The sequence below is a fragment of the Enterococcus sp. NBRC 3427 genome (assembly GCF_007996925.1).
In the GTDB taxonomy this organism is placed as follows: Bacteria; Bacillota; Bacilli; order Lactobacillales; family Enterococcaceae; genus Enterococcus_B; species Enterococcus_B lactis.
Map to the genome: position 1 here is coordinate 57,672 of NZ_BJLL01000002.1, position 50,081 is coordinate 107,752.

Sequence of the window (50,081 nt, forward strand, 5' to 3'; positions counted from 1 at the left end):
TCATTTGGAAAATTATACGAGTACAAAGGAAATTATGAAGCTTACATCTTAGAAAAAGCAGAACGTGATCGTGTAGAAGTAGAACAAGAAGAAAAGCGCAAGCGACTTTATAAGCAAGAACTAGCATGGATGAGGGCAGGAGTGCAGGCTCGCGGTACCAAGCAGCAAGCACGAATCAACCGTTTCGAAGATCTAAAGGAGAATTTATATCAAGTAAACCAAGAAGATGACTTAGAATTGAATCTAGCGACACAACGTTTAGGAAAAAAAGTACTGGAAATCAAAGATGGCACTTACCGTATAAATGACCAAACACTGTTAGAACATTTAGATTTGCTGATCCAATCTCGGGAAAGGCTAGGAATTACTGGTAAAAATGGGGCAGGGAAATCGACATTGCTTAATATTCTAGCTGGCAGAATTCCTCTGGATAGCGGTACAATTTCTATCGGTGAAACGGTTCGGCTTGCGTATTATACACAAGAAAATGAAGAAATGGCACCAGATAAACGGATGATTGCTTACTTGCAAGAAGCCGCTGAAGAAGCAAAAACGGCTGATGGCAGTCAAATCGGGGTAGCAGAATTACTTGAACGATTTTTATTTCCGAGATTTATGCATGGGACACTGATTGGCAAACTTTCGGGCGGAGAAAAACGGCGATTGTTTTTGTTGAAACTGCTGATCCAACAACCCAATGTGTTATTATTGGATGAACCGACCAATGATTTGGACATAGCAACATTGACGATTTTGGAAGACTATTTCAGAAGTTTCCCAGGTGCTGTGATCACTGTTTCCCATGACCGTTATTTCTTGGATAAGGTAGCAGATAAGCTATTGGTATTCCAAGGAAACGGAAAACAAGAACTTTATTATGGAAACATGTCCAGTTATTTGCTGAAGCAAAAAGAACTCCAGCAGCCTGCAGAAAAAGTGAAGCCAAAAACACAGAGCAAGGAACCTGCTGGAAAGAAAAAATTATCTTATATGGAGCAAAAAGAATGGGAAACGATTGAAGAGGATATTGCAGAACTTGAAGAAAAAATCTCATTGCTCCAAGAAGAGATGAATCATCAAGGAGATGATTTCACTCGGTTACAGGAATTGCAAAACGACGTATCTGAGGCAGAAGCACAACTTGAAGAAAAAATGGCACGTTGGGAATATTTGAGTGAATGGGCAGAAGATTAGGAGGAAAAGGGATGGAACAAGCGTATCTTGACTTAGGAAGAAAATTGTTGGAAGAAGGACATCGTAAAGAAGACAGAACAGGCACGGGCACGTTAAGTTTATTCGGGTACCAAATGCGGTTTGATCTGCAAAAAGGGTTTCCTTTGTTAACAACGAAACGAGTACCTTTTGGCTTGATCAAAAGCGAACTGCTTTGGTTTTTAAAAGGAGATACGAACATCCGCTATCTATTACAAAATAAAAACCATATTTGGGATGAGTGGGCATTTGAACGCTATATCAAAAGTACAGATTATAACGGACCAGATATGACTGATTTTGGACATAGAAGTTTGACAGATCCTGAATTCAATGAAGAATACAAAAAGCAGAGCAAACTTTTTTGCGAAAAGATCCTAACAGATGATTCCTTTGCTGAGAAATACGGTGATCTTGGTCACATCTACGGTTATCAATGGCGGCACTGGGAGACAAAAGACGGCGGTTTTATCGATCAAATCAAAGAAGTGATCGAAGCAATCAAAAAGACACCTGATTCTAGAAGATTGATTGTCTCTGCATGGAATCCAGAAGATGTTCCTAGCATGGCTTTGCCACCTTGTCATACGATGTTTCAATTTTATGTGCAAGAGGGACGGTTAAGCTGCCAATTGTATCAACGTAGCGGGGATGTCTTTCTAGGTGTTCCGTTCAATATTGCAAGTTATGCGTTGTTGACTCACTTGATTGCACATGAAACAGGTTTAGAGGTGGGAGAATTTGTTCACACGTTAGGAGATGCACATCTTTATATCAACCATATCGAACAAATGAAAGAACAATTAAGCCGAGAAGTACGCGCATTTCCAACTTTAGCTTTGAATCAGGAAAAGCAGTCAGTATTTGATTTTGAGATGGAAGATATCCAGTTAGAAGGATATGACCCACATCCAACGATCAAAGCGCCTATCGCTGTTTAAAATCAGAAAGGATGAGAAAATGTTAGCTGCAATTTGGGCACAGGACGAAAACGGATTGATTGGAAAAGAAGACCGTCTTCCTTGGCGTTTGCCAAATGATCTGAAATTCTTTAAACAAATGACAGAAGCAAATACATTAGTGATGGGACGTAAAACTTTCGAAGGGATGGGCAGCCGTCCGTTGCCGAATCGTCAAACGATTGTTTTGACTAGAGATCCTTCCTATACAGCAGAAGGCGTGCATGTTATGCATAGTGTAGAAGAAGTGCTTGCCTTGGAAAAAGAAACAGACGGTATTTTTTTCATCGCTGGAGGTTCAGCTGTTTATCAAGAATTTCTACCATTTTGTACGATATTATATCGGACAGTCATCCATCATGTATTTGATGGAGATGCTTATTTTCCACCTGTTGACTGGTCTGATTGGTCACTGATCAATACGAGTCAAGGAGAAATAGATGAAAAAAATCGTTACCCGCATCAATTTGAAACGTATCAGCGTAATGAGAATCCTTTAAAAAAAGGGACAGGCGAATAGACGATAAAAAAACTATTGATGGAACAGCTTTTATTTAGAGCTGACCCATCAATAGCTTTTTTTATTAAGTAAAGAATAAAACAGAGAAGTACATAAAACCTGCACCTAACATAACAAACAAATGCCAAACAACATGCATATAGCGGATAGAATTCAAACTATAAAAGAATGCGCCTATCGTGTAAGAAAGGCCGCCTGCCACCATCAAAATAACACCAGTCATTCCAAGAGAGTGATAAAGAGGAACAGCAGCCACGACACAGAGCCACCCCATAAAAATATAGATGATCGTAGATACTTTTGATACTCTCTCCCGTTTATGCAACGTCAACGCTTTATATATAATGCCAAGAATCGCAAACAACCAGATCAATACAAATAAAGTCCAACCTAGCCATCCTCGGATACTCAGCAAACAAAAAGGAGTATAACTTCCTGCAATCAAAAGAAAAATCGAACTATGATCGAATACTTGGAACACCTTTTTTGCTTTTGTAAAAATCAATGAATGAAACAAAGTAGACGTTAAAAATAAAAGAATCATCATCGATCCATAGATAGCATAAGAGACAATATGGAGAGAGGAATGTAAGTGGGCACCCTTTACCAAAAGAATCACTAGTCCTGCGATACTCAATCCAGTCCCAATTCCATGGGTAACTGCATTAAACACTTCATTTAATATTTCATACGTTCGATTAAATTTCGTTTTTTCCATGAAAACGGCTCCTTTACTAGGTGTAATTAATGAAAAATCATTATTTGTCTGTTATACTAAAAATAGAATTTGTCTTACATGTAGTTTAACATGAATAAGGCATCTTGTTAAAGAAAGAGAGAGAGAAAATAATGACAAACGTAAAAATCGTAACAGATTCTTCATGTACGATGGAAAAAAACATACGCGACGCTTTAGGCATTCGTGTCATGCCGCTATCCATCATGATTGACGGAACAGTATATCCGGATGATGACCAATTAGACGGTGAAAGATTTATGGAAATGATGGCGAAAGCAAAAAATCTGCCAAAAACCAGCCAACCACCGATTGGAGAATTCATCTCAATGTATGATGAGTTAGGAGAAGACGGCAGTGAAGTGATTTCGATCCACATGACAAAAGGCTTGAGTGGAACAGTAGAAGCAGCAAGACAAGCTAGTAATTTAACAAAAACAAAAGTAACGGTTATCGACAGTGATACCACTGACCAAGGTTTATCGTTTCAGGTAATTCGAGCAGCTGAATTAGCAAAAGAAGGTAAATCAGTAGAGGAAATCCTTGAAGAAGTCAAAAAAGTACAAGATAATACAAAATTATACATCGGAATTTCCACACTAGACAACTTGGTAAAAGGTGGAAGAATCAGCCGGACGACTGGTTTATTGTCTAGTGTTTTGAACATACGCGTGGTGATGAATTTCGCCCACTCTGAATTGATCCCTGTAACGAAGGGGCGAGGAAAGAAAACGTTCGACAAATGGTTCAATAATTTGAAAAACGAACTGAAAGAATTGCCAAATGTGCGGCAAATCGGCATCTCACATGCGGATGCAAAAGAACTGGCACAAGAATTCAAAGAAGGTCTGCAAGAATTGTTTCCGGATATGCATATCCCTGTACTGCACACGAATCCGGTTATCGCTACGCATACTGGTAAAGACGCGTTTGCAATCATGTATTACGTAGACTAGTCAAAAAGAGGATAAGCCCTCAGCCTGCAAGGCTTTTAGCTTATTCTCTTTTTCTTTGTAAAAATAGGAAAATAATTATTTTCTTTTTTCATAAAGACTACCTTTTTGATAAAATTTTTGATAACATTAGAACCAATCGAATACAAGAGGTGAAAAGATGAAATTAACGAAACGACATTTGATCCTCGTTTTGTTCCCATTATTAATTGCGATCATCATCTATGCAGGTCTAGCTGCTTCCATACCGAAAGCTGGCCCTCTGATGAAACCAGTAACTACTGTGAGAGAAGATCCAAATAAAAAAGAAAAACTTCACTACATAGCTATCGGAGATTCGCTGACTGAAGGAGTCGGAGATCAAACCAAACAAGGAGGCTTCGTTCCCCTTGTCGCAAATGATCTAAAAGACCGTTATAATTTGACTGCGGTTGAAACAGAAAACTATGGTGTAAATGGTGAACGAAGTGACCAGATCTTAAAGCGAGTAAAAACAAAAGAAGAAATTCGAAACAATATCAAAACAGCTGATTTTATCACGCTGACTGTTGGCGGAAATGATTTGATGAAAGTTATCCAAAATAATTTGTTCGGGTTAACGGTCAATTCCTTTAAAAAACCGCTGAAAAACTATCAGGAAAATGTCACAGAACTATTGGAAGAATTTCGATCCCTCAATAAAACCGCGCCAATTTATATTTTAGGCATCTACAATCCATTTTATTTGAACTTTCCTGAAATCACTGACATGCAGACCATCGTTAATAATTGGAACAAAGGAACAGAAACGGTGACGAAAAAAATGCCGAATTGCTACTTTATCCCAATCAACGACTTGCTTTATCAAGGATTGAATCAGGAAGTAGGTGTCACAGAAGAAGGCACAGATCAAACAACTAGCACGACAGAAAATCTAAATGGCATCAAAAACAATGTGCTTTACGAAGAAGATCATTTCCATCCGAATAATTTAGGTTATCAATTGATGGCAAATGCAGTGAGAGATCAGCTGATCGAGACACAAAACCAATGGCTAGAGAAGGAGGACGATTAAAAAACATGAAAACAAGATCTGGAGCAACTTCAAACAAAGCAAAGAAAACGAATTACTGGAAAGTCGCCTTTCTTATCCTTCTTGGGGTAGTACTCGGTTCGACAGTATTTTTAGGTAGCCGTATTTTTGCTAATCGGGAACCAGAACTCCCAGAAATACCTGCCCTCACGGAAAGGCAAGGCGATCCTGTCCTCACGATCAATTCAAATAAAGAAAAAGTCAATCAAATCATTAGCTTTTTCCTTAGTGAGTATCAAAAAGATAGTGATATCGAATATAAATTCTATTTGGAAAATGAAGCACTGCTCAATGGTACTTTCGAAGTATTAGGTTTTCCTATCAATTTCTATTTATATTTTGATCCTTATGTGATGGAAAATGGAAATGTCCAACTAAAAGCTAGAAGTCTTTCTATTGGAACATTAAGTTTGCCAATTAAAGATGTGATGAATATGATCAAGAGAAACTATAAATTGCCAGATTGGATCGAAGTTAATACAGATGATTTGACTATCATGCTTAGATTGGATCAATTCCGGATGCAAAACGGGATGTATATTAAAGCAGATAAAATCGACTTAGTAAATGATGACATTCGATTTAGTCTATATTTGCCAAAAGATACCTCTGATGCTTCAAACAACTCAAATACAAACAAAACTAGCAACAGCAGTACTGAAAGCAAAACAAAAGAGAACAAAAAAACATCAAATGAATAGTATTAGAGGAGGAATAATAATGGAACGAGCAATATTTGCAGGAGGCTGCTTCTGGTGCATGATCCAACCTTTCGATACGCTTCCTGGTATTCATACAGTGATGTCAGGATATACTGGAGGACACGTACCAGATCCAACTTATGAACAAGTAAAAAGCCAAACGACTGGACATACGGAAGCAGTGGAGATTATCTATGATCCAACATTGATTTCATATGAACAGTTAGTAGAACTTTACTGGCAGCAAACGGATCCGACTGATGCTTTTGGACAATTTGAGGATCGCGGCGACAATTACCGTCCGGTCATCTTTTATTTGACAGAAGAACAACGGATCATTGCTGAAAAAAGTAAGAAACAATTAGCTGAAAGTGGACGTTTCGAACAGCCAATCGTTACGAAAATCGAACCAGCCCAACCATTTTATCTAGCAGAAGAAAACCATCAAGAGTATTATAAAAAGCATCCTGAAAATTTTAAAAGAAACCATGCACGCCGGGCTGCCTTTATTGAAGAAAATTGGAGGAACGAAGGGTGAATCGAAGCTTTTTTCACTATTTAATGACACTGCGAGGCGGTGGTGTACACGATACTTTATCTATTTTTGCTACAGAAGCCGGTAAAGATATCCAATTCCCTAAGCACAGCTCTAGCTACGAAGAAATTTCTAGTTATCTAGAATTGAATGTCGACTATTTGCCATCCATGGATATTTTTGACGAAGCCTGGGAAAAATATTTAGAGAACAATCATGACTTATAAAAATTGGTTTTCCATTTATGATCCAAGCGCTTTTTGTCCAACAGTTTGATAGAAAGAATTATTTTTATTTCAGCTATCTAGTCGCATTTTTTTGATATTTTTCTTATAATAAAGAAAGAATGAAAAAACGAGGGATGGATTGATAGAGATTGACAAAAAAACAACGCTATATTGATCGCTTCTGGCTTATATTCAAATACTTACTTGTTTCTGTATTCATTGCGTTCATGTTGCGGGGATTTTTGTTCATCCCTGTACCAGTAGAAGGCAATTCAATGGAAAATGTCTTGAAACAAGGCGACATGGTTGTGATGGAAAAATTTTCGGAGATCAGACGATTTGATATTGTTGTTTTTCAATTAGCAGATGGGACGATTTATATCAAACGAGTAATTGGGCTTCCAGGAGAAAATGTTAGCTACCAAAATGATCAATTGAAGATCAATGGAAAAGTAGTGAAGGAGCCTTATCTAACTAAAAACATGAAGTCAGATCATGCAAATGCGTCCTATACGACGGACTTCACACTACAAGAACTGACGGGACAATCGAAGCTTCCCGAAGATAGTTACTTTGTACTTGGAGATAATCGAAGAGTTTCAAAAGATAGCCGCTCATTTGGTACGATCAATAAAACGGATATTTTAGGTAAAGCAAGATTCGTGTATTATCCGCTTGATGAAATAAAATGGATCCAGTGAGAAATAATAAAGAGGTTGTGACCATTCTTTTGTCACAACCTCTTTATCGTTTGGTCCAAAATCAGCATATTACCTTAGTACATAAAATCAAACAGCTCGTTTAAACACTTTTCTAGCCTCTAAAGCTTTGATAAATGAATAAACAACCGTTATTTGAATAGGAATCTGGATCATATTCCTGATAACCCTACCTAGAAAAATCACTTTGAAATCTGCACCAAACAAAACAGACATCAGCCAAGAATTGATAAAAAGGCTCACTGGAATCATAATCAATAGTTGGGCGGCGATGACGGAAAGCAGATTTATCTTTTTATGATATAAAAATAAGCCATTGATAAACCCACCAAGGAATGCTGTGATAAGAAAAGCAGCTTGAAACGTACCTGAACCAAATATTGTGAAATTCAAAGTGTTCGACAACATTTCAAGCAAACCAGCCCAGATCGGCCCATATAGATAACCCATAAGCGCCATACTTAAAAATCCGAATGTGACTTGAAAATAAGCAGGACCAATCGCTATCTTGTATAAGATGACATCAAGGGCTAATAAAAGGGCAGAAGTCGATAACAATCTTGCATTCATTTCGGGTAATCTAAAAACGTCTTTTGCAATCAAAGTGTTCAAAATATTCTCTCCTTTGTCAGTTAATAAGAAAAGGATACCATAAAATCGCCGATGTGTCATGACACCTCTGTAATTTACAAAAATAACCATCCAACGACTAACAAAAGGAGGAGAAGACTGCTTTTATAAACTGTAAAAAAGGCAATTGTACGATCGAAAAAAATAGAGGTGGAGAATACTTATCGTATCATCCATCTCTATTTTTTTGTTATAAAAACGTCAGTTTCGTTATCTGCTTACATCTTCATCCATACAGGTTCTAATGTGTTTCCATCCAAATCTTGGACTTCTAATGAAAACATTTCTTCTTCAGGGATTCCCATATCGACTTCGTGGAAAGTACCACCATTTTCTTTTGCAGTTTGAGCGAATTTTTTTACTTTATCCGCGTTGTCCATACTAAACGAAATCAAAGCGCCACTTGTTTTTTTATTATCGGCTATTTCTTTATCTTTTATAAATTTTTTATAAAAATCATGAGAGAGGAGCATCACCCAAAAAGTATCATCCCACACCATTGAACTAGCTTCTTCAGTAGAGAATTCTTCATTTTTTTTAAACCCAAGCTTTTCGTAAAAAGCAACGGAACGATTGACATCGGCAACAGGAAAATTAACAAAAACCATACTATTCATTTGTTTCGTCTCCTTTCTGCTTTGTCCGTCTATCATCTCTTATTTAGGAAACGCTGTCAAAAAATTAGGCTTGTATACAGAGATCAAAATAAAAAATTTACATCATCAAAAAAGAGAAGATGTGATAGAATGAGGACTGGTTCACTTTCACTTAACTAATAGATAGGATTTTTTTGTAATAGAAAAAAGTGAATATATATTGAAAAATAAAAAACAAGTAAAGTCGGAGAATATTCCGATATGAAAGGAATGGAGAGAACAATGACCATCCAATGGTTTCCAGGACACATGGCAAAAGCCCGACGAGAAGTTTCTGAAAAAATGAAATATGTGGACATCGTATTTGAATTGGTAGATGCACGGTTACCTTTATCTTCTCGTAATCCAATGCTAGATCAGATCATTCAGCAAAAGCCTCGGCTTGTTTTGTTGAATAAAGCGGATCTGGCAGATCCACAACAGACAAAGCTGTGGCAAGAATATTTTCGTAAGCAAGGCCACCTTGCATTAGCTATCACGGCACAAGAAAGTAAAGGAATCAAAGGGCTAGTACCTGCAGCTAAAGAAGCGTTGAAAGAAAAGCGAGCAAGAGACGCTGCTCGTGGGATCAAGCCTCGCGCTATTCGGGCAATGGTGTTGGGTATTCCGAATGTTGGAAAGTCTACGTTGATGAATCGACTAGTAGGCAAAAAAATTGCTCAGACAGGAAATAAACCAGGTGTAACAAAAGGTCAGCAGTGGCTTCGTTTGGGTAACGAGTTGGAATTGTTAGACACACCAGGGATTTTATGGCCCAAATTTGAAGATGAAGAAATCGGCAAAAAACTAGCGCTGACAGGCGCCATCAAAGACCAACTTGTCCATTTAGATGATTTGGCGATTTACGGATTGGATTTTTTTGCCCGATATTATTCAGGAAGAATCAGCGATCGTTATGGTTTGCCAATCGAGCAAGAAGAAAAATTGGCACCGGAATTGCTGATGGATATCACAGCAAAACGTGGGTATAAAGAAGACTATGATCGCGGCAGCGAATTAGTCGTGCATGATATCCGTCAAGGAAAACTTGGTCGATACACATTGGATCGTTGCGAAGAAATGGAGCAAAAAAGCGATGACTGAATCCATCCAAAGTATCAAAGAACGATTGAAAAGCATACAGAAAACAGATGATCCTACACTAGAATCATTGAGAAACGATCCACGCAAAGGCGTACAGCAAGCGCTAGTTTCTTTTGAACGACGATTGAAAAAAGAGGCATTGATCAAGGAAAAATATGAAGAAATGTTTTGCTTTGAAAAACAAGGGTACGCACAAGGTCACCAATGGATTGCCGGCATTGATGAAGTAGGAAGAGGACCGTTAGCTGGACCTGTCGTGGCAGCTGCAGTTATCTTGCCGAAAAATGAGATCATATTAGGGCTGAATGATTCAAAACAGTTATCAGAGAAAAAACGAGAACTTCTTTCTCAACAAATTCAAGAAAAAGCTTTGGCCATCGGGATCGGAATCATTGATCAGCAGACAATCGATGAAGTGAATATTTATGAAGCAAGTAAATTGGCGATGATCCAAGCAGTAGAAAACTTGTCTATTGCACCAAGCTACTTGTTGATCGATGCGATGACCTTGGATTTGCCTATACAGCAGGAAAAAATAATCAAAGGGGATGCACGATCTGTGTCGATTGCGGCTGCAAGTATCATTGCTAAAGTATATCGGGATCAATTGATGAAAGAATATGACGTGCTTTATCCTGGGTATGGTTTCTCGCATAATGCAGGCTATGGAACAAAGGAACACTTAGAAGGGCTTGAAAGACAAGGGATTACGCCAATCCATCGCAAAAGTTTTGCACCTGTAAAAAAATATTTACAATAAAAAACAGCCGCTTTTACGTATCTTATTAAAAAGAGAGACGAAAGGCGGTTTTATGATGTATCAAATAGAAGAAAATTTATTGAAACTTGCTTATGCAAAAGGAATCAGTAGCCAAGGAAAATGGGCACTTGCTAACTGGATGATGCAGTATCCTTACAAAGAAATCGGATTTGAAGACATCGTTAAGATAGGAAAAATCACCGCACACCGGGAGCTGTTCCGTACAAGTTGGCAAGAAATCCACAATAATTGGGACAAAATACAATCGAAACAGTCGTTTATTACTTGCTTTGATCCCAACTATCCCCCTCAGTTGCTTCACTTGACCTATCCGCCAATTGTTCTGTTTTACAGTGGTGACCTATCTTTACTTTCTTGTAATATGTTAAGCGTTGTTGGTGGAAGACGTACTTCTGCTTTAGCCAAAAAAACAGTGTATTATTTACTAAGACCAGTGGTAGAAGCTGGATATGTGATCGTCAGCGGCTGCGCGAAAGGGATAGATACATACAGTCACCAAGCAGCAATCTCTCATGGTGGACGGACGATCGCGGTCATTGGAACAGGGATAGAGCAAGTCTATCCTACTGAAAATCGTGACTTGCAAGAGGTGATTGCAAATGATCATCTTCTTTTGAGTGAATATCCTCCTCAATCCGGCCCGAAAAAACATCGTTTTCCAATGAGAAATCGTATTATCGCAGCTTTGTCTAAAGGAACATGTGTCTTTGAAGCCAAGAAAAAAAGCGGCTCTCTGATAACAGCACAGCAAGCATTGGATCTTGGAAGAACAGTTTTTTCTGTTCCAGGAAATATTTTAACAGAACATTCTACCGGATGTCATCATTTGATCCAAGACGGTGCAGTTTGCGCGGTTTCGGGTGAAGATATCTTGGCAGAATTTAAAGAATAACATCATACTTTTCATTTGCTTTTCTTGACAAACGTTTTCTGAATGGATATGATTAGCTACGATTTGTATGAATCCTCTTTTAATAGTAGGAACACGACAATGGAAAGGAGTCCATTCAGTAATGGCGTATAAATATTTAGTGATTGTAGAATCACCTGCAAAAGCCAAGACGATTGAGAAATATCTTGGACGAAACTATAAAGTAATGGCCAGTGTTGGTCATATAAGAGATTTACCGAAAAGTAAAATGGGTATCGATTTTGAAAACAATTATGAACCCCATTATATTTCTATACGCGGAAAAGGCGATGTCATCAAAAGCCTGAAAGCCGCAGCAAAAAAAGCTCAAAAAGTTTACTTGGCAAGTGACCCGGATAGAGAAGGAGAAGCGATTGCTTGGCGTTTAGCGTACCTACTTGGGTTGGATCTGAAAGAAAAAAATCGGGTGGTCTTCAATGAAATCACAAAAGATGCAGTCAAAGCAGCCTTTAAGGAACCAAGAACGATCGATGTAGATTTAGTAGATGCACAGCAAGCTCGTCGTACCTTAGACAGAATCGTTGGTTATTCGATCAGCCCTATTCTTTGGCGCAAAGTCAAGAAAGGGTTAAGTGCAGGACGTGTCCAATCTGTCGCTTTAAAAATTATTATTGACCGCGAAAAAGAGATTCGAGAATTTGTTCCAGAAGAATATTGGAGCATCGACGGTAATTTTAAAAAAGCTCGCAAGAAATTCAAAGCAAATTTCTGGGGAATCGACGGTAAGAAAAAGAAATTACCAGATGCACAAAGTGTAAAAGAAGTCACTGCTAGAATTGATAGAACAGACTTCGAAGTTAAAAAAGTAGAAAAGAAAGAGCGCAAAAGAAACCCTGCGAATCCTTTCACTACAAGTAGCCTGCAACAGGAAGCTGCCCGTAAATTAAACTTTCGAACAAGAAAAACCATGATGGTAGCACAACAGTTATATGAAGGAATCACTTTGGGTAAACAAGGAACAGTCGGCTTGATTACATACATGCGTACTGATTCTACCCGGATTGCCGATACAGCAAAAGCAGAGGCCGCAGCATTTATTGAAGATACGTATGGAAAAGAATTTTCTAGACATGATCACCGAAAGATCAAAAATGCTCAAGGCGCACAAGACGCCCATGAAGCTGTGCGTCCAACGAGTGTGCTTCGTACACCAGATGAACTCAAACAATATTTAGATAAAGATCAATTGAAACTTTATACATTGATCTGGTCACGTTTTGTGGCTAGTCAGATGACACCGGCTATTTTAGATACGATGAAAGTAACATTAGAACAAAATGGTGTGATCTTCATTGCGAACGGTTCAAAAATCAAATTCAAAGGATTCATGCAAGTGTATGTGGAAGGTAGAGATGACGGCAAAGAAGAGAAAGAAAATATTCTTCCAGAACTTGAAGAAGGCGATGTCGTCCAATCTGTTGATATTGAACCAAAACAGCATTTTACTCAACCACCTGCACGTTTCAGTGAGGCTACGTTGATTCGTGCACTAGAAGAAAACGGGGTAGGGCGACCTTCCACTTATGCACCAACACTTGATACGATCCAAAGACGCTACTATGTAAAATTGACACAAAAAAGATTTGAGCCGACAGAATTAGGAGAGATTGTCAATTCGCTGATCTGTGAATTCTTCCCTCAAATCGTCGATATCCATTTCACAGCAGAAATGGAAGGAGATTTGGATAAAATCGAAGAAGGCACGGAAGCGTGGGTCAAAGTAGTCGATCGTTTCTATAAACCGTTTGAAAAAGAACTGACGAATGCGGAAGAAAAAATCGAAAAAATCCAAATCAAAGATGAACCAGCAGGATTTGATTGTGATGTCTGTGGACATCCGATGGTGATAAAGTTAGGGAAATACGGGAAGTTTTATGCTTGTAGCAATTTTCCTGATTGTCGGAATACCAAACCGATCGTAAAAGAAATCGGTGTGACTTGTCCAGTATGTCATGAAGGGCAAGTTATCGAACGAAAATCTAAGAAAAACAGACTGTTCTACGGTTGTTCTCGTTTCCCAGAATGTGAATTCACTTCTTGGGATAAACCAGTGGGCAGAAATTGTCCAAAATGTGACGGATATCTGGTTGAGAAGAAAGTCAAAGGTGGCAAACAAGTAGTCTGTGTAAATGGAGACTACGAAGAAGACATCCAAAAATAATAGAAAAGAGGTTCTTTCATTGAAAATGGTAAATGTTGTTGGAGCAGGACTTGCCGGAAGTGAAGCTGCTTGGCAGATCGCACAAGCAGGAGTACCTGTCCGTTTATATGAAATGCGTCCAGTCAAATCGACTGAGGCGCATCACACAAGTAATTTTGCTGAACTAGTATGTTCCAATTCACTAAGAGGAAACAGTTTGGCTAACGCAGTAGGATTATTGAAAGAAGAAATGCGCCGATTGAATTCAGTAGTAATCACTTCGGCAGATGAAACAGCAGTGCCAGCTGGTGGTGCTTTAGCTGTTGACCGAGATTCTTTTTCTGAAACGATTACCCGAAAAGTCAAAGAGCATCCATTAGTAACAGTGATAAACGAAGAAATTACTGAAATACCAGAAGGAATCACCGTAGTAGCAACAGGACCGTTGACTTCTCATCCATTGGCAGAAAGCATCAAAGCATTCAATGGTTCAGATGGTTTTTATTTCTATGACGCAGCTGCACCGATCGTAGACAAAGCTACGATCGATATGGATAAAGTATATTTGAAGTCCCGCTATGACAAAGGAGAAGCAGCTTACTTGAACTGTCCGATGACAGAAGAGGAATTCAAAGCTTTCCATGAGGCACTAATCAATGCCGAAGTGGCAGAACTTAAATCTTTTGAAAAAGAAAAATATTTTGAAGGATGTATGCCAATCGAAGTAATGGCACAGCGTGGATTCAAAACAATGCTTTTTGGTCCTATGAAACCAGTTGGATTGGAAGATCCTAAAACTGGCAAACGTCCTTATGCTGTTATCCAGCTACGTCAAGACAATGCTGCAGCTTCTTTATACAACATCGTGGGCTTCCAAACTCACTTGAAATGGGGCGAGCAAAAACGTGTTTTTCGGATGATTCCTGGATTGGAAAATGCTGAATTCGTTCGCTATGGTGTTATGCACCGAAATAGCTTTATGAATTCGCCAGAATTACTGAAACCGACGTATCAATCAACAAAACGCGAAGATTTGTTCTTTGCAGGTCAGATGACTGGTGTAGAAGGCTATGTTGAAAGTGCAGCAAGCGGATTACTTGCTGGAATCAATGCCGCACGCTTAGCAAAAGAAATGGAACCAGTCGAGTTTCCACAAGAAACTGCTATTGGGAGCATGGCTTACTACATTACTCATGCGGAAGGAAAACATTTCCAACCAATGAATGCCAACTACGGTCTGTTTCCTGAATTGCCGGAACGCATACGAGACAAAAAAGCAAGATATGAAGCAATTGCCCAACGTGCTTTAAAAGCGAATGAGACAATAAAAAAAGAATTAGAAAAAACAGCAGTCCCAAATGAGTGAGCAAGCTCGATGAAGAGGGTGAGACGGATAGTCTCGCTCTTTTTCTTGCGTTTTTCTTAAGGATTTCTCAAACAAAATGTGAGGAATTGCATTAATTGTGAACAAACTTAGAAATATTGGTTAAATTCTGACAATTTATTTGTCTTTTTGTAGACGCTGTGCTAAATTATTCTCTGGGACAAAAGGAAGGTGAGAAAATGACGGAAGCCACGTGGGAACAAAAATTTTTGCGTTATTTGATTGTCGAAAGAGGATATTCAGAAAAAACGAAAGAAGCATATGAAGAAGATATTCTCCATTTTAAACATTTCTTGGAGGAATCTGGAGACGCTGATCTGCTGAAGGCGGAATACTTTACGGTTCGTGTCTATTTGAGTGCATTAGCTGATCATCGCCCTAGCTATAGCAGAAACTCTATCAGTCGCAAGATAGCTAGCCTACGTTCGTTTTATCAGTACCTTCTCAAAGAAGAAGTGATAAAAGAAAATCCATTTTCTTACGTTCATCTCAAAAAGAAAAATTTGAGATTGCCGCGCTTTTTTTATGAAAATGAAATGCAAGCACTTTTTGACAGCGTAGCAGGAGACAGTCCTCTAGATTTGAGGAACCGCGCTTTGCTGGAAGTCCTTTACGGATCTGGTATCCGTTTAAGCGAGTGTAGTAATCTGTTGGTATCAGACATTGATTTTGATTCAGAGGTCATGTTGATTCATGGTAAAGGAAACAAGGAGAGATACGCGCCTCTAGGTTCTTTTGCCCAAGATGCTCTACAAGAATATTTCACAGAAGGCCGTCAGGTATTGATGACAAAATATCACGAAGAGCATGATATTGTTTTTGTGAATCATCATGGAAAACCAATCACGCCTACTGGTATTGAATATGTCTTGAATCAGATGATCAAAAAAAGCAGCTTGGATAGCGATATCCATCCCCACATGCTGCGCCATACATTCGCCACTCATTTATTAAATAATGGGGCAGATTTGCGGACAGTCCAAGAATTGTTAGGACATGCCAATTTATCAACTACCCAGATCTATGCCCATGTAACAAAAGAAAGTTTACAAAAAAACTATCGTTCATTCCATCCAAGAGCGTAAAATAAGAAAAAGAACAAATTTAGGAGGAAACAAACATGGTCGAATCACCATTTCATTCAACCACAATCTGTGCTGTCGAAAAAGACGGAAAATTTGCCATGGCTGGAGATGGCCAAGTAACAATGGGTGAATCTGTTGTCATGAAAGGTACAGCAAAGAAAGTACGACGTATCTACAATGGAGAGGTCGTTGTAGGTTTCGCCGGAAGTGTCGCAGATGCGTTTACTTTAGAAGAAAAATTTGAAGGCAAACTGAACGAATACAATGGAAATCTGCAACGTGCAGCTGTTGAATTAGCTCAAGAATGGCGGACACAGCAATCTATGCAAAAACTTGAAGCGATGCTGATCGTAATGAATGATAAAGAAATGCTTCTTGTTTCAGGTACAGGAGAAGTGATTACGCCAGATGATGGCATCTTAGCTATCGGATCAGGCGGGAATTTTGCGTTGGCCGCAGCCCGAGCAATGAAAAATTATGCTCAAAATGACATGAGTGCGAAAGAAATTGCAGAAAATGCGTTAAATATTGCCGCAGACATCTGTATCTTTACTAATCATAATATTATCGTAGAAGAACTGTAAGAGGTGAGTAAATATGTATGAATTGAAACAAACACCAAGACAAATCGTAAGTGAATTAGACGAGTACATCGTAGGACAGCATGCAGCAAAAAAATCTGTTGCCGTCGCTTTGCGTAACCGCTACCGCCGTTTGCAGTTAGATGAAAAAATGCAACAAGATATTACACCTAAAAATATGCTGATGATCGGACCTACAGGGGTCGGTAAAACAGAAATCGCGCGACGTTTGGCCAAAATCGTCAATGCACCATTTGTCAAAGTCGAAGCAACAAAATTTACTGAAGTCGGTTATGTTGGAAGAGATGTAGAGTCAATGGTCCGGGATTTAGTAGAAAATGCGATCCAAATCGTAGAAAAAGAGCAATACAGCCGTGTATACACAAGTGCTAAAAAAAATGCTGAAAAACGTTTGGTAAAAATCTTAGTGCCTGGTATAAAAAAAGAACAGAAACAATCCACTAATCAATTTGAACAAATGATGAATCTTTTTAATGCTAGTCAGCAAAACAACGCTGAACCACAAGAAGAAGTGACAGAAGATATTCGGATCAACCGCCGTACAGTTTTGGAACAACTACAAAAGGGATTACTGGACAATCGTGAAGTAACCATTGAAGTCGAAGATCAAAAGAAACCTGCACCAATGATGAACAATGGATTGGAGCAAATGGGGATCGACCTAAATGAAACGTTAGGTGCTCTAACACCGAAGAAAAAAGTGGAACGGACGGTAACAGTCAAAGAAGCTTTAGAGTTATTAATCAAAGAAGAATCAGCAAAACTAGTCAAGGATGCTGATATCCATAGTGAGGCAATCAAATTAGCGGAAGAAAGCGGGATTATCTTTATCGATGAAATCGATAAGATTACTTCTAAATCACAGCAATCTGGAGAAGTATCCAGAGAAGGCGTCCAAAGAGACATATTGCCAATTGTCGAAGGTTCACAAGTAAACACAAAATACGGGATCATCCAAACAGATCACGTTCTATTCATTGCTTCAGGAGCTTTCCATTTGTCTAAACCAAGTGATCTAATTCCAGAACTTCAAGGACGCTTCCCAATACGGGTAGAATTAGATGATTTGACAGCTGAAGATTTTGTGAAAATTCTGACTGAACCGAATAATGCTTTAATAAAACAATATGTAGCATTGATTGGTACAGAAAATGTGTCAGTTACATTTACAAAAGAAGCAATTGAACGGATCGCTCAAATTGCTTTCGATGTCAATCGTGACACAGATAATATCGGTGCACGTAGACTGCATACTATTTTGGAAAAACTATTAGAAGACCTATTATTTGAAGCACCAGATATGCAAATGGGTGAAATAACGATTACAGAAGCATACGTTGATGACAAACTTGGCTCAATTGCGGCAAATGAAGATTTAAGTCGCTATATTTTATAAAATCGGAGGACGACAATGACAGACTTGCTAACGAAAACCCGCAAGATAAACACACTTTTGCAGCAAAAGAATACTTTTAACATGCAAGCAGATTTGCCTTACGATAAAATGGCTGTCACATTAGGTGGTATTCTTGACAGCAACACCTATATCATAGGAAGTGACGGAGTATTACTAGGTTATAATGAACGCCACGATGTGAATAATGAACGAATCAACACAATGTTTGTTGAGAAACAATTCCCTGAATCTTACACTGATACAGTGGCACAGCTGATGAAAACTGAAGCTAATATCCCGATTACAAGTGATATTACTGCGTTTCCGGTAGAGTCAAGAGAAAAATACCCATTTGGTTTGACGACTGTCGTTCCAATCTTTGAAGCTGGCGAACGTCTGGGGACGATCATTTTATCTCGCATGGAACAATCGTTTGCAGATGACGATCTCGTATTAGCAGAATATGGAGCTACGGTTGTCGGTATGCAGATCCTTTATCAGAAGTCTCGAAGTATCGAAGCTGATGTACGGAGTGCTACGGCTGTTCAAATGGCAATCAACACATTGTCTTACAGCGAGTTAAAGGCTGTACAAGCCATTTTTGAAGCATTGGATGGAGATGAAGGACGTTTGACTGCTTCTAATATCGCCGATAGCATCGGAATCACTCGTTCTGTGATCGTCAATGCTTTACGAAAATTGGAATCAGCTGGAATCATTGAATCTCGCTCGTTAGGTATGAAGGGAACTTATTTAAAAGTATTGAATTCCCGTTTTAAAGACGAATTGGCAAAACATAGTTATTAGAAACAAGGGGACTGGGGCGGATACAGATGTTTGCTCCAGCCTTCCCATTTTAAAAAGTAAGTCGAAGTTGGAGGAATGGCAATGACTGTTATTATTCAAAATGACCAGCTGATCGCTGAAATCGCTGAACACGGTGCGGAATTGATCAGTTTAAAATCAAAAGAACACGGTTTAGAGTATATCTGGCAAGGTGATCCAGCGTATTGGGGCAGACATGCACCAGTTTTATTCCCTTTTGTTGGACGTTTAAAAGATGACCAGTATGTTTATCAAGGGAAAACATATCAAATGGGACAACATGGATTTGCCCGAGATATGGATTTTGAAGTCATTGAACATGGACAAGAAATGGCTAGTTTCATCTTGCGGAGTACACCGGAGACATTAGAAAAATATCCTTTTGATTTTGAATTAGTGATTAGTTATGAATTAGGAGGAGACGGTATCACGGTCCATTACCAAGTAGCAAATACAGGTGAAGAAGAAATGTTCTTTTCTATCGGTGGACATCCTGCTTTCAATGTACCTCTAGAAGAAGGATTGTCATTCGAAGACTTTTATCTAGCATTTTCTCCATTGAAATCAAGATTACGCCTGCCTTTGAAAGGTCCATTCATTGATATGGATCAAAAGACGTTAGGACAGACAAATACGAATCTGGCTTTGAATCGTGAACTTTTTGATCAAGATGCATTGGTCTTTGAAACAAGAGGACTAAATGCGTACGCCATTCGGAGTGAAAAATCTTACCATAGCATAACTTTAAGCTATAAAGATATGCCTTATGTAGGAATCTGGTCTCCTTATCCAAAAGAAGCCCCTTTCGTGTGTATCGAACCATGGTGTGGAATTGCTGACACGGTGAATAGCAGTGGAAACTTGATGGAAAAAGTAGGAATCAATCAACTAGGTGCCCATGAAATCTTCAAGACAAAATATTCGATCACAGTGAAGTAAGAGGGTGTAAAAAAGCTATTCTACATCAAGTAATAAGAGGTTGTGACAGAAGTGGTTAGCTTCTGGAACACCGTTTGTTCGAAAAAAGGGAGTGTGACATGGATTTGTCACACTCCTGTTTTATCTCTTTGGACTGAAAAAGTGTCAGGATTTTTTCTTGCTGCTGTTCAAACCAAATGGGATTCGACTTTCCGTATGGTTTCTGATACGCTTGATATTGTCTTTATGACGATAGAAGATAAAGGAAGAGACTAAAAAGGCAATGATCGTCAGCAACCAATTGGGCTTAGCCAAAATCACAGGAGCTACATAAGGAAGGACGATCGTGGATAAAGTGATCAACGCTGCACTGATCATACTGCTCAAACTCACCATACTTGTACAAAATAGACTAACGATAAAAATGATACAGGAATAAACAAAAAATACAGGATTAAATCCTAAAAGCATTCCTGCACTTGTCGCAACAGCTTTTCCTCCTTTAAACCCAGCAAATATCGGAAATGTATGACCAAGAATCGCACATACCCCAAACCAAAGAGGGTTAATCCCAGAAAGGTGAAAAATCATCGGCAGACAAGTAGCCAATGTACCCTTTAAAATATCCATAAGAAGGACAACGATCCCGGCGGTTTTGCCTAATACCCGAAATGTATTGGTGGTTCCAGTATTACCGCTCCCATGTTGCCGGATATCTTTTTTGAAAAACAATTTGCCGATCCAGACACCGGAAGGAATAGAACCTAAAAGATATGCTAAAATAAGTAATAAGATCAATTTCATTTTTTACCCTCTCTCAAGTTGAAAACTATCCTTTATTTTAGCATGAATAGGTAACAGGAACAATTGAAAAAATGAAAGATAGAAGTATAATAGATGAAATAAAAAGAAAAGCAAGGGGTGACAGAAATGTCTATAAAAAATCCAACACAAGAAACGATTTTTAACTATTTGAAAGAAGCAAAAAATATTGCCGTCGTAGGCTTGAGCAATAAACCAGAGCGAACAAGTTACATGGTTGCACAGGTATTGCAAGACAATGGATATAAAATCATACCAGTAAATCCATTATTGGCTGGTGAAGAAATTCTAGGAGAGAAAGTCTATGCAAATTTAACAGAAATCGATGATCCAATCGATATCGTAGATGTATTTAGACGGAGCGAATTTTTACCTGAAGTAGCAGCTGATTTTTTGAAAACCGATGCTAAAGTGTTTTGGGCACAACTAGGGATCGAAAACGAAGAAGCAGATGAGATGCTAAGAAAAGCAGGACGCACAGACATCGTAATGGATCGTTGTATCAAGATTGAACTTGGTAAGTTGAAAGAAAACCAAAAATAAAAATGACCACAAAGAAGAGATGATCGATAGAGAGGAATGTCGAAAAAGCGGTTAGGAGATAATTAAAATTGATTTCTCATCTAACCTCTTTTTTTTCACGACCTTTTCTAGTATGATAATCGTGGTGCGGTTTTGCCGCAAAGTATTATTGAAGGAGCGTTTGCCTTGGCAAAAAAAGTAAACAACGAATATAATGACTCGTCCATCCAAGTATTGGAAGGATTAGAGGCAGTTAGAAAAAGACCAGGGATGTACATTGGATCCACTGACAGCCGAGGCTTGCATCATTTAGTCTATGAAATCGTCGATAATGCAGTTGATGAAGCATTATCAGGATATGGCAGTGAGATTGACGTGACCATCCATGAAGACAATAGTATAACTGTTGCAGATAGCGGACGCGGGATGCCTGTAGGGATGCATGCTTCCGGAATCCCAACAGTTGAAGTGATTTTTACTGTGCTGCATGCTGGCGGAAAGTTTGGCCAAGGAGGGTACAAAACTTCTGGTGGACTTCACGGTGTAGGAGCCAGTGTGGTAAATGCCTTATCGAAATGGCTGACTGTAACAATCGTTAGAGATGGCGTAGAGTATCAGCAGAAATTTAAAAACGGCGGTAAACCTGACGGTACGTTGAAAAAGATAGGAAAAACAAAAAAAGCAAACGGGACGATTGTCCATTTTTTACCAGATGATACGATATTCAGTACAACGAAATTTTCATATGAAATTTTAGCCGAACGGTTAAGAGAATCTGCCTTTCTTCTAAAAGGCGTTAAAATCTCACTTTCTGATCTTCGGGGAGAAGAACCAGTCAAGGAAGTTTTCCATTATGAAGAAGGAATCAAAGAATTTGTTGATTACCTGAATGAAGAAAAAGATACATTGACACCGGTCGTTTATTTTTCAGGAGAAAAAGAAGGTATCGAAGTAGAGGTCGCTTATCAATACAATGACGGGTATTCAGAAAATGTCTTATCTTTTGTCAATAATGTTCGAACAAAAGATGGTGGAACCCATGAAGCTGGAATGAAAGCGGCAATGACGAAATCTTATAACGAATATGCGAGAAAAGTCGGCTTGCTGAAAGAACGGGACAAGAATCTGGAAGGTAGTGATTTCAGAGAAGGATTAGCTGCTGTTCTCTCTATCCGTGTACCTGAAAATCTTCTGCAATTTGAAGGCCAAACAAAAGAAAAACTTGGTACGCCAGTTGCTCGTACCGTAGTAGATAACGTCATCAGTGAACAAATGGGCTTTTATTTGCAGGAAAATAGCGAAATGAGCCAGATGTTGGTCCGTAAAGCAATCAAAGCGAGAGAAGCGAGAGAAGCAGCACGTAAAGCCAGAGAAGAAAGCCGAAATGGGAAGAAGCGTAAAAAAGGCGAATCTCTTCTTTCAGGAAAATTGACACCCGCACAATCCCGAAACCCTAAGAAAAATGAATTGTATTTAGTCGAAGGGGATTCTGCCGGCGGATCTGCTAAACAAGGAAGAGACAGAAAGTTCCAAGCAATTCTACCTTTACGAGGAAAAGTCATCAATACCGAAAAAGCTAAAATGCAAGATATCTTGAAAAATGAAGAAATCAATACGATGATCTATACGATTGGTGCAGGAGTCGGCCCTGAATTTTCTATCGAAGACTGTAATTACGACAAAGTAATCATCATGACCGATGCGGATACAGACGGCGCCCATATTCAAGTATTACTGCTTACTTTCTTTTATCGTTATATGAAACCGCTGATTGAAGCTGGGAAAGTATATATCGCGTTACCGCCTTTATATAAAGTATCCAAAGGACAAGGGAAGAAGCAAGTCATTGAATATGCGTGGACAGATGACGAATTGGCAGCAATGATTAAAAAAGTCGGCAAAGGATATATGCTACAGCGATATAAAGGACTTGGAGAGATGAATGCGGAACAATTGTGGGAAACAACGATGGATCCAACTTCCCGTACGTTGATCCGCGTCCGTATCGACGATGCTGCGCAAGCTGAGCGTCGAGTAACCACACTAATGGGTGACAAAGTAGAACCTCGAAGAAAATGGATCGAAAATCACGTACAATTTACGTTGGAAGAAGATGGCAGTATCTTAGATAAAAAAGAGGATGCTGAAATCTCTCCTTCAGTTTCTAATGAATTATTAGATGAAGAACGAGCAGATAAAAACGAAGACAATCAGTTATTTGAAGTAGAATAGGAGGTCACCTGATGGAAAATCGACAAGAAGTACAAGAATTAACTTTAGAAGAAGTGATGGGTGACCGCTTCGGACGTTATTCCAAATATATTATCCAAGAACGTGCACTGCCTGATATCCGTGATGGATTGAAACCAGTGCAACGCCGGATATTATTTGCCATGAACAAAGATGGCAACACGTATGACAAAGGATTCCGTAAATCAGCAAAATCTGTCGGAAATATCATGGGGAATTATCATCCTCATGGTGACAGCAGTATTTATGAAGCGATGGTCCGCATGAGCCAAGATTGGAAGTTGCGGGAAGTACTGATCGAAATGCACGGGAATAACGGGAGTATGGACGGTGATCCACCTGCTGCGATGCGTTATACTGAAGCCAGATTATCCAAGTTAAGTGGAGAGATGCTAGCAGATATCGAAAAAGAAACAGTCGATCTCGTGTGGAATTTTGATGATACAGAAAAAGAACCAACAGTTCTTCCCGCTCGATACCCAAACCTTCTAGTCAATGGATCGACAGGTATATCTGCTGGATATGCGACAGAGATCCCGACTCATAACTTAGCTGAAGTGATTGACGGCACAATCTATATGATCGACCATCCACAAGCAAGCCTTGAAAAATTGATGGAATATATTCCTGGACCTGACTTTCCAACAGGAGGGATCTTGCAAGGAAAAGATGAAATCAAAAAAGCTTATGAAACAGGGCGAGGAAAAGTTATTCTTCGTTCGAAAACAAAGATAGAAGCAATGAAGGGCAATAAACAGCAAATCGTGATCACTGAAATCCCATATGAAGTAAATAAAGCGACATTGGTGAAAAAAATGGATGAGATCCGTTTGAATAAGAAAATCGATGGAATAGCTGAAGTACGAGATGAAAGTGATAGAACTGGTCTGCAAATTGTCGTTGAATTGAAAAAAGACGCCAATGCTCAAGGAATTTTGAATTATTTGTTCAAAAACACTGAGCTACAGATCAATTACAATTTCAATATGGTCGCTATCGATCATATGACTCCGCATCAAGTTGGACTGAAAGACATTTTAAGAAGTTATATCGAGCATCGAAAGCAAGTCATAACAAAACGCAGCCAATTCGATTTAGCCAAAGCTCAAAAAAGACAGCATATCGTAGAAGGACTGATGAAAGCTTTATCGATTCTGGATGAAGTAATCGCAACGATTCGTGAAAGTAAAGACAAAAGAGACGCCAAAAAGAATTTAGTCGACGTTTTCCAATTTACAGAAGAACAAGCAGAAGCAATCGTCACATTGCAACTATATCGTTTGACGAACACAGATATCACAGAGCTTCAAAAGGAATCTGAAAGCTTGATTGCACAAATCACAGAGTTGAATAAAATCCTTTCAAACGACAAAGAGCTTTTCTCTGTTATGAAAAAAGAATTGCGAGAAGTGAAAAAAAATTACTCTTCCGCTCGTCTGACGACAATCGAAGACGAAATCGAAGAAATCAAAATTGATACGCAAGTTTTAGTGGCGCAAGAAGACGTAATCGTCAGTGTGACACGAGAAGGCTATGTGAAGCGAACAAGCCTTCGTTCTTATAGTGCTTCCAAACCAGAAGAAATCGGGATGCGAGAAGGCGACTACTTGCTGTACTCAGGTGAATTGAGCACATTGGACCATGTTCTTCTGATTACGAATAAAGCAAATGTGATCTACCGTCCTGTTCATGAACTACCCGATTTGAAATGGAAAGATGCTGGCGAACACATTTCTCAAACAATCTCCAATCTGTCTGTAGATGAATCGATCTTAGCTGTTTTCCCATATCAAAAAATCCAAGCAGAGAAAACATTTGTATTCATCAGTAAGAATGGATTGATCAAGCAAACACGAATGACAGAGTTCGAACCATGGCGCACCTACAAGAGCCGTCCGCTCAGCTGTATGAAGCTAAAGGCGGAAGAAGATGAACTTATTGCTGTATATCTGAAAGAAGATCAGCCAGGCCTAGATGTGTTCTTAGTAACGCATCAAGGAATGGGCTTGCGCTATCCTTTAACAGATGTTCCCGTTGTTGGAGCAAAGGCAGCTGGAGTGAAGTCTATGAATTTGAAAGATGGAGATAGGATTGTCAATGGGCTGCTTGTGTTAGCAGACGGAGATACGCCGATCGTAATCGTTACTCAGCGAGGAGCCGTGAAACGCATGCTTGCTCAAGAAATCAGCCAAACTTCACGTGCGAAGCGGGGAGTGACGGTCATGCGTGAGCTGAAAAAAAATCCGCACCGTATTATCTATATGTCGGAAGGAAGATCAAAAGAAATAACCTTGATGAATCAAAAAGGACAACAGATAACGATTGATCCAACGGATTTTCCTATAGGTGATCGAACATCGAATGGTTCGTTTGCTATGGACGCGAAAAAAGGTGGAGAAGTCATCGAAGTCATCGATGCTCCTGAGATTTTCATCGAATCATAACTGTTATGGTATTTTAATGAAGAGGCACCATCTGTATTAATACAGATGGTGCCTCTTTTTCATTCATTTTTAATAAATCCTTATACGTTTGCAAAAAAAGATGAAAGTGTTCACAATGCTTAAATATTGGTATATCAACGTTACTTGCAATATACATAGATAAAACATAAAAATTGTTAAATAAAAAACAAGAAAACCCTTGCAAAGATAAGGTGCTGTGTTATACTAATCACGTAAAAACTGTTACATAAAACAGAAATTTAGGAGGTCCATACAATGGAGCAATGGAATGGATTTAAAGGTACCAAATGGAAAGAAGGCGTAGACACTAGAGACTTTATTCAAAACAACTACACTGAATATCGCGGTGATGACAGCTTTTTGGAAGGCCCAACAGAAGCAACAGAAAAATTATGGGATGAATTGCAAAAGCTGAATGATATCCAATTCGAACGTAACGGTGTTTATGATATGGACACAGAAATCGTATCAACCATTACTTCCCACGATGCAGGCTATTTGGATAAAGATTTGGAAAAAATCGTCGGTCTACAGACAGACAAACCTTTGAAACAAGCATTCATGCCGTTTGGTGGAATCAATATGGCTAACAATGCGCTGAAAAGCAATGGCTATACACCAAACGATGAATTAACACATGTTTTCACTGACTGGCGCAAAACACATAATCAAGGGGTGTTTGATGCTTATACTGCTGAAATGCGTGCAGCTCGTAAAAACAAAATCATTACAGGGCTTCCAGACGCTTACGGTCGCGGACGTATCATCGGCGACTATCGTCGTGTGGCATTGTATGGAATCGACTATTTGATGGAACAAAAGAAAAAAGATCATGATATGACTGGTTATCATACGATGAGTGAAGAAGTGATTCGTTTACGTGAAGAAATCACTGAACAATATCGTGCATTAGCACAAATGAAAGAAATGGCTGCAAAATACGGCTATGATATCTCTAAACCAGCTGCAAATGCAAAAGAAGCTGTCCAATGGTTATACTTCGGTTATTTAGCAGCAATCAAATCACAAAATGGCGCTGCGATGTCAATCGGACGTATCTCAGCATTCCTTGATATCTATATCCAACGTGATTTGGATAATGGAGTAATCACAGAAAAAGAAGCGCAAGAATTGATCGATCACTTAGTAATGAAATTACGTATGGTCAAATTCGCGCGTACACCTGAATACAACCAATTATTCTCAGGATTCCCTATCTGGGCTACTTTATCCATTGCTGGTATGGGCTTAGATGGTCGTTCATTAGTGACGAAGAATGATTTCCGTCTGCTTCATACATTGACAAATATGGGACCTTCACCAGAACCAAACTTGACTGTTTTGTACTCTGAACACCTTCCAGAAGGATTCAGAACATATGCGAGCCGAATCGCTATCGAAAGTTCTTCGATTCAGTTCGAGAATGACAATCAGCTTCGTGAACAATGGGGTTCTGATGATTGTGCGATTGCTTGCTGTGTATCAGGAACAGTTGTTGGAAAAGACATGCAGTTCTTTGGTGCTCGTGCTAACTTGGCTAAAACACTATTATATGCTATCAATGGTGGGGTCGATGAAGTGACTGGCGCCCAAGTTGGACCAGAATATCGTCCAATCACATCAGAAGTACTAGATTTTGAAGAAGTGAAACATAACTTCATGAACATGATGGATTGGTTAGCAGAACTATATGTCAATACGTTGAACATCATTCATTACATGCATGATAAGTATTCTTATGAAGCAGCTCAGCTTGCCTTGATGGATTCTGACTTGCAACGCACATTTGCTACAGGTATTGCTGGAATCTCTCATGCGGCAGACAGCTTGTCAGCCATCAAATATGCAAAAGTAAAAGCAATCCGTAATGAAAAAGGAATAGCAGTTGATTTTGAAGTAGATGGCGACTTCCCTAAATACGGAAATGATGATGACCGTGCAGATGAATTAGTTTCATGGATCTTGGAATACTTCATGGGACAAATCAAACGTCATAAAACTTACCGCAACTCAAAACCAACAACTTCATTATTGACGATTACTTCAAATGTTGTTTACGGTAAAAATACAGGAAATACTCCTGATGGCCGTGAAGCTGGAAAACCACTTGCGCCAGGAGCAAACCCAAGTTACAATGCAGAACAAAGTGGGTTATTAGCCAGCCTGAACTCAACAGCTAAAATGAATTACGGTTGTGCATTGGATGGAATTTCAAATACCCAAACAATCAATCCTTCTGGTCTTGGAAAAGAACAAGATACAAGAATCGAAAACTTGCGTAATGTCTTAGACGGATACTTCTCAAAAGGCGCTTATCATTTGAATGTCAATGTATTTAGTAATGATCTATTACGTGATGCAATGGAAAATCCAATGAAATATCCGAACTTGACGATCCGGGTATCTGGTTATGCAGTTAAATTCCGTGACTTGACAAGAGAACAACAACTAGATGTCTTGATGAGAACGTCACACGATAGAATGTAAAAAGTTTGTGAAACAGCCTTTCGACTCAGTGCCGAAAGATCGTTAGATATCCTTCGCATCATAATCGAATGATCAGTATGCTTATTTGAAAGACACGATTTACAGGGGCAGGACATGTATGTTCCGTCCCTGTAAATTTTACACATAACGAAGCGGTGATTGCCAAAAATTTTGTTCAAAAAGCTTCGCTTCGACAGCTAACTTGTACTTAAAATGAAATCAAAGAAAAGATGTGAATTTAAATGGAAGAAAAAACAATCGGCTATGTTCATTCTATCGAAACTTTCGGTTCAGTAGACGGCCCTGGACTGCGCTTTGTCGTGTTTATGCAAGGATGCCGCATGCGTTGCCAATTCTGTCACAATCCTGATACTTGGAATATTGGCGGAGGGAAAGAGTACTCAGCAGATGAACTTTTAGATAAAGCGGAACGCTTCAGACCTTACTGGGGAGATAAAGGTGGTATTACTGTTAGTGGCGGAGAGCCTCTATTGCAGATCGATTTTTTGATCGAACTATTTAAAAAAGCAAAAGAGCGGGAAATGCATACCACATTGGATACATGCGGAAAACCTTTTACGTATGAAGAACCCTTCTTCTCTCGTTTTCAAGAATTGATGAAGTATACAGACTTACTGTTATTTGATATCAAACACATCGATAATGAAGAGCATAAAAAACTAACGCATTGGGACAATGAAAATATTTTAGAAATGGCGCAATATTTGTCAAAAATCAACAAACCGGTTTGGATTCGCCATGTACTAGTCCCTGAGCGAAGTGATTATGATGAATATTTGATCCGACTAGACAACTTTATCCAAACCTTGTCAAATGTAGACAGAGTAGAGATCCTTCCTTACCATACGATGGGAAAATACAAGTGGGAAACACTTGGTTTGAAATATCCATTAGAAGGGATCGAACCACCTACAAAAGAACGTGTCGAAAATGCTAAACGATTGCTTCATACAGAAGAGTATACAAAATATTTAACGCGATAGAACGCATCGGAAAGAAGTTAAGTATTGCTTCTTTCCGTTTTTTTGCTATTATTAAATAGGAGAAATCACAAAGGAGCGAATGACATGTCAAAAATTTTAGTTTTTGGTCACCAAAATCCAGATACAGATGCAATTGGGGCAGCCATTGCCTTTTCACACTTGCAAAATGAATTAGGTAACGAAACAGAAGCAGTTGCTTTAGGTACACCTAACGAAGAAACACAATACGCATTAGACCACTTTCAACTATCTGCACCACGAGTAGTAGAGTCAGCTAAAGCAGAAAATGCCGATGTCATGCTTGTGGATCATAATGAATTCCAACAAAGTATTTCAGATATCAGCGAAGTAAATATTTTGGCTGTAGTAGACCACCATCGTATTGCAAACTTTGAAACAGCTAATCCATTGTACTATCGTGCAGAACCAGTTGGATGTACAAGTACGATCATTTTAAAACTATATAAAGAAAACCAAGTAACGATCCCTAAAGAAATTGCTGGGATTATGCTTTCAGCTATCATTTCAGATACATTGTTGTTCAAATCGCCAACATGTACGCCTGAAGACGAAGCAGCTGCAAAGGAACTTGCAGCAATTGCTGAAGTAGATCTAACTGCCTATGGTCTTGAAATGTTGAAAGCCGGAACGAATCTAAGTGATAAATCAGCTGCGGTTCTTCTTGATTTGGATGCAAAAAGTTTCCCAATGGGCAGTTCCAATGTGCGTATCGCTCAAGTCAATACAGTGGACCTGAATGAAGTGATGGATCGACAAGCAGAACTAGAAGCAGCGATGGAAGAAGAAATGAAAGCAAATGGCTACGATTTATTCGTATTAGTTGTCACAAATATCTTAGACAGCGATTCAGAATTACTTGTTGCTGGTAAAGGTAAAGAAAAAGTAGAAGAAGCTTTCCAAACAACTTTGACCAATAACCGAGCTTTGCTTAAAGGTGTCGTTTCACGTAAAAAACAAGTCGTACCTCAGTTGACGGCTGTATTCAGCTAATCAAATGGTAGGATGAAGCATTCAAAGTGAATGGGATAAGCGATTGAATAAAAAGAAACACAGAACATACTAAAAGTCTAAGAAATGGAGGAGAATAACAGTCAAACATGACTCTTGTTCTTCCTCCTTTTTATGTAAAAGCCTTTTAAGTAAAATAAAATGGATAGAAAAGAGAACATATATGAACTATTATTATTCAAAAAATAAGGAAAATTTTTATCAAAAACTGACCGGTGATCCGCTTTTTTCTTTATTGACCGATTATCTATATGAACATCGAGAAAAAGAAACGATTCTAAGAGAATTGAAAAAAGAATTTCCGCAAAACAAATTTTCTCATTTTCTTGATCTATTGATCGATGCAGGATTAATCAAGAGAGAAGAACGAAGATATCATTTGAACTTTCCAGTATTTGATTCCAACGATTACTTGCAACAAGCCACTTCGGCTGCTGAAACCATAGCCGACCAATTGAAGAGACTCTCTGTTGCTGAACAAAAATTAGCGATGGGAGAAGTTATTTGGGCGTATTGTTTTGAAGATGAACGAAAAGAAGCGTATTTTTATGGAGTAAGAAACAGCCGAGAGACAGAATTGCTGAGAACGACTGCTGGAAATCAGAAGTACCGTTTTATTACACTTTCCTCTAAAGAACACTTTCCGCTTACGTTGGCTAATTATTTTTTTATACAAAAGAATCAGCTTCCTGTAACGAAGGCATTCAAAGAATTAGCCGAACTTATTGGAGATGTAAATGAAGCGTACTTTTTTGATCAAATAGAAGTTATCGTTGACAGGATACGTAAAAATAAATATAAAAATCGTCGGCCTAGTATTTTCCATCAGTCACTACTTGTGACGGATACCATAAAGGAAGAAGAATCATTTACACTAGTATTGCCTATTGTCGAAAAAAACAATCTTGAGATCGAATTTCCAACATTGGATCCTTCATTGACAATGGAGGAAACGGCCTTTCTTAAACGACAAATCTTTTCTGAGCTGAGCAAGAAATTTATGCCGCATGCATTTTCTTATATCAAAGAATATGGAACAATATAGAACAGCTTTGGTGAGTAGAATCTAAGAGAGCAGTAAGCAAAAATCAGGTGTTTATACTTATAAAATACATTTTAAGTTGATCAACCTATTGGAAATGATACCCTTTTCATCTATAATGATATAAGAATTAAATATGTTTGATTTGCAGGGGGACGCTATGGCGTTGAGAAGGTAAAACCTGACCCTTTGAACCTGTTGGTTGATACCAGCGTAGGGAGCAAATGTCTTTTTTGTTGATACAAAAGGCATTCTTCTTACTTGAAGAATGCCTTTTTACTTTTTAAGGAGGGAAAAGTAGTGAAAAAAGTACTTAGTATTGCAGGATCAGATTGTAGTGGGGGAGCTGGTATACAAGCCGATTTAAAAACATTTTCGGCGCATGGTATTTATGGTATGTCTGTTATCACTTCTGTAGTTGCTGAAAATACGGCTAGAGTCATTTCCTATCAAAACATTTCACCGCAAATTATTAATGAACAAATGGATGCTGTTTTTGAAGATATTTTCCCAGAAGCTGTAAAAATTGGCATGCTCTCTTGTGAGGAAACAATGCTTGCTATTACAGCCGGATTAAGAAAATGGCACCCTCATAATATTGTGGTTGATCCAGTGATGTATGCTAAAAATGGGGATGCTCTAATGGAACCAAAGGCAATTAATACGCTGATTGAATCAGTTCTTCCTTCAGCTACCCTAATCACACCGAATATTCCAGAAGCTGAAAAAATAGCTAGGTACTCAATTTCATCAGTAACTGATATGGAATCAGTTGGACGGATCATTTACGAAACTTGTGGTACTTCTGTTCTTATTAAAGGCGGACATAAAATAGGAGAAGCAACTGATGTTCTTTTTGATGGGAAACAGTACTATTACTACACGTCTGAACGAATCAATACTAAAAATACTCATGGTACAGGCTGTACCTTTTCTTCCGCTATCGCCGCTCAACTAGCTTTGGGAAAATCGTTGGACCAAGCTATACAACAAGCAAAACAATATATCACTACTGCAATTCAGCATTCCTTAGAAATTGGCCAAGGTCACGGCCCAACCAATCATTTTTATTCACTATATAAAAACGGTCTGAAGGAGGAATGAGCAAATGAATACATTTATGCAAACTGCCATCCAGAAAGTTCGATTAAACGCTCCTTTGATTCATCACATAACAAACTATGTAACGGTCAATGATTGTGCTAACATCACCTTAGCAATTGGTGCTTCTCCTATCATGGCAGATGATGCACAGGAAGTGCTTGAAATAACTACGATGTCAAATGCATTAGTTCTAAATATCGGTACATTAAATGAACGTACAATTGTCTCTATGCTTCTTGCAGGAAAAAAAGCGAATGAACTTGGCATTCCAATTATACTTGACCCTGTTGGAGCTGGAGCATCTCGATTTCGAAATGAAACAGTTAAAAAACTATTAAATGATATTCATTTTTCAGTTATTCGAGGAAATATATCTGAAATGTGTTTTTTAGCTGGATTGAAAAGTAGCACTAAAGGTGTGGATGCTTCACTTGAGGATATAGGAAAAGAAAACGAAGTTGAGGAACTTGCTTTATCACTTGCTTCTTCTCATCAATGTATTACAGCCATTACAGGTAAAACAGATATTGTCTCTGATGGTATTCAAACCATTCAAGTTAAAAATGGTTGTTCTGAAATGAGCCGTATTACAGGAACTGGCTGCATGTTGACTTCTTTGATTGCGAGTTTCTGCGGTAGCTGTCCTAATTCTCTTTTTGAATCAACGACAAGTGCAGTGATTGCAATGGGCATAGCAGGTGAATTATCCTATGAAAAATCAAAAGAATTAGGAACAAGTAGCTTTCGAATGAATCTTATTGATGAAATCAGTAAAATGAGCGACCAGAAACTAGTACAGCGAGGTAAATATTTTGAAACTAAACATTGATTATCGTTTGTATTTAGTAACTGATCCACACTTATTCAGCACCAATACATTGACTGAAGCAATTGAACAAGCAATAGAAGGTGGTGTTACTTTAGTACAACTTCGAGAAAAAGAATTGGATTCCGGCCCATTTTATGAGGAAGCTCTAGAAATCAAACAACTAACAAAAAGCCAGAATATTCCTTTAATTATCAATGATCGTGTAGATATCGCTTTAGCGTGTGACGCTGATGGGATTCATATTGGTCAATCTGATTTGCCCATTGAAACCGTTCGAAAACTAATTGGAAAAGATAAAATAATCGGTGTTTCTGTCCAAACCCTTCAAGAAGCAATTGAAGCAGAAAACGGCGGTGCAGATTATCTAGGGATTGGTGCAATGTTTCCTACAACTACTAAAGAAGACGCGATTCAAGTAACAAATGATGAACTAAAAAAGATTTGTCAAAAAGTTTCTATTCCTATTGTATTAATTGGTGGAATAAACCAGCAAACAATCCCGTATTTTAAAGACTTTCCCATCCAAGGATTTGCGGTTGTTTCAGCTATATTAGCTAAAAATAAGATTAAAGAAGCTAGCCAAGAACTTTTACGATTAATTGATCAAACAATTTCTAGTTAACAAATATTATTTTCTAGTTACTTAACAAAAATTACTTTATTACCATATAAAGATAAAAAATCGGCCATTTAAAAAGAAAATGACAGGTAAGCATATAAGAGGGGGCTGTGACAAAAGACTTGTCACAGTCCCTTCTTATTTCTTGAAGCTGACCACTTCGGTCACAATCTCTTTTTAGTCAGGTTAAGACAATATTTTCTAGAGCATCAACTATTGCTGTAAAATGAATGATCAAATGATAACAGTATGATCGTTTCATGTTCTGTACATTGAAATAGACTTATAGTAGACCAACTATTTTAACGTAAATAACCGCCATTATTTAAGTCGAAAGTAGCACCGGTATAATGAGAACTTTCCTCTGAAAGTAAAAAATGGACAGTATCAGCAACATCTGACGGTAAAACTGGATCTTTGATTAGATGGTGCTGCTGGTATTCTTTCTTTCGCCATTCTGGAATGGTAGCCATCATTTCTGTATCTACCATTGTGGGAGCAACAGCGTTTACTAAAACTTGTGGAGAAAAGCGTAAAGCCAAGCTTTTAGTCAAACCAAGCAAAGCTGCTTTGGATAAACCATATAAGGCATCTGAACTACCTTCTTGGCCAGAGATAGAAGAAATGTTAATTATTCTCCCTTGAGTTTCTTTATCTATAAGATGCTGAATGAAAAATTTTGAGAATATTGTAGCACCTTTAATATTTATTTGTAAAACTCGATCGATCGCAGATTCATCGTAGTCCAATAAACTTAATGCATTGTATACACCTGCATTATTAACTAAGCCGTAAAGTGATTGAGCCGAAATGTTTGTAAAAAAACTTTCTACAGCTTGATAATCAGTCACATCAACGCAAGCGAGTGTAAGATTTGGATGGGAAGAAAAATTCCCTAGCTTATCTTTATTATTATCAACAGCAATAACTTGATAACCAGCCTTTAACAAACGATTCGTAAGTGCTTGGCCGATTCCACCAGCTGCTCCAGTTATGATTACTTTTTTCATTATTTTCCCTCCAAGTGATAGATGAACATGTTTGTTTCTAGAATAACTATTTCTTACTATACAACTTAAATTGTTTTTCGTATAGATGAATTATATTTTGTTATATTTTTAAGTGAAAAAAGAAATTAACTTTGATTCAAACAAATTGATTTTTTTATGTGAGTTATTGGTGAAGACTACTATTTATACACAGAAAAAGTGATAAGAAGTATTTTATTATTTAAATTCTGGAAATGTTTTTCAGTTATCATAACAAGTGTTATAATGTATGAGAATTGACAGTTTTTTGAAAGAGGTTCTTATAGCGACAAGCAAAAAAGTTTAAAAAAGATAATTGTTGATCAATTGAGACCTCTGATTGATCAGTAGACTAACTATAAATTTAGGAGAATAACATGCGAGAGAGTGTATCTTTAAAAACAATTTCAGAAGAAGATTTGAGAGATATTTGGGAAATCAGTTTTGGGCCAAAAGCAGATTTGGAATGGATGAAGTTCAACGGCCCCTATTTTAAAGACCCAGTACAAACATGGACAGAATTTTCTACAGGATATGGGCGATCACTTATCAATAGTCCAATGAGCAAGGCTATAATGTTTGATCATAAGATAGTAGGATTGGTTACTTCCTATTGGGCTGATTCTAATTTAAAACAATGGTTAGAAGTTGGGATCTCGATATATGATTCTAGCATTTGGGGCAAGGGAATCGGAAGTATTTCTCTTTCTTTATGGTTAAAAGAATTATTTGAGTATTTTGCCTATCTACCACATATTGGATTCACTACATGGTCTGGAAACAAAGGAATGCAAAAAATTGGTGAGAAATGTGGAATGACAAAGGAAGGAGTCATAAGAAAAGTTAGGTTTTTAAATAATCAATATTATGATTCAGTCAAGTATGGCATTCTAAGGGAAGAACTAGCCGATTAGATTAGGAAGTCCAGTTGGTGATCCAGAATCACTCAGAAACGAATGGTAAGTCATTATTAATCATCTATCCAATCTTGGGTTATTTTTTTAGATTGAAGTGTTTAAAACTAAAAAAGCATTTATGAAGTCGTAATAGTCAGGCTTCAAAATGCTTTTTATTTTGTTTCTTTTTTCTTTGCCACATAAATACACCTAGACTGACGATGAAGAGCATATCCAACAGATTTCCTGCGACTTGGATCGTCGAAGGGTTGGCCAATGGTATCAACGCAAGGACAAAAAAGGAAAACAAGCTGTAGATAAAACATGTGACAGGAACTAATCGAAAGAAGAGCGGACATTTCAATTGGCTAAAAATTAGTGAAAAAATAAAATAGGTGAAAATAGATAAAATCACGACTAAACCATTCATGATAAAGAAGAAAAGCGTATTGTGATTAAACGAATAAAAAAGGATAGCTAAAAAAGAAAACGTTTTAAATGCAATCAATACACCTGAAGCTTCATTTAACGTACCAGGATGTCGATGAAAAAAATAGGCACCGAAATACACAGAAAACATCAAGCCGCATAGAGAAGATAGAATCAAAAAAAACGGATTTTCTTCGGTTTCTGTAATATCAGAATGATCCAAAAGCAACCAGCCTAATGCACTAGAAGGCGCATGTGAGGTCTTAACGTACGAATAACATAGAAAAAATAAAATCGTCAAAGTTGCAAAAAAAGAGCCTAAATGTAAAAAATTAGTTGTTTTACGTTGAATTTCCATAATATCTCCAAATTAAATTGATAAGTATATAAAGTATAATAACAAATCAATGAGTATATGTCGATGTTTTTTAATCAAAATTATAAATAAAAACTGTCGAACATCTAAAATTTAATTTATATGTTCGACAGTTTTTTAGTTTGTGAGTTATTTTCCTTGTCTTTTTCTTACTTTTTTAGTCCAAAAACCACCTGAAATATATTTTGGTTCATATGAGATGATGAAAGCACGCTCTTCAATTTCTTTGATCAGACGATACAGTTCACGTTCGCTTTTTCTAGGAGAAAGTATTTCCAGGACCAGTCGCTCGCCTTCTAGACCCATTGCAGAAGTTTGTGTCACACCGTAACCGTGTTCTCTCAGTATACCAGGCAAACTTTTATCTTCCGCGCTATTTGCTGGCAAAATCGTTGTGACCATGATGTATCCTAATGCCAGCTTGTCTTCAATCAAAATCCCAACACTGATACCTACTGCGTAACCTAACGCATAGACAAATAAATTCAGCGGATTATCTAAACGATCCAATATAAGAGATAGCCCCACGATATAGATCGTGATCTCAACCATACTGACAAGGGGAGCAATCAGCCGGTAGCCTTTCATTGTCAGCATAAAACGTAACGTGTTCAAAGTGATATAAGCAAAATTGATGAGGAAGATCATCCCCAACATTTTAGGATCAATCATTTGTAAAACTCCTTTCATTTGTATAACAACAATATCAAAAAAAATCGTAAGTGAAGAAAAATTGAAACTTTATTGGTACCAAAAAATGATAAAATGATTATAATAGAATTATAAAGATAGGTTAGGTGATTAAAATGAAAACGGTCAATCGAGTGTTTTGTGCCAGCCACGTGCTCAGTCTCCTTCTCAGTATATACTTAGGTGTCTATGCGATTCAACAGCCAATTGATGTAGAGAACATTGTTTTTCAGATGTCGCTGACAGATGGTTTGATTCTAAGCGTTTTTTTCTTTTTGATACTATTTATTGGTAATATTTTCGGTAGCGTTGCCAGTTTTTTGAATTTCTCTATTTATCCTCTCCTTTCGCTAGCATTAGGAGTGGTGGGGCTTTGTTCCCTATTCTTATTTCCTGAGCCATTCAGTCCTGCATTTATATTATTTGGTATACTGAACCTGTTCCAGACGACTGTCGGATCATGGTTGCTATGGCGATCAGGAAATTTAATGAAAATAGGTGAGTAACCATTGAATCCAATTATATTGAAACGTTCTGTCAATCAAATTCCAGTGTTAGAGGTTGTCCTGAAAGAATTAAGAGAAGAACGGATTCCCGTTGTTATCTATTATCACGGATGGCAGACAAGTAAGGAGTTAGTTTTGACACAAGGAAGGAAAATTGCACAGCAAGGTATTCGTGTGATCCTGCCAGATGCGATGAATCATGGGGAACGCAAACAGCCAATTTCTTCTATTCCATCCTATACATTTTGGGATAGTATCTACGGGAACTTGTTTGAGTTTGACACGCTTATCAAGCATTTAGAAAAAAGAGATCTTTTACATGATCGGCTTGCAGTTGGCGGGGTTTCGATGGGTGGAATGACAACATGCGCGTTGCTAGCTAAGCATCCTCATATAGCAGCAGGTGTATGTTTGATGGGTTCTCCTGCACCTCTGGAATATGGGAAAGAAATTGCAAGAAGAGCGTCAGAATACAATTATATCTTGCCAAAAGACTATTTTGATTTGATCTCGTGGGTCAAGAGTTATGATTTATCATTGCAGCCGGAAAAGTTAGCTGGACGCCCTCTGTTCTTTTGGCATGGACAAGCAGATGAAAAGATTCCTTATATACAAACGGAAAGATTTGTAGAAAAAAACCGGCATGAGCCTTACGGAAAAGAAATTGTTTTTCGTTCCTCCAAAACACAGCGACACATGGTACAAATACCACTGATGGAGGAAGCTTCCGCTTTTTTAGCAAAGAATTTGATAAAAAAATAGAAATAGCTGAATCGGAAAATCACTTAAGGAGGATAGGAGATTTTCTGATTTTTCTTTTGGGCTATAATGAACCCTGTTAGGAAAATTTGGTATAATTGGTAGTAAGAACGACAACATGTTAGAAAGGAAGAGAGCATGCCCACTTTAGCAGATGTTGCAAAACGTGCCAATGTTTCAAAAATGACGGTTTCTCGAGTCATCAATCATCCGGAACAGGTGACGGATGAATTGAAAGAGTTAGTTTTCTCAGCAATGGCTGAACTGGATTACCGCCCAAATATTGCTGCAAAAGCACTTGTCACGAATCGGTCACAGATCATCAAATTATTTATACTGGAAGAAATCGACACAACTGAGCCATATTACATGAATTTGCTGATGGGGATCGCTAAACGGATCGGAAAAGCGCATTATTCTCTCCAACTAGTTACAAATGACGCATTCGATGTCGGTTCTTGTGATGGATACATCATCACAGGTGTCAGAAAAAAAGACTTCGATTGGATTGACCGCTTGGAAAAACCAGTTGTTTTGTTTGGAGAAAATTGTGAAGGATATGACTATGTAGACAGCGATAATGAATATGGTACAGCAAAAGCAACTCAATATGCCTTAGAAAGAGATTACCAAACAGTTATTTATATCGGGATCGAAGTGGATGAATCTTTTGAACTTTCAAGGGAAGCTGGTTACTTATCTGTGATGAAGGAAGCTGATCTTCCAAGTAAGATCTTGCGATTTCCAAATCATTCGACAGAAGTAGAAAGATATATGATAGAAAACTGGGCAGGTTTCACCGATAAAACTTGTTTTGTATGCAGCTCAGATCGACTGGCACTAGGAGCGGTAAGAGGAATTGTAAATGCTGGTGGGCACTTGCCGGAAGAATTTGGTGTGATCGGCTTTGATGGCGTGTTTTTAGACCAAATCAGTTCGCCTAAATTGACAACGATCAAGCAAGATATTATCCGTATGGGGGAAGTATGCGGGGAAATGTTGCTGAAAAAAATAGAAGAGAAAGGGGCAAGTCAAGGTTATCGTCGTTTTTTCCCTGAACTAGTCATCAGAGAAACGACAAATTAAGCCTCATTACTTTTTATATATTTATGAAATTCATCGCTATTTTCTTAAAATAATCAGCGCATTGCTACTGAAAACAAAAAATCTGTGCTATTATTGAGAAAAGTTCCATTTTTGAGAAGGATGGTTTGAATGAAAGAAATCAGACGAAAACATTTCCGTTTTCCTGCGTATGATGACGAGTTAGGCGTAAAATTAACCAGCGAGAAGAAGCGGGTATTATTTGACGGACAGGAAGATCTTTTGACTGAACAGAATCAGCACCCGTTTGAACAAATGAAAGAATTCCATTTCACGAACACAAACACTGAACAGGTCCGACGCAAGCGCCGTGCAACAAATGGATTGAAGTCAGCTCCGCGTAAGGAAAATTTGGAAAAACATAAAGAAAAATTACCGGATTATACTGGACATCATCAATCAGAACTCACGTCGACTGGACGGAAAAAACTTTTTGGTGAGTCTTCTCGTCCTGTCAGGCAAAGTGAAACGAGGACAGAGTCTCGAAATACTATGAGAAATTCATCTGTGGACACAAAGGTACGGGAACGTTCTTATTTTGTTCCTAAATATGTACCTGCATCCATTATTCCAGACCCTAGAGAAAGTAAAATTTCTGAAGAGCATTTGATTGAATCAATGAAAAAAACAGATGACTCTTATCTGTTGTTTGATACAGAACCAACGCCTTATCAAGAAAAAAGAAATGATGAGCCGTCTGTACGCACGTTCAATCGAACAAAAACATTAGAAGAAACAAAGCAGTCAGAAGAAAAAAAATCGAAAAAAAGCCATGGTATCTTAGAACGTTCACTGCAAGGGCTGATTGACGATCAGGGAAATTCTTTAGGAGAGAATAGCTATTTTAAATAAGAAAAATACAACCTTGTATTATGTTATAGTGAGGAAGGAAACGCTGCGGCGTTTCTTTTTTATACTCTACTCGAAAGATTATATCGTAACCTAATCTTTTTTTCTTAGCTGATGTTTTCTGCCGTGAGCAAGAGGAGAAAGGGTGAAGAGTAAAAAACAAACTATTTTCACAGATTGTCTGCAAAAATAGTCTGTTTTCATATTTTTATAAAAAATTTTATTGAAAGAATATACGTTGTAGTTTACATAATGATTTTTCAGTAAAGTGAATAAAATAGTAAAAATAAGAATCAGTGCTCTAACTGTTCAAGAGGATCAAGTGGTTCAAATGTTTCTGTAGTCTGTTTTGCTTCCAATTGGGGCAAAACAGGTCCAATTTCCAGATACTTCACTTTATTCAATGTATAAGATAGAATAGAACAGCTAAGCAATGTATACAGAAAATGTGTGAGATCCAAATAAAGCAAGGAGACAACTAAAATACCAAAAGTGATCAAGAAAAGACTTTTGCCAATCTTAATATGAAAATATTTTTCAATGGATTGATAAATGATATCTGTTCCGCCTGTGCTTCCGCCAAATCGAAAGACGAGACCGCAACCAATGCCAGAAAGAATCCCGGTCATCAAACTATTGATCAGTAGACTATCTACAGCAAAATGTATATGAAGGCTTTCCCATAAATGTAAAAAGAAAACCAGCGCAAATGTTCCGACGATCGTCCGAAGAAAAGCGTGTTTTCCAAAAAGAAACAATGAGATAAGCAGTAAAGGTAAATTAAAAAGCAGCGAAGTGATAGAAGGCGCGAATCCAAAAAGATTATGCAAGAGCAAAGCAATACCAGTAACACCACCGTCTGCCAGTTTAGATGGAATATTGATGCCTGTCACAGCCAATCCATAGATTCCTGCGCCTAAAATGATTCCGCACAATTCTGTCAGTAAATTTAATTTTTTCATTTCTAGCCTCTTTTCTTTTGAAAATTTTCAGCAACCTCTTCATTATACTGACTTATACTCTTTCTTCAAGAGGAAAATGAAAAAAATTTATTTTTGGTTGTTTCTTCCAAATTATCAAAAAGGAGTGGAAAAATGCGAGCAGCAGACTTATTGACAATTCTTACAAAATCACCCAAAAAAACAGATTATCAAGGTGTTTTTTTGGCTCAAGACCAAAAACTGATTCCTGTGACAAGAATCCAGATAAATGAATCGTATCAATTCATCTTTGTGTTTGAACAAGGCAAAGCACCACTTGCTATGAAAGAGGTTTTTATTTTTTTGATGAAGAACCGTGAAAAAGCTGTTTATTATCAGTCAAAAGAAGAACTCATTCCGCTTTATGGAGTGAAAGAGATAGAAAATAAAGTGGTGATATAAGTAAAAATAAGAAAACAAAACGTTTATGATGCCAAAACAACCGTTTTTTACATTTTTGACAAAAAAGTGTCATGATACAGTATAATACTTGTTGAACAGGCCAATAAAGGTGTTCTCCCCCACGAGATTTCTACTTTATTGGCTGTTTCTTTTTATTTAAAAGAAAAGTTGTATATGAAAAAAGATACGGTTGATTCCGAGTGATCATTTCGTATAGATGTATTTGATTTTCGTTGTGAAGAAACGAGAACCAAAAAATCTATACGATTTTGCTGCTCGGATTCTTTTTTTATCCGCATATTTAGAGGTGATATTTCTATTAATTACTGACGCCTAGTAGGGTTAAGGCAAGTCAAGTTAGTTGGGAAAATGTAAAGAAATGTTTATACTTAAAGAATAACAGAAAGGAAGGTCGCATGAATAATTTTATACAAACATTAAGTGAAAGAAAAGGTGAGTTGCTGGAAGCTGCATTTCAACATCTGTCTATTTCTCTCATTTCTTTGCTGATTGCAGCACTGATTGCTATTCCTCTAGCAATTTGGGCAGCTAATCATAAAAAAATGGCAGAAGTCTTATTGCAGATCACGGGTGTGCTTCAAACGATTCCTTCACTTGCCTTATTAGGGTTACTTATCCCATTTGTAGGGATCGGAACTGTTCCAGCATTGATTGCACTTGTTATTTACGCTTTGCTTCCGATTTTCCAAAACACGTATATTGGTCTAGCTGAGATTGACCCGTCTATTGAAGAAGCGGCGGTAGCATTTGGTATGTCCAGAATGAGACGCTTGCTGAAAGTAGAACTTCCCATCGCATTGCCTGTCATTATCTCAGGTATCCGAACTGCCTTAGTTTTGATCATCGGTACGGCTACTTTGGCGGCATTGATCGGAGCAGGTGGATTAGGAACATTTATTTTATTAGGTATCGACCGCAACACACCAGTTTTGACATTGATTGGTGCAATCAGTTCTGCCTTGCTTGCCATTATATTCAGCGGATTGATTCGCTGGTTGCAGCATAAGAAACCTCGATATTCTATCATTACTTTAGCAGCCGTGGTGTGTTTAGTTGGGGGCGTTTCTTTATATCAGTCTGCCTTGTTTAAAAATGAAACCATCACGATTGCTGGAAAATTAGGAGCGGAACCTGAAATCCTGATCCAAATGTACAAAGAATTGATTGAAGACAACACAAAAACAGAAGTTGAATTAAAACCGAATTTCGGCAAGACTAGTTTTTTGTTCAATGCCTTGGATCAAGGGCAAATCGATATCTATCCTGAATTCACAGGGACTGTCCTAGAAAGCTTGGTGAAGGTACCTGAAGCAATGAAAAGTGCTGATTTGACAAAAGAAAAAACATATGACGAAGCAGAAGAATTATTGAACAAACAATTCGATATGACATTATTGAAACCAATGGCTTATCAAAATACGTATGCCTTGGCGGTCAAGAAATCTTTTGCAGACGAGCATCAACTTAAAAAGATTTCCGATTTAGCAGCAGTTTCTAATCAGATCAAAGCGGGATTCACACTGGAATTTATTGATCGTTCCGATGGATATAAAGGAATTCAAGAAGCATATGGATTGAATTTTTCAAGTGTACAAAGCATGGAACCAAGTTTGCGTTACCAAGCAATCAATAATGGAGATGTCAATATTGTGGATGCTTATTCCACAGATAGCCAACTCAAGGAGTATGATCTAGTCACTCTAGAAGATGATCAAGGGCTATTCCCAGCTTATCAAGGCGCGCCACTGATGAAAACAGATTTCGCCAAGGACCATCCTGAAATCGTTGAAGCGCTGAATAAATTAAGCGGAAAAATAACAGAAAATCAAATGATCAATATGAACTATCAAGTCAATGTCGAAAAGAAAAAACCGGCAGAAGTAGCACGAACCTTCCTGGAAAACGAAGGATTACTAAAGGAGGGAGATCAGTGACTAAATTAATCGAATTCAAACATGTGCAAAAAAAGTACGATGGAAAATATGTCATTGATGACCTAACTCTTGCAATCAAAGAAGGAGAAATCTTTGTTTTGGTTGGGCCTTCTGGTAGTGGAAAAACAACTACTTTGAAAATGATCAATGGATTATCTAAACCATCAGCAGGAGACATCTACTTCAAAGGAAAATCGTTAAATGAATATAATCTGCAGAAAATGCGGTGGAATATGGGGTATGTGCTGCAGCAAATCGCTTTGTTCCCGACCATGACAGTCAAGCAAAACATTGAAGTCATCCCTGAAATGTTAGGTTGGGAAAAGCAGAAAAGAGCAGACCGTGTAGATGAACTTCTTCAAAAAGTTGGCTTATCTCCTGATATTTATCGAGATCGTATGCCTAGAGAGTTGTCTGGAGGAGAACAGCAACGAATCGGAATCATCCGAGCTATTGCTGCAAGCCCAGATGTGATTTTGATGGACGAGCCATTTAGCGCATTAGATCCTATTTCAAGAAATTCATTACAAGAATTAGTTTTATCTTTACATGAAGAACTGGGAACGACCATCGTTTTCGTTACGCATAATATGGAAGAAGCAATCAAGCTAGGAGATCGTATTGCGTTTATGAAAGATGGAAAAATTATCCAATGCGACACACCAGAACAGTTATTGATGAATCCTAAAAATGAATATGTACGGCATTTCTTTGATGAACCGAAACAGACGAAAGAATGGCGAGTCGAAGATTTAGTCGTCAATGGATATTTTTTAAAAGAAGTACCAAAAAACAGTCATCAACAAGTTTGCCTTGATACGCCACTGAAAGAAGTGTATTCACTTCTTTCAGTGTACCCAAACATTGTGATAGTAGAAAAAGGAAAAAATATTGGTTCACTGACAAGTAAAGAAGTCTTTACTTTTTTAAGTAGAGAGGAGGAAGAAAATGAAAACATATGAGGCAATCGTCATCGGTTCAGGTGTGAGCGGCTTAAGTGCTGCTTACGGATTGAAAGAAGCAGGTAAAACAGTACTAGTGGTCGAAGAAGATCTATGGGGCGGGACTTGTCCTAACCGTGGATGTGATCCTAAAAAAGTCTTGTTGAGTGCAGTAGAAGCCCGTAATCGGATAAAACAATTGAATGGAAAAGGATTTAACGAGATCCCAACCGCTAATTGGGAAGAACTCCAAAAATTCAAACGCACATTCACAGATCCAGTTCCAGAAAATCGGAAAAAACAATTGGCAGAAGCTGGAATCGATCATCTTTCAGGGACCGCTCGTTTCTTAGACGACTCATCTATTGAAGTCAATGAAGAAGTTTTTCATGGAGATTACTTTGTTCTGGCAACAGGACAAAGACCCACGATCTTACCAGTGGAAGGAAAGGAATACTTGAAGACTAGTGCAGATTTTTTATCATTGCCTGTACTGCCTAAAGAAATTATTTTTATCGGCGGCGGATATATTGCTTTTGAACTGGCTACGATTGCCAATGCTGCAGGGAGTAAAGTAACCATTGTCCATCATAATCAACGACCATTAAAAGAATTTGAGGCGTCTTTGGTAGAGGAAGCCGTCCATCAAATGGAAGCATCTGGCATTCAGTTTGCTTTTGATGTTGAAACCCAAAAGATCATCTCGGAAGGATCTCGATATCGTTTAGTCGGAAAAGAGACGGAATTAGTAGCAGATATGATTTTTTGTGCGACTGGGAGACAGCCGAATACAGAATCTTTAGCACTTGAACAAGCGAATGTCGTCTTTGATAAACATGGGATTGAGGTCAATGATTATTTGCAAACGAGCAATCCAAAAATTTTTGCGTGTGGAGATATTGTTTCAAGGAAAACACCCAAATTGACACCAGTAGCCACTTTTGAAGGGAATTATGTAGCTAAGCGGATAACGGATGCAACAAGCGAACCTATCAAATACCCGATTATACCCACGATCGTCTACGCCAGTCCTAAACTTGCTGAAGTAGGAGTTACAAAAAGTCATACCTCTTCGTCAGATCAAGTGGTAGAGATGGATCTTACCAGTTGGTTCACCTATCATCGCGTCAATGAACCAGTTGCTAAGGCTGAATTGACCTTTGACCAGCAAAATTATTTGATTGGTGCTGCAGTGATTAGCGAGCAAGCAGATGAATTGATTGATGATTTGACACTAGTCATCAATCAAAAATTGACTAAAAAAGAGTTGGATAGCTATATCATGGGGTATCCGACATTGGCAAGTGATCTCTCCTATTTATTGAAATAATCAGCATGATAACTAAAGCGCTTGTTGCTTTTTCCTTCTTGTGCTACACTTTAAAAAATGAATACCTGTTTCTGGGGATGTCGTAGACGACATGAGAGTAAGTTGTGAACTTAGACCCATTGAACCTGTCAGTTAATACTGGTGAAGGGAGAAACATAGCAGACGCTTGAAGCGGGTTACTATGTCGTGCCCATTTCAAGCGTTTTTTGTTATCCATATTAGAAGAAAGGAGGCGTCTAAATGAAGAAAAATCTTTATCCAGCAGTCAGTATGGCATTCATTTTAATTATTTGGCAGATCGTTGTCTTAGTTTGGAAAATGCCCGCTTTTATTTTACCCGGACCTGCTGCTGTATTTTCTGCGTTAACAGCAGATGCACACGTATTGCTTTCCCATTCTGTCACAACATTAAATGAAGCAGTGATTGGTTTGGCAATAGCTAGCGTTCTTTCTTTTATTACTGCTTTGGTAATGGATTATTGGAAGTTCTTAGAAATGTCTTTTTATCCATTATTAGTGATTTCTCAAATGTTGCCAATCATGGTGTTAGGGCCATTACTGACCCTATGGTTTGGTTTCGGTATGCTTCCAAAAGTGATCCTTGTTGTCTTGATAAGCTATTTTCCGATCGTAGTTTCTTTTTCGGATACATTGAGGAAAGTATCAAAAGAGCAAATCATCTTTTTGAAAACGATGGGGGCAGATACAGGGAAGATTTATCGAATATATAAAATACCAGCGGGTTTATCCGGCTTCTTTTCCGGTTTAAAAGTGGCTGCTACTTATTGTGTCAGCGGAGCAGTCGTTGGAGAATGGCTAAGCGCTCAAGCAGGCTTAGGGTATTACATGATACGCGTAAAAAACAGCTACCAGATCGATAAAGTTTTTGCTGCGATCATTTGTGTCATTCTATTGAGTTTATTGCTGAATGGCGCTTGTTCATTATTGAAAAAAGGGTATTATCGTATGCTTTATATTTTTTAAGAGAAGGGGATCAAATGAAAAAATTATGGCTTTTATTACCGCTACTGTTGCTTTTATCCGCTTGTGGCACTGCAAAGGAAACAAGTAGCAAACAAGAAACAAAGGATTTGAAAAAAGTGACACTTGTTTTGGATTATGTACCGAATACTAATCATACTGGCATCTACCTAGCAAAAGAAAAAGGCTATTATAAAGAGGCTGGTTTAAATGTCCAAATCATCGAACCAGGAGATAATTCGACAAGTATTGGTCTAGTAGGTGCGGACAAAGCACAATTTGGTGTAAGTTATCAAGAAGATGTCACTTATGCTCACGCAGATGGACAGAATATACCAGTCAAAGCAATTGCTACAGTGATCAAACATAATACTTCTGGATTCGCCACCCTATCAGATAGTAACATCCATTCACCAAAAGATTTTGAAGGAAAAACATATGCAGGTTGGCAAAGTCCAAGTGAAGAAGCTGTCTTAAAAGCTGTGATGGAAAAAGACGGCGGTGACTTTTCAAAACTGACAATGGTAGGAAGCAATGGAGAAGGGCCAGAAAGCTTAGGAAAATCCTCAGATATCCAATGGTACTTTGAAGGTTGGGATATGATCAAAGCAAAAGAAGCGGGTATTGAACTAAACTATATCCCATTGAAAGAATTAGATGAACGGTTAGATTACTATACTCCGGTAATTATTACGAATGATCAACTGATCAAAAATGATCCAGAATTGGTACAGTCTTTTATGGATGCCACGAAAAAAGGCTATCAGGAAGCTATTAAGGATCCAAATGACAGTGCTAAACTGTTGCAAAAATATGCAAAAGAAAATGATCGGACGTTCTTAGAAGAATCACAAGCATTCTTGTCAAAAAATTATACGGATGATCCTGAGAATTGGGGATTGATGGAAGAAAAAGTTTGGCGCAATTATACAGCTTTTATGCAGGAAAACGGATTGATCAAGCAAGATGTACCTTCGCAAGAACTATTCACTAATCAGTTTATAAAATAGGAGTGATAGATATGTCAATCCAAATCAGCCACTTGAATGTAGTCATTGAAAACCTGAAAATATTAGAAGACATCCATTTCACTATCCCTAAAGATACCTTTACATCGATTGTCGCGCCAAGCGGAGCCGGTAAGTCAACATTGTTGAAAACTTTAACAGGAGTCCAGCCTATGACTTCTGGAACGATCAAAGTAGACGATCAAAAAGTAACTGGTCTCCATACAGCATTTAGTTATATGCCGCAAGAAGATATGTTACTTCCTTGGCTGAGCGTCTATCAAAACGTTACGTTATATCAAAAAATCAATCATCTAACAATCAATGAAGAACAAGTAAGGGATTATCTGGATATCTTTGGGTTAAACGGCTATGAACATTTTTTGCCGGAACAATTATCTGGCGGGATGAAGCAGCGAACGGCCTTGTTACGAACAATCATGAATCCTTCTTCTTACTTGCTTCTTGATGAACCATTTGGAGCGTTAGATGCTATGACCAGAGGGCAGATGCAAGACTGGATGCAGAAACTGCCTAAAAAAGCAAAGCGGACTACTTTGCTCGTGACACATGATATTGAAGAAGCAATTTATTTATCAGACAGGATTCTTGTGCTTTCCGCCCGTCCGGCACATGTGATTGCTGAGATTCAAGTGCCTGAAAAACGACGGTCACGTGAATGGCTACTGCAGCAATCAGAGTTGAAGCAAACGATTTATCAGTTATTGGCAGGTGAATTAGATGTTAAGTGATGCTCATTGCCATTTAGATGGGAGTCAGAGTTTAGCACTCCTTCAGCAGGAACACACGATTTTGACGATCATTAATTGTGATTCGCCAGAAGAATGGGAGGAAAACAGACGGCTTGCAACAAGCAAGAATCAAGTCTTAAGTTACGGTATCCATCCTTGGAAAGCGGATAGCTATACGTTTGCACAAGTTGAGCTTTTTTTGAAAAAAGCAAGGATCATCGGTGAAATAGGGTTAGACAATATCTGGACGAATGTGCCGCTGCCTACACAAAAAAGGGTGTTTGAGCAACAGCTTGCTTTTGCAGCCATAAATAAGAAACCTGTTGTACTGCATACAAAAGGATGCGAAAAAGAGATCTTAAGCTATATCCAAGCTTACCCTAATCACTATTTGATTCATTGGTATTCTTCTTTGGACTATCAACAAGACTATATTGATTTAGGCTGTTATTTCAGCATTGGTCTTGATTTGAAAAAGAACCCAGCAGTCTGGCAACTAGCTAAAACAGTCCCAATCGACCACTTACTTATTGAAACGGATGGACTACATGCAGCAGAGTGGGCATTAGGGGATAGTTTTTCAGAAAAAGATTATGTCTCACTGCTTGAAGAACAGTTAAAGACAATCGCTGAAATCAAAGAGCTATCAGTTGAAGAAGTTAAGAAAAATACTTATCAAAACTTGGAACGTTTCATTAGATTAGGTAAATAAAAAAGAGGTGTGACACAACTAGTGTCGCACCTCTTTTTGGCTTTCTTTGTATAAAAGTAAACCGTTCGATTAATAAATGAATCTTAGTACCAACCGTTTGCTTCCCAGAATGCTTTCGCAGCTTCCCAAGAACCATAACGTGAAGT

50 protein-coding genes and 2 riboswitches (1 of these 52 only partly in view) are annotated in these 50,081 nt (G+C 38.1%); of the genes, 42 read left to right on the plus strand and 8 right to left on the minus strand.

Annotation, left to right across the window (positions count from 1 at the left end; all coding sequences use genetic code 11):
* The 3 genes in view from ESP02_RS00775 to ESP02_RS00785 are tightly spaced (at most 19 nt apart) and all read left to right on the plus strand, a layout consistent with a single transcriptional unit that may run on beyond the window.
* Window positions 1-1,194, plus strand: the 3' portion of a protein-coding gene (locus ESP02_RS00775) for an ABC-F family ATP-binding cassette domain-containing protein (protein WP_038398830.1). It extends 690 nt beyond the left edge of the window; only the last 1,194 of its 1,884 coding nucleotides appear in the window; the start codon falls outside the window, past its left edge; its stop codon occupies window positions 1,192-1,194.
* A gap of 11 nt (window positions 1,195-1,205) precedes the next feature.
* A complete protein-coding gene (locus ESP02_RS00780; RefSeq protein ID WP_002345052.1) occupies window positions 1,206-2,153 on the plus strand; it encodes a thymidylate synthase in 948 nt (315 codons plus the stop codon).
* Between the two features lie 19 nt (window positions 2,154-2,172).
* A complete protein-coding gene (locus ESP02_RS00785) occupies window positions 2,173-2,691 on the plus strand; it encodes a dihydrofolate reductase (protein ID WP_002290193.1) in 519 nt (172 codons plus the stop codon).
* A 64-nt stretch (window positions 2,692-2,755) separates the two neighbouring features.
* On the opposite strand, the gene ESP02_RS00790 is transcribed toward ESP02_RS00785, so the two are convergent.
* Entirely contained in the window at window positions 2,756-3,409 is a 654-nt protein-coding gene (locus ESP02_RS00790) for a hemolysin III family protein (RefSeq protein WP_038398833.1), read from the minus strand.
* Window positions 3,410-3,540: 131 nt separating this feature from the next.
* Between ESP02_RS00790 and ESP02_RS00795 the strand changes: the two genes are divergently transcribed.
* The 6 genes from ESP02_RS00795 (at window position 3,541) to lepB (ending at window position 7,616) form a co-directional block, all read left to right on the plus strand.
* Window positions 3,541-4,383 carry a DegV family protein gene (locus ESP02_RS00795; RefSeq protein WP_002309576.1) on the plus strand — a complete coding sequence of 281 codons (843 nt, stop codon included), beginning with the start codon at window positions 3,541-3,543 and terminating at the stop codon, window positions 4,381-4,383.
* 157 nt (window positions 4,384-4,540) lie between these two features.
* Entirely contained in the window at window positions 4,541-5,434 is an 894-nt protein-coding gene (locus ESP02_RS00800) for an SGNH/GDSL hydrolase family protein (RefSeq protein ID WP_010732778.1), read from the plus strand.
* A 5-nt stretch (window positions 5,435-5,439) separates the two neighbouring features.
* Window positions 5,440-6,153: a YpmS family protein gene (locus ESP02_RS00805; RefSeq protein ID WP_010732777.1), complete on the plus strand. Its 714-nt coding sequence runs from the start codon at window positions 5,440-5,442 to the stop codon at window positions 6,151-6,153.
* Between the two features lie 19 nt (window positions 6,154-6,172).
* Window positions 6,173-6,691, plus strand: a complete 519-nt coding sequence (msrA, locus tag ESP02_RS00810; RefSeq protein WP_038398835.1) for a peptide-methionine (S)-S-oxide reductase MsrA — start codon at window positions 6,173-6,175, stop codon at window positions 6,689-6,691.
* Window positions 6,688-6,915 carry a YozE family protein gene (locus ESP02_RS00815; RefSeq protein ID WP_002290200.1) on the plus strand — a complete coding sequence of 76 codons (228 nt, stop codon included), beginning with the start codon at window positions 6,688-6,690 and terminating at the stop codon, window positions 6,913-6,915. Before msrA ends, ESP02_RS00815 begins: the two co-directional genes overlap by 4 nt.
* A gap of 149 nt (window positions 6,916-7,064) precedes the next feature.
* Complete coding sequence (gene lepB, locus ESP02_RS00820; protein ID WP_002290203.1) at window positions 7,065-7,616, plus strand: signal peptidase I; 552 nt, start codon at window positions 7,065-7,067, stop codon at window positions 7,614-7,616.
* 87 nt (window positions 7,617-7,703) lie between these two features.
* On the opposite strand, the gene ESP02_RS00825 is transcribed toward lepB, so the two are convergent.
* Window positions 7,704-8,246: a folate family ECF transporter S component gene (locus ESP02_RS00825; protein WP_038398837.1), complete on the minus strand. Its 543-nt coding sequence runs from the start codon at window positions 8,244-8,246 to the stop codon at window positions 7,704-7,706.
* A gap of 236 nt (window positions 8,247-8,482) precedes the next feature.
* A complete protein-coding gene (locus tag ESP02_RS00830) occupies window positions 8,483-8,881 on the minus strand; it encodes a VOC family protein (RefSeq protein WP_010732773.1) in 399 nt (132 codons plus the stop codon).
* Window positions 8,882-9,142: 261 nt separating this feature from the next.
* Here ESP02_RS00830 and ylqF point away from each other — a divergent pair, with 261 nt between their 5' ends.
* The 10 genes from ylqF (at window position 9,143) to ESP02_RS00880 (ending at window position 20,086) form a co-directional block, all read left to right on the plus strand.
* Window positions 9,143-10,003 (plus strand): ribosome biogenesis GTPase YlqF, encoded by an 861-nt coding sequence (ylqF, locus tag ESP02_RS00835; RefSeq protein WP_002309567.1) that lies wholly within the window; start codon window positions 9,143-9,145, stop codon window positions 10,001-10,003.
* Window positions 9,996-10,763 carry a ribonuclease HII gene (locus ESP02_RS00840; protein WP_038398839.1) on the plus strand — a complete coding sequence of 256 codons (768 nt, stop codon included), beginning with the start codon at window positions 9,996-9,998 and terminating at the stop codon, window positions 10,761-10,763. The genes ylqF and ESP02_RS00840 overlap by 8 nt, the downstream gene beginning before the upstream one ends.
* A 55-nt stretch (window positions 10,764-10,818) precedes the next feature.
* Window positions 10,819-11,676 carry a DNA-processing protein DprA gene (dprA, locus tag ESP02_RS00845; protein WP_038398841.1) on the plus strand — a complete coding sequence of 286 codons (858 nt, stop codon included), beginning with the start codon at window positions 10,819-10,821 and terminating at the stop codon, window positions 11,674-11,676.
* A gap of 121 nt (window positions 11,677-11,797) precedes the next feature.
* Complete coding sequence (topA, locus tag ESP02_RS00850) at window positions 11,798-13,876, plus strand: type I DNA topoisomerase (RefSeq protein WP_146925970.1); 2,079 nt, start codon at window positions 11,798-11,800, stop codon at window positions 13,874-13,876.
* Complete coding sequence (gene trmFO / locus ESP02_RS00855; protein ID WP_002372288.1) at window positions 13,845-15,221, plus strand: FADH(2)-oxidizing methylenetetrahydrofolate--tRNA-(uracil(54)-C(5))-methyltransferase TrmFO; 1,377 nt, start codon at window positions 13,845-13,847, stop codon at window positions 15,219-15,221. The genes topA and trmFO overlap by 32 nt, the downstream gene beginning before the upstream one ends.
* Before the next feature lie 197 nt (window positions 15,222-15,418).
* Window positions 15,419-16,324 (plus strand): tyrosine recombinase XerC, encoded by a 906-nt coding sequence (gene xerC, locus ESP02_RS00860; protein ID WP_002290220.1) that lies wholly within the window; start codon window positions 15,419-15,421, stop codon window positions 16,322-16,324.
* Window positions 16,325-16,359: 35 nt separating this feature from the next.
* Window positions 16,360-16,908: an HslVU peptidase proteolytic subunit gene (hslV, locus tag ESP02_RS00865; RefSeq protein WP_002288419.1), complete on the plus strand. Its 549-nt coding sequence runs from the start codon at window positions 16,360-16,362 to the stop codon at window positions 16,906-16,908.
* A 13-nt stretch (window positions 16,909-16,921) separates the two neighbouring features.
* The gene (hslU, locus tag ESP02_RS00870; protein WP_002290222.1) at window positions 16,922-18,322 is read left to right on the plus strand and encodes an ATP-dependent protease ATPase subunit HslU; all 1,401 of its coding nucleotides are present in this window, start codon (window positions 16,922-16,924) and stop codon (window positions 18,320-18,322) included.
* 15 nt (window positions 18,323-18,337) lie between these two features.
* Entirely contained in the window at window positions 18,338-19,129 is a 792-nt protein-coding gene (codY, locus tag ESP02_RS00875; protein ID WP_146925972.1) for a GTP-sensing pleiotropic transcriptional regulator CodY, read from the plus strand.
* 81 nt (window positions 19,130-19,210) lie between these two features.
* Window positions 19,211-20,086 (plus strand): aldose 1-epimerase family protein, encoded by an 876-nt coding sequence (locus ESP02_RS00880; RefSeq protein WP_002290227.1) that lies wholly within the window; start codon window positions 19,211-19,213, stop codon window positions 20,084-20,086.
* Between the two features lie 144 nt (window positions 20,087-20,230).
* Here the strand turns inward: ESP02_RS00880 and plsY are convergent, their stop codons facing one another.
* A complete protein-coding gene (plsY, locus tag ESP02_RS00885) occupies window positions 20,231-20,869 on the minus strand; it encodes a glycerol-3-phosphate 1-O-acyltransferase PlsY (RefSeq protein WP_010732769.1) in 639 nt (212 codons plus the stop codon).
* A gap of 126 nt (window positions 20,870-20,995) precedes the next feature.
* Between plsY and ESP02_RS00890 the strand changes: the two genes are divergently transcribed.
* The 10 genes from ESP02_RS00890 to thiE all read left to right on the plus strand — a co-directional run bounded on the left by ESP02_RS00890 (window position 20,996) and on the right by thiE (window position 34,241).
* Window positions 20,996-21,430, plus strand: a complete 435-nt coding sequence (locus ESP02_RS00890; protein ID WP_010732768.1) for a CoA-binding protein — start codon at window positions 20,996-20,998, stop codon at window positions 21,428-21,430.
* 165 nt (window positions 21,431-21,595) lie between these two features.
* Complete coding sequence (parE, locus tag ESP02_RS00895; protein WP_002329105.1) at window positions 21,596-23,641, plus strand: DNA topoisomerase IV subunit B; 2,046 nt, start codon at window positions 21,596-21,598, stop codon at window positions 23,639-23,641.
* A gap of 11 nt (window positions 23,642-23,652) precedes the next feature.
* Window positions 23,653-26,103, plus strand: coding sequence for a DNA topoisomerase IV subunit A (gene parC, locus ESP02_RS00900; protein WP_002372301.1), 2,451 nt, complete (start codon window positions 23,653-23,655; stop codon window positions 26,101-26,103).
* Window positions 26,104-26,379: 276 nt separating this feature from the next.
* Window positions 26,380-28,611: a formate C-acetyltransferase gene (pflB, locus tag ESP02_RS00905; protein WP_002372302.1), complete on the plus strand. Its 2,232-nt coding sequence runs from the start codon at window positions 26,380-26,382 to the stop codon at window positions 28,609-28,611.
* Between the two features lie 242 nt (window positions 28,612-28,853).
* A complete protein-coding gene (gene pflA / locus ESP02_RS00910) occupies window positions 28,854-29,615 on the plus strand; it encodes a pyruvate formate-lyase-activating protein (RefSeq protein WP_002290235.1) in 762 nt (253 codons plus the stop codon).
* 84 nt (window positions 29,616-29,699) lie between these two features.
* Complete coding sequence (locus tag ESP02_RS00915) at window positions 29,700-30,626, plus strand: manganese-dependent inorganic pyrophosphatase (protein ID WP_002372303.1); 927 nt, start codon at window positions 29,700-29,702, stop codon at window positions 30,624-30,626.
* 181 nt (window positions 30,627-30,807) lie between these two features.
* Window positions 30,808-31,689 carry a DUF1803 domain-containing protein gene (locus tag ESP02_RS00920; protein WP_038398846.1) on the plus strand — a complete coding sequence of 294 codons (882 nt, stop codon included), beginning with the start codon at window positions 30,808-30,810 and terminating at the stop codon, window positions 31,687-31,689.
* Window positions 31,690-31,825: 136 nt separating this feature from the next.
* Window positions 31,826-31,923, plus strand: a riboswitch (TPP riboswitch).
* A 63-nt stretch (window positions 31,924-31,986) separates the two neighbouring features.
* Entirely contained in the window at window positions 31,987-32,790 is an 804-nt protein-coding gene (thiD, locus tag ESP02_RS00925; RefSeq protein WP_025478235.1) for a bifunctional hydroxymethylpyrimidine kinase/phosphomethylpyrimidine kinase, read from the plus strand.
* 4 nt (window positions 32,791-32,794) lie between these two features.
* The gene (gene thiM, locus ESP02_RS00930; RefSeq protein ID WP_025478236.1) at window positions 32,795-33,619 is read left to right on the plus strand and encodes a hydroxyethylthiazole kinase; all 825 of its coding nucleotides are present in this window, start codon (window positions 32,795-32,797) and stop codon (window positions 33,617-33,619) included.
* Window positions 33,603-34,241, plus strand: coding sequence for a thiamine phosphate synthase (thiE, locus tag ESP02_RS00935; protein WP_002372317.1), 639 nt, complete (start codon window positions 33,603-33,605; stop codon window positions 34,239-34,241). The genes thiM and thiE overlap by 17 nt, the downstream gene beginning before the upstream one ends.
* Before the next feature lie 299 nt (window positions 34,242-34,540).
* Here the strand turns inward: thiE and ESP02_RS00940 are convergent, their stop codons facing one another.
* Complete coding sequence (locus ESP02_RS00940) at window positions 34,541-35,248, minus strand: SDR family NAD(P)-dependent oxidoreductase (protein WP_002372319.1); 708 nt, start codon at window positions 35,246-35,248, stop codon at window positions 34,541-34,543.
* A gap of 395 nt (window positions 35,249-35,643) precedes the next feature.
* On the opposite strand from ESP02_RS00940, the gene ESP02_RS00945 reads away from it, so the two are divergent.
* Window positions 35,644-36,180, plus strand: a complete 537-nt coding sequence (locus ESP02_RS00945; RefSeq protein WP_002372320.1) for a GNAT family N-acetyltransferase — start codon at window positions 35,644-35,646, stop codon at window positions 36,178-36,180.
* A 136-nt stretch (window positions 36,181-36,316) separates the two neighbouring features.
* On the opposite strand, the gene ESP02_RS00950 is transcribed toward ESP02_RS00945, so the two are convergent.
* Complete coding sequence (locus ESP02_RS00950) at window positions 36,317-36,949, minus strand: hypothetical protein (RefSeq protein ID WP_002372322.1); 633 nt, start codon at window positions 36,947-36,949, stop codon at window positions 36,317-36,319.
* Window positions 36,950-37,096: 147 nt separating this feature from the next.
* Window positions 37,097-37,639, minus strand: a complete 543-nt coding sequence (locus tag ESP02_RS00955; protein WP_025478238.1) for a DUF2179 domain-containing protein — start codon at window positions 37,637-37,639, stop codon at window positions 37,097-37,099.
* Window positions 37,640-37,773: 134 nt separating this feature from the next.
* On the opposite strand from ESP02_RS00955, the gene ESP02_RS00960 reads away from it, so the two are divergent.
* The 4 genes from ESP02_RS00960 (at window position 37,774) to ESP02_RS00975 (ending at window position 40,878) form a co-directional block, all read left to right on the plus strand.
* Window positions 37,774-38,163: a hypothetical protein gene (locus ESP02_RS00960; protein ID WP_002290241.1), complete on the plus strand. Its 390-nt coding sequence runs from the start codon at window positions 37,774-37,776 to the stop codon at window positions 38,161-38,163.
* Between the two features lie 3 nt (window positions 38,164-38,166).
* The gene (locus ESP02_RS00965; protein WP_025478239.1) at window positions 38,167-38,925 is read left to right on the plus strand and encodes an alpha/beta fold hydrolase; all 759 of its coding nucleotides are present in this window, start codon (window positions 38,167-38,169) and stop codon (window positions 38,923-38,925) included.
* Between the two features lie 135 nt (window positions 38,926-39,060).
* The gene (locus ESP02_RS00970; protein WP_002372328.1) at window positions 39,061-40,008 is read left to right on the plus strand and encodes a LacI family DNA-binding transcriptional regulator; all 948 of its coding nucleotides are present in this window, start codon (window positions 39,061-39,063) and stop codon (window positions 40,006-40,008) included.
* Window positions 40,009-40,137: 129 nt separating this feature from the next.
* Window positions 40,138-40,878: a hypothetical protein gene (locus ESP02_RS00975; RefSeq protein WP_002372330.1), complete on the plus strand. Its 741-nt coding sequence runs from the start codon at window positions 40,138-40,140 to the stop codon at window positions 40,876-40,878.
* Between the two features lie 290 nt (window positions 40,879-41,168).
* On the opposite strand, the gene ESP02_RS00980 is transcribed toward ESP02_RS00975, so the two are convergent.
* Window positions 41,169-41,837 carry a YitT family protein gene (locus ESP02_RS00980; RefSeq protein WP_002372333.1) on the minus strand — a complete coding sequence of 223 codons (669 nt, stop codon included), beginning with the start codon at window positions 41,835-41,837 and terminating at the stop codon, window positions 41,169-41,171.
* Window positions 41,838-41,969: 132 nt separating this feature from the next.
* Here ESP02_RS00980 and ESP02_RS00990 point away from each other — a divergent pair, with 132 nt between their 5' ends.
* The 8 genes from ESP02_RS00990 (at window position 41,970) to ESP02_RS01025 (ending at window position 49,935) form a co-directional block, all read left to right on the plus strand.
* Window positions 41,970-42,257: a hypothetical protein gene (locus ESP02_RS00990; RefSeq protein WP_002372335.1), complete on the plus strand. Its 288-nt coding sequence runs from the start codon at window positions 41,970-41,972 to the stop codon at window positions 42,255-42,257.
* Between the two features lie 416 nt (window positions 42,258-42,673).
* On the plus strand, window positions 42,674-44,212 hold the full coding sequence (locus ESP02_RS00995; protein WP_002372338.1) for an ABC transporter permease/substrate-binding protein: 1,539 nt from the start codon (window positions 42,674-42,676) through the stop codon (window positions 44,210-44,212).
* A complete protein-coding gene (locus ESP02_RS01000) occupies window positions 44,209-45,174 on the plus strand; it encodes an ABC transporter ATP-binding protein (protein ID WP_002372344.1) in 966 nt (321 codons plus the stop codon). Before ESP02_RS00995 ends, ESP02_RS01000 begins: the two co-directional genes overlap by 4 nt.
* Entirely contained in the window at window positions 45,161-46,483 is a 1,323-nt protein-coding gene (locus ESP02_RS01005) for an NAD(P)/FAD-dependent oxidoreductase (protein WP_002372346.1), read from the plus strand. Before ESP02_RS01000 ends, ESP02_RS01005 begins: the two co-directional genes overlap by 14 nt.
* Window positions 46,484-46,545: 62 nt before the next feature.
* A riboswitch (TPP riboswitch) is annotated at window positions 46,546-46,650 on the plus strand.
* A 73-nt stretch (window positions 46,651-46,723) separates the two neighbouring features.
* Window positions 46,724-47,467 (plus strand): ABC transporter permease, encoded by a 744-nt coding sequence (locus ESP02_RS01010; RefSeq protein ID WP_002372349.1) that lies wholly within the window; start codon window positions 46,724-46,726, stop codon window positions 47,465-47,467.
* A gap of 14 nt (window positions 47,468-47,481) precedes the next feature.
* On the plus strand, window positions 47,482-48,474 hold the full coding sequence (locus ESP02_RS01015) for an ABC transporter substrate-binding protein (RefSeq protein WP_025478240.1): 993 nt from the start codon (window positions 47,482-47,484) through the stop codon (window positions 48,472-48,474).
* A gap of 11 nt (window positions 48,475-48,485) precedes the next feature.
* Entirely contained in the window at window positions 48,486-49,223 is a 738-nt protein-coding gene (locus tag ESP02_RS01020; protein WP_002372353.1) for an ABC transporter ATP-binding protein, read from the plus strand.
* Window positions 49,213-49,935, plus strand: a complete 723-nt coding sequence (locus ESP02_RS01025; protein WP_002372354.1) for a TatD family hydrolase — start codon at window positions 49,213-49,215, stop codon at window positions 49,933-49,935. Before ESP02_RS01020 ends, ESP02_RS01025 begins: the two co-directional genes overlap by 11 nt.
* Window positions 49,936-50,081: the final 146 nt, after the last annotated feature.

What these genes read in the sequence shown, in the direction of transcription:
- ESP02_RS00975 (WP_002372330.1), top strand. Translation starts at nt 40,138, where the DNA reads ATGAAAGAAATCAGACGAAAACATTTCCGTTTTCCTGCGTATGATGAC.
- ESP02_RS00915 (WP_002372303.1), top strand. Translation starts at nt 29,700, where the DNA reads ATGTCAAAAATTTTAGTTTTTGGTCACCAAAATCCAGATACAGATGCA.
- topA (WP_146925970.1), top strand. Translation starts at nt 11,798, where the DNA reads ATGGCGTATAAATATTTAGTGATTGTAGAATCACCTGCAAAAGCCAAG.
- ESP02_RS00790 (WP_038398833.1), bottom strand. Translation starts at nt 3,409, where the DNA reads ATGGAAAAAACGAAATTTAATCGAACGTATGAAATATTAAATGAAGTG.
- ESP02_RS00920 (WP_038398846.1), top strand. Translation starts at nt 30,808, where the DNA reads ATGAACTATTATTATTCAAAAAATAAGGAAAATTTTTATCAAAAACTG.
- plsY (WP_010732769.1), bottom strand. Translation starts at nt 20,869, where the DNA reads ATGAAATTGATCTTATTACTTATTTTAGCATATCTTTTAGGTTCTATT.
- thiM (WP_025478236.1), top strand. Translation starts at nt 32,795, where the DNA reads ATGAATACATTTATGCAAACTGCCATCCAGAAAGTTCGATTAAACGCT.
- hslU (WP_002290222.1), top strand. Translation starts at nt 16,922, where the DNA reads ATGTATGAATTGAAACAAACACCAAGACAAATCGTAAGTGAATTAGAC.
- dprA (WP_038398841.1), top strand. Translation starts at nt 10,819, where the DNA reads ATGTATCAAATAGAAGAAAATTTATTGAAACTTGCTTATGCAAAAGGA.
- ESP02_RS00805 (WP_010732777.1), top strand. Translation starts at nt 5,440, where the DNA reads ATGAAAACAAGATCTGGAGCAACTTCAAACAAAGCAAAGAAAACGAAT.
- ESP02_RS00970 (WP_002372328.1), top strand. Translation starts at nt 39,061, where the DNA reads ATGCCCACTTTAGCAGATGTTGCAAAACGTGCCAATGTTTCAAAAATG.
- ESP02_RS00880 (WP_002290227.1), top strand. Translation starts at nt 19,211, where the DNA reads ATGACTGTTATTATTCAAAATGACCAGCTGATCGCTGAAATCGCTGAA.
- msrA (WP_038398835.1), top strand. Translation starts at nt 6,173, where the DNA reads ATGGAACGAGCAATATTTGCAGGAGGCTGCTTCTGGTGCATGATCCAA.
- ESP02_RS00890 (WP_010732768.1), top strand. Translation starts at nt 20,996, where the DNA reads ATGTCTATAAAAAATCCAACACAAGAAACGATTTTTAACTATTTGAAA.
- ESP02_RS00950 (WP_002372322.1), bottom strand. Translation starts at nt 36,949, where the DNA reads ATGGAAATTCAACGTAAAACAACTAATTTTTTACATTTAGGCTCTTTT.
- codY (WP_146925972.1), top strand. Translation starts at nt 18,338, where the DNA reads ATGACAGACTTGCTAACGAAAACCCGCAAGATAAACACACTTTTGCAG.
- ESP02_RS00940 (WP_002372319.1), bottom strand. Translation starts at nt 35,248, where the DNA reads ATGAAAAAAGTAATCATAACTGGAGCAGCTGGTGGAATCGGCCAAGCA.
- ESP02_RS00955 (WP_025478238.1), bottom strand. Translation starts at nt 37,639, where the DNA reads ATGATTGATCCTAAAATGTTGGGGATGATCTTCCTCATCAATTTTGCT.
- ESP02_RS01005 (WP_002372346.1), top strand. Translation starts at nt 45,161, where the DNA reads ATGAAAACATATGAGGCAATCGTCATCGGTTCAGGTGTGAGCGGCTTA.
- ESP02_RS01020 (WP_002372353.1), top strand. Translation starts at nt 48,486, where the DNA reads ATGTCAATCCAAATCAGCCACTTGAATGTAGTCATTGAAAACCTGAAA.
- ESP02_RS00785 (WP_002290193.1), top strand. Translation starts at nt 2,173, where the DNA reads ATGTTAGCTGCAATTTGGGCACAGGACGAAAACGGATTGATTGGAAAA.
- ESP02_RS01015 (WP_025478240.1), top strand. Translation starts at nt 47,482, where the DNA reads ATGAAAAAATTATGGCTTTTATTACCGCTACTGTTGCTTTTATCCGCT.
- ESP02_RS00840 (WP_038398839.1), top strand. Translation starts at nt 9,996, where the DNA reads ATGACTGAATCCATCCAAAGTATCAAAGAACGATTGAAAAGCATACAG.
- ESP02_RS01010 (WP_002372349.1), top strand. Translation starts at nt 46,724, where the DNA reads ATGAAGAAAAATCTTTATCCAGCAGTCAGTATGGCATTCATTTTAATT.
- ESP02_RS00800 (WP_010732778.1), top strand. Translation starts at nt 4,541, where the DNA reads ATGAAATTAACGAAACGACATTTGATCCTCGTTTTGTTCCCATTATTA.
- ESP02_RS00960 (WP_002290241.1), top strand. Translation starts at nt 37,774, where the DNA reads ATGAAAACGGTCAATCGAGTGTTTTGTGCCAGCCACGTGCTCAGTCTC.
- ESP02_RS00945 (WP_002372320.1), top strand. Translation starts at nt 35,644, where the DNA reads ATGCGAGAGAGTGTATCTTTAAAAACAATTTCAGAAGAAGATTTGAGA.
- trmFO (WP_002372288.1), top strand. Translation starts at nt 13,845, where the DNA reads ATGGAGACTACGAAGAAGACATCCAAAAATAATAGAAAAGAGGTTCTT.
- pflA (WP_002290235.1), top strand. Translation starts at nt 28,854, where the DNA reads ATGGAAGAAAAAACAATCGGCTATGTTCATTCTATCGAAACTTTCGGT.
- ESP02_RS00990 (WP_002372335.1), top strand. Translation starts at nt 41,970, where the DNA reads ATGCGAGCAGCAGACTTATTGACAATTCTTACAAAATCACCCAAAAAA.
- ylqF (WP_002309567.1), top strand. Translation starts at nt 9,143, where the DNA reads ATGACCATCCAATGGTTTCCAGGACACATGGCAAAAGCCCGACGAGAA.
- parC (WP_002372301.1), top strand. Translation starts at nt 23,653, where the DNA reads ATGGAAAATCGACAAGAAGTACAAGAATTAACTTTAGAAGAAGTGATG.
- ESP02_RS00830 (WP_010732773.1), bottom strand. Translation starts at nt 8,881, where the DNA reads ATGAATAGTATGGTTTTTGTTAATTTTCCTGTTGCCGATGTCAATCGT.
- ESP02_RS00995 (WP_002372338.1), top strand. Translation starts at nt 42,674, where the DNA reads ATGAATAATTTTATACAAACATTAAGTGAAAGAAAAGGTGAGTTGCTG.
- hslV (WP_002288419.1), top strand. Translation starts at nt 16,360, where the DNA reads ATGGTCGAATCACCATTTCATTCAACCACAATCTGTGCTGTCGAAAAA.
- xerC (WP_002290220.1), top strand. Translation starts at nt 15,419, where the DNA reads ATGACGGAAGCCACGTGGGAACAAAAATTTTTGCGTTATTTGATTGTC.
- ESP02_RS01025 (WP_002372354.1), top strand. Translation starts at nt 49,213, where the DNA reads ATGTTAAGTGATGCTCATTGCCATTTAGATGGGAGTCAGAGTTTAGCA.
- ESP02_RS00980 (WP_002372333.1), bottom strand. Translation starts at nt 41,837, where the DNA reads ATGAAAAAATTAAATTTACTGACAGAATTGTGCGGAATCATTTTAGGC.
- pflB (WP_002372302.1), top strand. Translation starts at nt 26,380, where the DNA reads ATGGAGCAATGGAATGGATTTAAAGGTACCAAATGGAAAGAAGGCGTA.
- ESP02_RS00780 (WP_002345052.1), top strand. Translation starts at nt 1,206, where the DNA reads ATGGAACAAGCGTATCTTGACTTAGGAAGAAAATTGTTGGAAGAAGGA.
- ESP02_RS00795 (WP_002309576.1), top strand. Translation starts at nt 3,541, where the DNA reads ATGACAAACGTAAAAATCGTAACAGATTCTTCATGTACGATGGAAAAA.